The sequence below is a fragment of the Cellvibrio sp. ARAG 10.3 genome, from assembly GCF_051846955.1.
GTDB lineage: Bacteria > Pseudomonadota > Gammaproteobacteria > Pseudomonadales > Cellvibrionaceae > Cellvibrio.
Genome location: NZ_JBPYCU010000005.1, coordinates 173,015 through 230,685, shown reverse-complemented (window position 1 = coordinate 230,685; position 57,671 = coordinate 173,015). Strand labels below are relative to the sequence as shown.

The 57,671-nt window shown below is 51.9% G+C and carries 53 protein-coding genes and 1 other RNA gene (2 of these 54 running past the window's edge); 26 read left to right on the top strand and 28 right to left on the bottom strand.

What is annotated here, in order from left to right; translation table 11 throughout:
* From nagA to ACSV5M_RS08900, 4 genes are all read right to left on the bottom strand, one after another.
* A protein-coding gene (gene nagA, locus ACSV5M_RS08915) for an N-acetylglucosamine-6-phosphate deacetylase (protein ID WP_439175626.1) crosses the window boundary here: on the bottom strand, window positions 1-529 show its 5' portion. Its footprint begins 614 nt before the window's first position; only the first 529 of its 1,143 coding nucleotides appear in the window; the start codon lies at window positions 527-529; its stop codon lies beyond the left edge, outside the window.
* Window positions 529-1,584: an SIS domain-containing protein gene (locus tag ACSV5M_RS08910; RefSeq protein ID WP_439175624.1), complete on the bottom strand. Its 1,056-nt coding sequence runs from the start codon at window positions 1,582-1,584 to the stop codon at window positions 529-531. Before ACSV5M_RS08910 ends, nagA begins: the two co-directional genes overlap by 1 nt.
* Window positions 1,585-1,775: 191 nt before the next feature.
* The gene (locus tag ACSV5M_RS08905) at window positions 1,776-2,810 is read right to left on the bottom strand and encodes a LacI family DNA-binding transcriptional regulator (protein WP_439175622.1); all 1,035 of its coding nucleotides are present in this window, start codon (window positions 2,808-2,810) and stop codon (window positions 1,776-1,778) included.
* A 2-nt stretch (window positions 2,811-2,812) separates the two neighbouring features.
* The gene (locus ACSV5M_RS08900; protein ID WP_439175620.1) at window positions 2,813-3,085 is read right to left on the bottom strand and encodes a hypothetical protein; all 273 of its coding nucleotides are present in this window, start codon (window positions 3,083-3,085) and stop codon (window positions 2,813-2,815) included.
* A gap of 49 nt (window positions 3,086-3,134) precedes the next feature.
* Between ACSV5M_RS08900 and ACSV5M_RS08895 the strand changes: the two genes are divergently transcribed.
* A complete protein-coding gene (locus ACSV5M_RS08895) occupies window positions 3,135-3,992 on the top strand; it encodes a GTP-binding protein (RefSeq protein WP_439175619.1) in 858 nt (285 codons plus the stop codon).
* A 39-nt stretch (window positions 3,993-4,031) separates the two neighbouring features.
* Here the strand turns inward: ACSV5M_RS08895 and ACSV5M_RS08890 are convergent, their stop codons facing one another.
* Window positions 4,032-4,304, bottom strand: coding sequence for a DUF1244 domain-containing protein (locus tag ACSV5M_RS08890; protein WP_439175618.1), 273 nt, complete (start codon window positions 4,302-4,304; stop codon window positions 4,032-4,034).
* 256 nt (window positions 4,305-4,560) lie between these two features.
* Between ACSV5M_RS08890 and motA the strand changes: the two genes are divergently transcribed.
* The 4 genes from motA to ACSV5M_RS08870 all read left to right on the top strand — a co-directional run bounded on the left by motA (window position 4,561) and on the right by ACSV5M_RS08870 (window position 7,518).
* Window positions 4,561-5,415 carry a flagellar motor stator protein MotA gene (gene motA / locus ACSV5M_RS08885; protein ID WP_087468109.1) on the top strand — a complete coding sequence of 285 codons (855 nt, stop codon included), beginning with the start codon at window positions 4,561-4,563 and terminating at the stop codon, window positions 5,413-5,415.
* Between the two features lie 12 nt (window positions 5,416-5,427).
* The gene (motB, locus tag ACSV5M_RS08880) at window positions 5,428-6,414 is read left to right on the top strand and encodes a flagellar motor protein MotB (RefSeq protein WP_439175616.1); all 987 of its coding nucleotides are present in this window, start codon (window positions 5,428-5,430) and stop codon (window positions 6,412-6,414) included.
* Between the two features lie 67 nt (window positions 6,415-6,481).
* Entirely contained in the window at window positions 6,482-6,919 is a 438-nt protein-coding gene (gene trxC, locus ACSV5M_RS08875) for a thioredoxin TrxC (protein ID WP_439175615.1), read from the top strand.
* Entirely contained in the window at window positions 6,919-7,518 is a 600-nt protein-coding gene (locus ACSV5M_RS08870) for a uracil-DNA glycosylase family protein (protein WP_439175613.1), read from the top strand. Before trxC ends, ACSV5M_RS08870 begins: the two co-directional genes overlap by 1 nt.
* Here ACSV5M_RS08870 and ACSV5M_RS08865 read toward each other — a convergent pair.
* Window positions 7,504-8,502: a GGDEF domain-containing protein gene (locus ACSV5M_RS08865; RefSeq protein WP_439175611.1), complete on the bottom strand. Its 999-nt coding sequence runs from the start codon at window positions 8,500-8,502 to the stop codon at window positions 7,504-7,506. The two genes, ACSV5M_RS08870 and ACSV5M_RS08865, sit on opposite strands and share 15 nt — an antisense overlap.
* Before the next feature lie 196 nt (window positions 8,503-8,698).
* Here ACSV5M_RS08865 and ACSV5M_RS08860 point away from each other — a divergent pair, with 196 nt between their 5' ends.
* Complete coding sequence (locus ACSV5M_RS08860) at window positions 8,699-9,208, top strand: DUF1993 domain-containing protein (RefSeq protein ID WP_439175610.1); 510 nt, start codon at window positions 8,699-8,701, stop codon at window positions 9,206-9,208.
* Between the two features lie 59 nt (window positions 9,209-9,267).
* On the opposite strand, the gene ACSV5M_RS08855 is transcribed toward ACSV5M_RS08860, so the two are convergent.
* Together ACSV5M_RS08855 and ACSV5M_RS08850 are read right to left on the bottom strand one after the other, a co-directional pair.
* Window positions 9,268-11,361 (bottom strand): vWA domain-containing protein, encoded by a 2,094-nt coding sequence (locus ACSV5M_RS08855; RefSeq protein WP_439175609.1) that lies wholly within the window; start codon window positions 11,359-11,361, stop codon window positions 9,268-9,270.
* On the bottom strand, window positions 11,358-11,918 hold the full coding sequence (locus tag ACSV5M_RS08850; protein ID WP_439175608.1) for an RNA polymerase sigma factor: 561 nt from the start codon (window positions 11,916-11,918) through the stop codon (window positions 11,358-11,360). The genes ACSV5M_RS08855 and ACSV5M_RS08850 overlap by 4 nt, the downstream gene beginning before the upstream one ends.
* A 705-nt stretch (window positions 11,919-12,623) precedes the next feature.
* Between ACSV5M_RS08850 and ACSV5M_RS08845 the strand changes: the two genes are divergently transcribed.
* The 3 genes from ACSV5M_RS08845 to ACSV5M_RS08835 all read left to right on the top strand — a co-directional run bounded on the left by ACSV5M_RS08845 (window position 12,624) and on the right by ACSV5M_RS08835 (window position 14,535).
* A complete protein-coding gene (locus tag ACSV5M_RS08845; protein ID WP_439175607.1) occupies window positions 12,624-13,136 on the top strand; it encodes a PEP-CTERM sorting domain-containing protein in 513 nt (170 codons plus the stop codon).
* 164 nt (window positions 13,137-13,300) lie between these two features.
* On the top strand, window positions 13,301-14,116 hold the full coding sequence (locus tag ACSV5M_RS08840; RefSeq protein WP_439175606.1) for a TatD family hydrolase: 816 nt from the start codon (window positions 13,301-13,303) through the stop codon (window positions 14,114-14,116).
* Window positions 14,116-14,535, top strand: a complete 420-nt coding sequence (locus tag ACSV5M_RS08835; protein WP_439175604.1) for a SufE family protein — start codon at window positions 14,116-14,118, stop codon at window positions 14,533-14,535. The genes ACSV5M_RS08840 and ACSV5M_RS08835 overlap by 1 nt, the downstream gene beginning before the upstream one ends.
* Here ACSV5M_RS08835 and tcdA read toward each other — a convergent pair.
* From tcdA to ACSV5M_RS08820, 3 genes are all read right to left on the bottom strand, one after another.
* A complete protein-coding gene (gene tcdA / locus ACSV5M_RS08830; protein WP_439175603.1) occupies window positions 14,532-15,347 on the bottom strand; it encodes a tRNA cyclic N6-threonylcarbamoyladenosine(37) synthase TcdA in 816 nt (271 codons plus the stop codon). The two genes, ACSV5M_RS08835 and tcdA, sit on opposite strands and share 4 nt — an antisense overlap.
* 83 nt (window positions 15,348-15,430) lie before the next feature.
* Window positions 15,431-16,462, bottom strand: a complete 1,032-nt coding sequence (locus ACSV5M_RS08825; RefSeq protein WP_439175602.1) for a FecR family protein — start codon at window positions 16,460-16,462, stop codon at window positions 15,431-15,433.
* Window positions 16,459-17,031, bottom strand: a complete 573-nt coding sequence (locus tag ACSV5M_RS08820; protein ID WP_439175601.1) for an RNA polymerase sigma factor — start codon at window positions 17,029-17,031, stop codon at window positions 16,459-16,461. Before ACSV5M_RS08820 ends, ACSV5M_RS08825 begins: the two co-directional genes overlap by 4 nt.
* Window positions 17,032-17,318: 287 nt before the next feature.
* On the opposite strand from ACSV5M_RS08820, the gene ACSV5M_RS08815 reads away from it, so the two are divergent.
* Both ACSV5M_RS08815 and ACSV5M_RS08810 read left to right on the top strand, forming a co-directional pair.
* The gene (locus ACSV5M_RS08815) at window positions 17,319-20,180 is read left to right on the top strand and encodes a TonB-dependent receptor (RefSeq protein WP_439175599.1); all 2,862 of its coding nucleotides are present in this window, start codon (window positions 17,319-17,321) and stop codon (window positions 20,178-20,180) included.
* 513 nt (window positions 20,181-20,693) lie between these two features.
* Window positions 20,694-23,270 (top strand): TonB-dependent receptor, encoded by a 2,577-nt coding sequence (locus ACSV5M_RS08810; protein WP_439175598.1) that lies wholly within the window; start codon window positions 20,694-20,696, stop codon window positions 23,268-23,270.
* A 100-nt stretch (window positions 23,271-23,370) separates the two neighbouring features.
* Here ACSV5M_RS08810 and ACSV5M_RS08805 read toward each other — a convergent pair whose 3' ends face one another.
* Entirely contained in the window at window positions 23,371-24,534 is a 1,164-nt protein-coding gene (locus ACSV5M_RS08805) for a helix-turn-helix domain-containing protein (RefSeq protein ID WP_439175597.1), read from the bottom strand.
* Between the two features lie 89 nt (window positions 24,535-24,623).
* Here ACSV5M_RS08805 and ACSV5M_RS08800 point away from each other — a divergent pair, with 89 nt between their 5' ends.
* Together ACSV5M_RS08800 and ACSV5M_RS08795 are read left to right on the top strand one after the other, a co-directional pair.
* Window positions 24,624-25,520 carry a fructosamine kinase family protein gene (locus ACSV5M_RS08800; protein ID WP_439175596.1) on the top strand — a complete coding sequence of 299 codons (897 nt, stop codon included), beginning with the start codon at window positions 24,624-24,626 and terminating at the stop codon, window positions 25,518-25,520.
* A gap of 80 nt (window positions 25,521-25,600) precedes the next feature.
* The gene (locus tag ACSV5M_RS08795; protein WP_439175595.1) at window positions 25,601-26,461 is read left to right on the top strand and encodes an ATP-grasp domain-containing protein; all 861 of its coding nucleotides are present in this window, start codon (window positions 25,601-25,603) and stop codon (window positions 26,459-26,461) included.
* Here the strand turns inward: ACSV5M_RS08795 and ACSV5M_RS08790 are convergent.
* A complete protein-coding gene (locus ACSV5M_RS08790; RefSeq protein WP_439175757.1) occupies window positions 26,445-28,475 on the bottom strand; it encodes a metallophosphoesterase in 2,031 nt (676 codons plus the stop codon). The genes ACSV5M_RS08795 and ACSV5M_RS08790 overlap by 17 nt on opposite strands.
* 430 nt (window positions 28,476-28,905) lie before the next feature.
* On the opposite strand from ACSV5M_RS08790, the gene ACSV5M_RS08785 reads away from it, so the two are divergent.
* The 9 genes from ACSV5M_RS08785 to ACSV5M_RS08745 all read left to right on the top strand — a co-directional run bounded on the left by ACSV5M_RS08785 (window position 28,906) and on the right by ACSV5M_RS08745 (window position 37,433).
* Window positions 28,906-29,556, top strand: a complete 651-nt coding sequence (locus ACSV5M_RS08785) for a hypothetical protein (RefSeq protein WP_439175594.1) — start codon at window positions 28,906-28,908, stop codon at window positions 29,554-29,556.
* Window positions 29,557-29,596: 40 nt separating this feature from the next.
* A complete protein-coding gene (locus tag ACSV5M_RS08780; RefSeq protein WP_439175592.1) occupies window positions 29,597-30,238 on the top strand; it encodes a hypothetical protein in 642 nt (213 codons plus the stop codon).
* 30 nt (window positions 30,239-30,268) lie between these two features.
* Window positions 30,269-30,919, top strand: a complete 651-nt coding sequence (locus ACSV5M_RS08775) for a PEP-CTERM sorting domain-containing protein (RefSeq protein WP_439175591.1) — start codon at window positions 30,269-30,271, stop codon at window positions 30,917-30,919.
* A gap of 269 nt (window positions 30,920-31,188) precedes the next feature.
* Window positions 31,189-31,479, top strand: coding sequence for an iron uptake protein (locus tag ACSV5M_RS08770; RefSeq protein ID WP_439175590.1), 291 nt, complete (start codon window positions 31,189-31,191; stop codon window positions 31,477-31,479).
* An 8-nt stretch (window positions 31,480-31,487) separates the two neighbouring features.
* Window positions 31,488-33,209, top strand: a complete 1,722-nt coding sequence (locus tag ACSV5M_RS08765) for a PepSY-associated TM helix domain-containing protein (RefSeq protein ID WP_439175589.1) — start codon at window positions 31,488-31,490, stop codon at window positions 33,207-33,209.
* On the top strand, window positions 33,202-33,507 hold the full coding sequence (locus ACSV5M_RS08760; protein ID WP_439175587.1) for a DUF3325 domain-containing protein: 306 nt from the start codon (window positions 33,202-33,204) through the stop codon (window positions 33,505-33,507). The genes ACSV5M_RS08765 and ACSV5M_RS08760 overlap by 8 nt, the downstream gene beginning before the upstream one ends.
* A gap of 234 nt (window positions 33,508-33,741) precedes the next feature.
* Complete coding sequence (locus tag ACSV5M_RS08755; RefSeq protein ID WP_439175586.1) at window positions 33,742-35,952, top strand: TonB-dependent siderophore receptor; 2,211 nt, start codon at window positions 33,742-33,744, stop codon at window positions 35,950-35,952.
* A 308-nt stretch (window positions 35,953-36,260) separates the two neighbouring features.
* Window positions 36,261-36,947 carry a hypothetical protein gene (locus ACSV5M_RS08750; RefSeq protein ID WP_439175585.1) on the top strand — a complete coding sequence of 229 codons (687 nt, stop codon included), beginning with the start codon at window positions 36,261-36,263 and terminating at the stop codon, window positions 36,945-36,947.
* 168 nt (window positions 36,948-37,115) lie between these two features.
* A complete protein-coding gene (locus ACSV5M_RS08745; protein ID WP_439175583.1) occupies window positions 37,116-37,433 on the top strand; it encodes a hypothetical protein in 318 nt (105 codons plus the stop codon).
* 186 nt (window positions 37,434-37,619) lie between these two features.
* On the opposite strand, the gene ACSV5M_RS08740 is transcribed toward ACSV5M_RS08745, so the two are convergent.
* Window positions 37,620-38,492, bottom strand: a complete 873-nt coding sequence (locus ACSV5M_RS08740; protein ID WP_439175582.1) for a hypothetical protein — start codon at window positions 38,490-38,492, stop codon at window positions 37,620-37,622.
* Between the two features lie 236 nt (window positions 38,493-38,728).
* On the opposite strand from ACSV5M_RS08740, the gene ACSV5M_RS08735 reads away from it, so the two are divergent.
* Both ACSV5M_RS08735 and ACSV5M_RS08730 read left to right on the top strand, forming a co-directional pair.
* Window positions 38,729-39,274, top strand: coding sequence for a hypothetical protein (locus ACSV5M_RS08735; RefSeq protein WP_439175581.1), 546 nt, complete (start codon window positions 38,729-38,731; stop codon window positions 39,272-39,274).
* Window positions 39,271-39,621 (top strand): hypothetical protein, encoded by a 351-nt coding sequence (locus ACSV5M_RS08730; RefSeq protein WP_439175580.1) that lies wholly within the window; start codon window positions 39,271-39,273, stop codon window positions 39,619-39,621. The genes ACSV5M_RS08735 and ACSV5M_RS08730 overlap by 4 nt, the downstream gene beginning before the upstream one ends.
* Window positions 39,622-39,747: 126 nt before the next feature.
* Here the strand turns inward: ACSV5M_RS08730 and ACSV5M_RS08725 are convergent, their stop codons facing one another.
* The 7 genes from ACSV5M_RS08725 to ACSV5M_RS08695 all read right to left on the bottom strand — a co-directional run bounded on the left by ACSV5M_RS08725 (window position 39,748) and on the right by ACSV5M_RS08695 (window position 45,571).
* Window positions 39,748-41,484, bottom strand: coding sequence for a glycoside hydrolase family 43 protein (locus ACSV5M_RS08725; protein WP_439175579.1), 1,737 nt, complete (start codon window positions 41,482-41,484; stop codon window positions 39,748-39,750).
* 162 nt (window positions 41,485-41,646) lie between these two features.
* Window positions 41,647-41,871, bottom strand: coding sequence for a hypothetical protein (locus ACSV5M_RS08720; RefSeq protein WP_439175577.1), 225 nt, complete (start codon window positions 41,869-41,871; stop codon window positions 41,647-41,649).
* 10 nt (window positions 41,872-41,881) lie between these two features.
* Window positions 41,882-42,880: a RhuM family protein gene (gene rhuM / locus ACSV5M_RS08715; RefSeq protein WP_439175576.1), complete on the bottom strand. Its 999-nt coding sequence runs from the start codon at window positions 42,878-42,880 to the stop codon at window positions 41,882-41,884.
* Complete coding sequence (locus ACSV5M_RS08710; RefSeq protein WP_439175575.1) at window positions 42,873-43,088, bottom strand: helix-turn-helix domain-containing protein; 216 nt, start codon at window positions 43,086-43,088, stop codon at window positions 42,873-42,875. Before ACSV5M_RS08710 ends, rhuM begins: the two co-directional genes overlap by 8 nt.
* Window positions 43,089-43,336: 248 nt before the next feature.
* Window positions 43,337-43,691, bottom strand: a transfer-messenger RNA (tmRNA) gene (ssrA, locus tag ACSV5M_RS08705).
* A gap of 128 nt (window positions 43,692-43,819) precedes the next feature.
* A complete protein-coding gene (locus ACSV5M_RS08700) occupies window positions 43,820-44,761 on the bottom strand; it encodes a homocysteine S-methyltransferase family protein (protein WP_439175573.1) in 942 nt (313 codons plus the stop codon).
* Between the two features lie 27 nt (window positions 44,762-44,788).
* Window positions 44,789-45,571 (bottom strand): sterol desaturase family protein, encoded by a 783-nt coding sequence (locus ACSV5M_RS08695; protein WP_439175571.1) that lies wholly within the window; start codon window positions 45,569-45,571, stop codon window positions 44,789-44,791.
* 166 nt (window positions 45,572-45,737) lie between these two features.
* Here ACSV5M_RS08695 and ACSV5M_RS08690 point away from each other — a divergent pair, with 166 nt between their 5' ends.
* A complete protein-coding gene (locus ACSV5M_RS08690; RefSeq protein WP_439175569.1) occupies window positions 45,738-46,781 on the top strand; it encodes a GlxA family transcriptional regulator in 1,044 nt (347 codons plus the stop codon).
* A 123-nt stretch (window positions 46,782-46,904) separates the two neighbouring features.
* Window positions 46,905-47,432 (top strand): GAF domain-containing protein, encoded by a 528-nt coding sequence (locus ACSV5M_RS08685; RefSeq protein WP_439175567.1) that lies wholly within the window; start codon window positions 46,905-46,907, stop codon window positions 47,430-47,432.
* Between the two features lie 8 nt (window positions 47,433-47,440).
* Here the strand turns inward: ACSV5M_RS08685 and urtE are convergent, their stop codons facing one another.
* The 7 genes from urtE to uca all read right to left on the bottom strand — a co-directional run.
* Window positions 47,441-48,136 carry an urea ABC transporter ATP-binding subunit UrtE gene (gene urtE, locus ACSV5M_RS08680; protein WP_439175566.1) on the bottom strand — a complete coding sequence of 232 codons (696 nt, stop codon included), beginning with the start codon at window positions 48,134-48,136 and terminating at the stop codon, window positions 47,441-47,443.
* Between the two features lie 150 nt (window positions 48,137-48,286).
* Window positions 48,287-49,099 (bottom strand): urea ABC transporter ATP-binding protein UrtD, encoded by an 813-nt coding sequence (gene urtD, locus ACSV5M_RS08675; RefSeq protein ID WP_439175564.1) that lies wholly within the window; start codon window positions 49,097-49,099, stop codon window positions 48,287-48,289.
* Window positions 49,099-50,259, bottom strand: a complete 1,161-nt coding sequence (urtC, locus tag ACSV5M_RS08670; RefSeq protein ID WP_439175562.1) for an urea ABC transporter permease subunit UrtC — start codon at window positions 50,257-50,259, stop codon at window positions 49,099-49,101. Before urtC ends, urtD begins: the two co-directional genes overlap by 1 nt.
* A 58-nt stretch (window positions 50,260-50,317) precedes the next feature.
* Window positions 50,318-51,964 (bottom strand): urea ABC transporter permease subunit UrtB, encoded by a 1,647-nt coding sequence (gene urtB / locus ACSV5M_RS08665; RefSeq protein ID WP_439175561.1) that lies wholly within the window; start codon window positions 51,962-51,964, stop codon window positions 50,318-50,320.
* Between the two features lie 196 nt (window positions 51,965-52,160).
* On the bottom strand, window positions 52,161-53,402 hold the full coding sequence (gene urtA / locus ACSV5M_RS08660; RefSeq protein WP_439175755.1) for an urea ABC transporter substrate-binding protein: 1,242 nt from the start codon (window positions 53,400-53,402) through the stop codon (window positions 52,161-52,163).
* Window positions 53,403-53,861: 459 nt separating this feature from the next.
* The gene (locus ACSV5M_RS08655) at window positions 53,862-54,599 is read right to left on the bottom strand and encodes a GntR family transcriptional regulator (protein ID WP_439175558.1); all 738 of its coding nucleotides are present in this window, start codon (window positions 54,597-54,599) and stop codon (window positions 53,862-53,864) included.
* A 159-nt stretch (window positions 54,600-54,758) separates the two neighbouring features.
* Window positions 54,759-57,671 carry the 3' portion of an urea carboxylase gene (uca, locus tag ACSV5M_RS08650; RefSeq protein ID WP_439175754.1) on the bottom strand. 705 nt of this gene lie beyond the right edge of the window, so the window shows 2,913 of its 3,618 coding nt (coding positions 706-3,618); the start codon falls outside the window, past its right edge; the stop codon is at window positions 54,759-54,761.

The window sequence follows — 57,671 nt, the reverse complement described above, 5'->3', positions numbered from 1 at the left end:
CCGGGGTTGTTAATTCCGGGGCCAAGGTCACCAGCGTTTTTCCACGCTTGAGTGAGGTCAATAATGCAAATGCGGCTTCATCAATGGTGCGAAACTTTTCTGCGTTGTGAACACCTTTGCGCGCCGGATTTAAAAATGGCCCTTCCAGGTGAACGCCGACAATACCGGGTACCTGCTCATCAATCGCCTGGGCTACCGCCGCGATGGCTTTTTCCACCACGCTGAGATCATCGCTGATCAAGGTTGGCAGCAATGCTGTCGTGCCGAACAGGCGATGGGCTTCACCGATCTTGCGTAAGGTGTCTACAGTGGGCGCATCGTTAAACAACACGCCGCCACCGCCATTGACTTGCGTATCAAACAAGCCGGGCAATAGGGTCATGCCGTTAAGGTCTGTTTGCTCAATACCTTCAGGCAATTCAGCTACCGGCAACACACCATGAATGTGTTTACCGTCGATGACAACGGCATGACCATCAAGCCATTCGTTGCCAGTAAAAATTCGACCATTAACCAGTGCGCTGGTCATTACATTGTCTCCGTGACCTTGCGCAGGTGCGGCGGCTCATCCGGGTTGTAACCGCGCGCGATGGACAGCGCATTGGCCATACGATAAAAACTTTGTACCGCCAGCATGGGGGCGATGGCCGGGTGTGCACCCGCTACAACGGGCAGCGATCCGCTGATGCTTTCGCTGGCCACAAAAACCTTGGCGTTGCGCGCGCGGAAATCTTCAACCAGTGAGTCCATGCCGGCTAGCGTTTTATCCTGTTGTGCGAACAGCAACACCGGAAAACCTTCACCGACGATCGCCATTGGTCCGTGTTTAACTTCTGCAGCGCTGAACGCTTCCGCATGTAAGCCACAGGTCTCTTTTAATTTCAGTGCGGCTTCCTGGGCAGCACCGAAACCGATGCCGCGCCCGATAACAAATAAATTGCGCGCGTCTTTCAGGCCATCAACCACCGATTGCCAATCCTTTTCCCAGGCTTGGGCGAGAGATTGCGGCAGGTTTTTTAATGCGGCTTTCAACTCCTCGTCATTGCCCCACTCGGAGACCAGATGCATGATCGCACCCAGGGTGGCGAGATAAGACTTGGTGGCCGCGACACTTTTTTCAGAGCCAGCGCGCAGGGGAATCACGATATCGGCCATCTGGGCCAACGGGGAATCTTCCACATTCACCAGTGCCAGGGTCAATGCGCCACCGGCTTTAGCCTGCTCAACGCTGGCTAACAGGTCGGGGCTTTTGCCCGACTGGGAGATGGCGATGTAGAGTGTGCCTTCCAGTTGTTGCTTGGCGAAATAAATTGAGGTGATGGACGGTGCCGCCGATGAGGTCACCAGTCCGAGCCGGGTTTCAAACAAATATTTGGCATAGGTTGCCGCGTGGTCGGAACTCCCGCGCGCGCAGGTCACAATAGAGCGTGGAGCAAAGGCTTTCAGTCGCTCAACCGCAGCGGCCACCAGGGGGGCGTTAGCCTCGAACTGCTGGGCAATAACACTTGAGGCCGAAGCGGCTTCCTGAAACATCAGGGTTTCTTCGGGCTGCAAGCGAGGGGTCAAGACACTGGCTGACGACATAAAAACCTAACTCCAAAAAAGAAACGGGCTGCGAGACAACGTTGTCATTGTGGACTGATTTTTAACCCTTGTAAAGGCGTTGGCGCAACAATGCGTAATTTTTTTAACCAGTCGGCATTTACTGCGACCGAGGTAACGGCTGTGGCAGGATTTGGAGGCGGCCCCGACCCAAAGGTTCGGGGCGGTAGGGGTCAGGCTTTGCGGCCCAGAGCGGGGCAAGTGGAATCGCGCACAATCAATTGCGGGTAAAAACCTTCGCTCTCGACCTTATGGTCTGCGTTATTGCTATTGCGAATACATTCAATCAGCAGCGCTGTGGCACGCTGGGCAATGGTGCGGTTGGGCTGCTGGGCTGTTGTGAGGTTTGGCCAGGCCTGCCGGGAGAAAGGGCTGTCCTCAAACCCGACGATAGACAACTGGTGCGGCACATCCACGCCCTGAATCCGCGCGGCAAACAAGGTACCTGCCGCGATCTCGTCGTTACAGGCAAACACAGCGCTGGGTTTACTGCTTGATGACAGCAACTGCCGGGTGCGCTTGACCCCCGATTCAAACGAATACTCGCCCCCGACAATCAGCTTTTTGTCGACGGGAAGTTTGTTGTCTTTCAGGGCGGCTTTGTAGCCTTCCAAGCGTTCGATACTGGATTTATGCGCTTCATCCCCGCCCAGAAAGGCGATGGATTTATGGCCCAGGTCGATCAGGTATTGGGTAATGCGGTAAGCGGCCGTACGGTCGTCGATAAAGATGCAGGGCGCTTTGTCATCCGGCGGATGGGAGCCGGACAGGATACGCACGAACTTGATCTTGCGCTTGCTCAGGGCAGCCAGGACCTCCGGCATTTCAGACATCGGCGGGGTCAATACCAGGCCGCCCACGCGGCTGCGGTCAATCATGCCCAACACTTCATCAATGATGTTTTCGGACTTGGCATCACAGGGGTGGATGATCAACTCGTAACCCTGGCGATGACACTCGCCGAGAATACCGTGCTGCATATCGATCACGTAGTTGCTGTTGGGGTTGTCGTAGATGAATCCAATAGACGAGGCGGCGCCGCGTAATAAGCGGGCGGACAGGTTGGGTTGGTAATTCAGCTCTTTAACGGCTTTCCATACCCGGTCCTGCAAATCCTGGCCGACGGTGACCTCTTTATTGATAACGCGGGAGACGGTCTTGAAGGACACCCCGGCGAGTTTGGCAACGTCTTTGATTGTGGCTTTCATAGTTATCTGATGATTATGTTGTTCTCGTGGCCGCTAGAGTAGTGTTTAGCAGCGGCCAGTGCAATCAACCGGGCGGAAAAGCTGCGCATCACCCCCCCATGCTCCCCGGCTTCGCTGCCCTTGTTCATTTGCGGTGCACCATCAACCCTGGCAAAACGGTAAGACAGTGTAAAACGCTTTGTTTGATCAGTGGCAGACGTGCCAAACTTACCGGGTAATGCCAGGTATGTCCTGAAATCCAATTCCTGACCAGTAACCTCCTGAAGTGAGCGCATCGGCCGCGCGGAGGTTCCTCAATATCTATAAAAAATGAGGATATAAATCATGTATCTCGCCCTGTGTTCCCGTTTTATTTTCCCCGCTGTCAGCGCGGTCGCTGTCATCCTGCAACTCGCCTTGCCTGTTCATGCTGCCGAAGGGCGGCAACTGGAAAAGTTATGGCTGACTGCGGGTTTGCGCGTTCCTGAATCCGCTCTGGTCTATCAGAATGGTAAGGAAAAATACTTATTTGTGACCGAAATTGATGGCAAGGATGATGACGGTGAAGGCGGTGTGGCCCGCTTGTCATTGGACGGCAAGATTCTTGAGCAGGATTGGGTGCGCGGCCTCAATGGTCCCAAGGGGATGGGCGCGCACAAAGGCAAGCTCTATGTGGCCGACGTCAAGGAAGTGGTGGTGATTGATATCGACTCCGGTGATATTGATGCACGTATTCCCGTAGCCGATGCGGTATTTCTGAACGACATTGCCGTTGATATCAATGGCGTGGTTTATGTCTCGGACACGCGTACCAATAAAGTCCATCGCATCGTCAACAATAACGTGGAGCTGTACCTCGACAATATTACCTCCCCCAACGGCTTGCAAACCATCGGCAGTACCTTGATTGTGGGGGCGGCGACCCGGCTGTTGCTGATCGATAAAGATAAGAACCTGCTCACCCTGGCCAAGGGTTTTGAAAGCAATATTGATGGCGTGGAGATGACGCAACCGGGTGAATTTATTGTGTCCTGTTGGGCCGGGCTGGTGTATTACGTTCACGCGGACGGCCGCATTGAAAAATTGCTCGATAGCCGCGATACCCAGATCAACACCGCCGACATTGGTTTCGATGAAGATACGCGGATTGTCTACATCCCCAACTTCCACAAAAACTCCCTGACCGCCTATCAACTCAAATGACGTAAAGTGGGTCGGATTACGCCACGCTAATCCGACCTTTTATTTGGCTGGTGTCTGGTACTGATCTTTCCATTCTGTATAAGGCATGCCATACACCCGCTCACGGGCGTTTTCATAATCAATCTCTATCCCCTGTTCGGTCGCCGCCGCGACATACCATTTGCTCAGGCAATTGCGACAAAAGCCGGCCAGGTTCATCAGGTCAATATTCTGCACATCCTTACGGCTGTCCAGATGCTCCAGTAAGCGACGAAAGGCTGCTGCTTCCAGGGCCTGTTGGGTGTGTGGGTCCAGTTGGTCAATCTTCATCATGGGAGAATCCGTTGGGGGAAGGTTTGGCGGAAGGCGCTAGTGTAGGGGTTAGGGACGGGGGTGGCAAACCGGGTGGGCCAGTGTGCGTCAGGTGTCATCTCCGTAAAAATTCATGAAATCCCCTCAATTAGAATCTATAGTTGTCGATAACGTTGATGGTCATATCAAAAGCGCATACCCATAGCTGTGCGGGGTTGCGGGGCACTAAAATTTGCAAAGCATAGAAAGTTCCACGGGGTTCTGAGGGGAAAGTTGCGTGAATACAATTATCGGTGCGGTGGTCGTCATCGGCTGTATCCTGTTGGGTTACACCATGCATGGCGGCCAGGTGATGGCGTTGTGGCAGCCGAGTGAAGTGATCATTATCTGTGGTGCTGCTCTGGGTGCGATGATTATTTCCAACCCTTTATCGGTCAGCATCGGTGTAGTGAAATCCGCCGGTGCTTTACTGACACCTTCCAAATACAACAAGGCCATGTACCTGGACCTGTTGACCATGATGTATGACATCTTCAACAAAACCCGCCGCGAGGGTTTGATGGCGATTGAAGGTGATATTGAAGAGCCGGAAAACAGCCCGATCTTCAGCAATTACCCCGAAATCCTAAAAAATCATCACGCGATTGATTTTATCTGCGATTACCTGCGCATCATGGTGGTGGGCAGTATGGCGCCCCACGAGTTGGAATCCCTGATCGACCAGGAGCTGGAAGGCCACCATCAGGAAGCTGCGCTGGTGCCGGGTGCTATCGCCAAGGCGGCGGATGGCCTGCCGGGTTTCGGTATCGTGGCAGCGGTTCTGGGGATCGTCATCACCATGGGTAAACTGGGTGGGCCGCCGCAGGAATTGGGGGTGTCAGTCGCTGCCGCGCTGGTGGGAACGCTGTTGGGTATCTTGTTTGCCTACGGATTCATCGGCCCCTTCTCCGCCTATCTCGAACACAAGAATCGCGATGAAGCCCATTTTTATGAGTGTATTAAAGCCTGCCTGATGGCCTCCATGAACGGGCTGCCGCCACAGATCGCCGTGGAGTGTGGTCGTAAAGTGTTGTACCACAGTGTGCGTCCAAGCTTTACCGAGCTTGAAGAACAATATCGAGCCAAGAAGTAAGGGCGGTTGGTGATGGAAAAGGGCGCTCAGTCAGTCATTATCATTCGCAAGAAAAAAGGCCATGGCCACGGGCACCACGGCGGTTCGTGGAAGGTCGCCTTTGCGGATTTTATGACGGCGATGATGGCGTTTTTCCTGCTGATGTGGGTGCTGGAAACCACCACCAAAGAGCAGCAACTGGCCATTGCCGGCTACTTTCAGGACCCCGGCAATGAATTCATCATTGGGCCGGGCGGCGCGGACTCCGGGGTTATTGATCTGACCCCGCAACCGAAAGAGGCCGAATCTTCTCCGTCTGAGCCTGATGTCCCTGACCTCACTGAAGACGACCTGCGCCGTCAACTGGAACAGGCTGAACTGGAGCAACTGGAGGAATTAAAAGACCAGTTGGAAGCGGAGATCAGCCTGGATTCAGTCTTTGAGTTATTGAAAGAGCAGATCCTGATTGACTTCACCGCGCTGGGGTTGCGTATCCAGATTGTGGATAAAGAACAGCGCCCCATGTTTGACGTGGGCAGCGCACGCCTCAAGTATTACTCCAAAGACGTGCTGCACGCGCTGGCGCCCATTATTGATAAAGTCCCTAACAAGGTCAGTATTACCGGCCATACCGACGCCATGCCCTACGGTGCCGGTGCTTCCTACACCAACTGGGAGCTTTCTGCAGACCGCGCCAACAGTGCCCGCCGCGCCTTGCTGGAAGGAACCTATCCGGAGGCCAAGGTGGCTACGGTACAGGGCATGGGTTCTGTTGCCCCCTTGCTGGTGGATAAACCGACCGATCCTATCAACCGCCGTATTGCCATCATTGTGCTGAAAAAGGCAGTCTCCGATGCGTTGGCCAGTGGTGGCAGTGGCCTTAAGAGCTCTGATTTAATCACCGACCCCATTCCCTCTGCACCACGCCGTGAGCCGGAGCAGGGTAGCGTGCCGCGGGTAATGTCAGAGTCGGAAGTCGACGCAGCCATTGATGCTGAATCGCGCAATACCACTCCCTAGTGCTTGAAAAAGTCGGGCCCGGCCTGAAATAGCCTTCAGGTATTCACCTATTTCAGGAACGGCCACCATGAGCAGTCTGCAAATTACCTGTCCCCATTGCCTTGCTACAAACCGCTTGCCCGGAGAACGTCTGGGCGATGGTCCCAAATGCGGGAGCTGTAAGCAGCGGCTCTTCTCGGGCCACCCTATGAACCTGACCAGCGTTAACGTTCAGGCGGTGTTGGGTAAAAACGAGATTCCGGTATTGGTAGACTGCTGGGCGCCCTGGTGCGGCCCCTGCCAGAGTTTTGCACCGGTATTCGAAGCCGCTGCCCAGCGCCTTGAGCCCTATGTGCGTTTGGCCAAACTCAACACCGAAGCCGAACCTTTGGTCGGTGAGGGGTGGGCTATCCGCAGCATCCCCACATTGATTCTGTTTAAAGGCGGGCAGGAAATCCAACGGGTTTCCGGCGCCTTGCCGCTGCCGCAATTAATGCAATGGGTATATCAGAGCCTTAACCCCTGATGCCGGATAAACGCTTCATCCGTTTGGTCGAGGAGGTGCAGTCATGCCAGTTGTGCGCGGCGCACCTGCCTCACGGCGTCAACCCTGTTATCCAGATTGATCCGCAAGCACGCATCCTGATTGCCAGCCAAGCGCCGGGCCGAAAGGTTCACGACACCGGCATTCCCTTTAATGACGCCAGCGGAGAGCGGCTGCGTGCCTGGATGGGGGTGACGCGGGAGATCTTTTACGATGCGCGTCGCATAGCCATATTGCCGATGGGATTTTGCTACCCCGGCACCGGTCGTTCAGGTGACCTGGCGCCGAGGCCCGAATGCGCGGCGCACTGGCGCCGTACCTTGTTGGGTCACTTGCCGGGGATCGAACTGACGCTGGTGATCGGTCAATACGCCCTGGCATACCACCTGCCGGATCGTCCGGCGAGCCTGACGGAGACGGTAAAAGCCTGGCGCAATTACTTTCCCGCCGTCCTGCCCTTGCCGCACCCCAGCCCGCGCAACAACATCTGGTTGCGGCGTAATAGCTGGTTTGAAGAAGAGGTGATTCCGGCCCTGCGCCAGCGGGTGCAGCAGGTGCTCGAAGGCTCAAAGGGCTCCTGAATCGTCCGCCTCATCAGCCAGAATAACCCGGTTGCGACCTTCTTCCTTGGCCTGATACATGGCCCGGTCTGCCCGTTCAAACCATTGGATGGCTGTCTCCCCGCTGCGCAATTCGGCACACCCGAGGGAGGTGGTGATAGCACCGGCGGGGCTTTTGATGTGTGCCGCAATCTGGGTGCGAAAATCCTCTGCGACGACTCTGGCGGATTCCTGGTGTGTATTGCGGGCAAGGATGACAAACTCCTCGCCACCAAAACGGAACAGCCGGTCGGTCTTGCGCGCGCGCTGGCGCAACAGGTTGGCGATGTCCACCAGCAACTCGTCACCGCACTGATGGCCGAAGTTATCGTTCACCTCCTTGAAGTGGTCCAGGTCCAGGACAATCACTGTGGCGGGTATTCCGCTGCGCTTGAAGTCGTCGATACACCGGGTCATCTCCAGGTCCATGGAACGGCGATTGCCCAGCTGGGTCAGCGCATCCTGGGTGGCATAAGTTTGCAGCAGTTGATGATGTTTGTTGGCTTCGCGGGAAAACACAAAGGTCATGCTGCCGGCAAATAACAGCGAGGCCAACATACCAAACGCCGCCACCTGATCATCAACCTGCATGGCAATGGGAATCATGGCGAGCATGATCAACACATTGACGGTGATAGCAAAGGGCGCGCGTAACAGGAAAAAATTCGCGCTGAAGGCGGGAAACATCCAAAAGAAATATAAGGGCCCATTCAGGTAAATCACCGCAACAGTCGCAATGCTGTATTGCGTTGCAGCAAGAATGGAGGGATAAAACACGGACTGGGTGCGATAGGCATACCAGGCGTTTGCCCCGGCAATCACCACAATAATCAGGTCCAATATCGCTTTGAGGTATTCGCCATTGAGATAGCGCATGACCACAAAAGGCGCGACGCCGAAGGTGGCGAGCACGGCGAATAAATAAATCAAACCCAGTTGAAATCTTTTTTTGGAATCTTCAAGCATTCGATCTTGTGTCTCCACATGGCTTTCCGTTGCACAGCGGCTATTGGGTACTCTAAGAGCATAGCTGCAAATCAGCTAGGCGTGATAAATGGATGAGTGCGACGTGTTAATTCCATTGTAATGGGCAGAGCTGTCGCGATTGTCTGCTATGCTGGCGAGCAAAGATTCTCCCCGTAGGCTTACCGGAGCGATTGTTATGTTGTATGAACTTACCGTTATTCAATTTTCCAAGATGCTGACCAATCTGGATCAGCTTCTGGATAAAGCATCGGCCTATGCCGATACCAAAAAGTTCAATCTGGATGTCTTGCTGAACGCGCGTTTGGCACCGGATCAATTTCACCTGATTCGTCAGGTGCAGATCGCCTGCGATACGGCGAAGCTGGCGGTGGCGCGCCTGACAGGAAAAACAGCACCGGTTCACGAAGATACGGAAACCACCCTGGCGGAATTGAAAGCGCGCATTAACGACGTAGTGCATTATCTGGCCAGTATGACACCGCAGGATTTTGACGGTGCGAAAGAGCGTCATGTCAGCCAGCCGCGCTGGGAGGGGAAATACCTGACGGGCTTTGATTACGCGATTCAGCACGCAATCCCCAACCTCTACTTTCATGTCACCACGGCCTACGCCATCCTGCGTCACAATGGTGTTGACCTGGGTAAAAAAGATTATCTCGGTGCTATGCCTTTCAAGACTGAATAAGCCTGACCACCAATTTGAAGTATCCGGAGCCATCAATAAGGCTCCGGATTTTCCCGTCATTACATCGCTTTTGCTAACTTCGCTTTGCGTACCAGTTGAATAAACTCGGTGCGGTAGCCGTAGTCATCAGTGCCTTTGGTTTTTTGAGCCAGGGCAATCACATCATCGTAACTGTAGTCGCCGGTAAAATGGCTGCCGCGCAGCAATTGGGCAAAGCCCGCGACGGCGGTGGCGAAACCGGCTTCCTGCTGCAGCGAACCAGGCGCTACCTTGTCCAGTGTGATTGCCTGGCTGGCGCTGATCGGTTTTTCGATCAATTGCGATTGTTTTTCGCCCGGCAATTTATAGCGAATCCGTAAAAAAGCGTATTCATCGCCAAGCTTATCCGCAGGCCTGGTTTTTTCCGTTGCGTAGCGGCTGGGTTCCAGCAGGGGCTTACCTTCACCGACCGGCGTAATTTCATAAATGGCGGTCACGCTGTGGCCCGCACCAATATCACCAGCATCGACTTTATCGTTGTTGAAATCTTCGCGTTGCAGGGCACGGGTTTCGTAACCGATCAAGCGATACTCCGCGACGGTAGCCGGATTAAATTCCACCTGGATTTTGACATCGTTGGCTATGGGAAACAGGGTCGATGTGGCTTCGTGGACCAACACTTTTTGTGCTTCGCTCAAGGTATCGATATAAGCGGCAACACCATTGCCGTGTTGAGCCAGGGTTTGCATCATGGCGTCCTGATAATTGCCCTGGCCAAAACCCAATACCGACAGATAAATACCCTGATCGCGTTTGCGTTCCACCAGCGTCTGCAAATCGCTGTCGCCCGTGGGGCCGACATTAAAATCGCCATCGGTGGCGAGGATAATGCGGTTAACCGCTTTGGAATCAAAATTGGTTTCCGCTAATTCATAGGCGCGCTGAATACCTTCCGCACCGGCGGTTGATCCGCCCGCTTGCAATTGCTGCACCGCCCGGAGGATCTTTTGTTTGTCTTTTACCGGGGTGGGTTCCAGCACGGTTCCCGCCGCACCGGCGTACACCACAATGGCCACCGTATCCTCGGGTTGTAGATTGTTCAACAGCAATTCCATGGATTGTTGCACCAGAGGCAATTTATCCGGACTGTGCATCGAGCCCGACACATCCAGCAGGAACACCAGGTTGCTGCGCGGTAGAGCGCTCGCGGGCAGTTGATAACCTTTGATGCCGATATGGATCAGTTTATTACCGGCTTTCCAGGGCGAATCCATCACCGAGACACTGGGCAGGAACGGCGTTGCTTTATCGCTCGGCACGGGATACTGATAATCAAAATAATTAATCAATTCCTCAACCCGCACGGCGTCCTTGGGCGGCAGGTAGCCATTGTTCAGGCTGCGCCGCACGAAACTGTAGGCTGCGGTATCCACATCAATTGAAAAAGTCGACACGGGTTCTTCGCTGACAGCTTTCACAGAGTTTTCCTGGAATTCCGCAAAACGGTCCCGAAATTCAGCGGCCGGTGGTACGGCTGCCAGGTCGCTCGCTGGTGCGACAGATGGCATCGGGCTGGCCGGCATGGCCAAGCGGGCGGTTTCCTGGGCACGTTTGGCGGACATGGCTTGTTGTTCTGCAATGACCATGGGCTCGGCCGGCGAATACTGGGCGGCAATCTCCAATTCGCGCGCGCCGGTAACGATAATCTCTTCAGTCGCCTGATCCGCTCCGGCGGTTGCCTCGGGACGTCTTACTTCCTTCGACATGGCCAGATCATCCCTCATGGAGCTACTGGTGTGCAGCGGCATCTGCTGAAACAGCAGCACACCGACGACCGCGAGGCTGCAGGTGGCGAGGCCGCTGATTAACAATTTTTTTTGCGCAAACGTAAAAGGGTTACCGTTCATGGAATCTGTCCTGTTCGGGTTGTGGGTACCCATAAGACGAAGCCATGCAAGAAAACCTTGGAGCCCGGATAATTTTTTTTGTGATGCTGAATCTTTTTGCGCCGCAGGCCCTTCTGCCGGCTGTGTATCAGCGGCCTGCTTTTCCAGTGCCTGGGTTTCCTGTACCGCATCAAATTCCATCAATGCCAGAGCCAGCGCACGCTTTTTAGCCTCGCTGTCCGGTTTTGGGTGGGTGGCAAACGCCTTGTCGATCAGGTTATCAGTCATAGTCGTGCCTCCTGCAGCGGGGCGGAGGATGTTTGTAAAAGAAGGAGTTGTTTGCGGATTTCATGCAGTCGCCAGGAAACGGTACTTTCCTTGATGGACAAAATGCCGGCGGCTTCGGCGTGGGTTAAGCCTGCGCCGTGAACCAGAAGTGCGGTTTCCTTAAAACCCTCGGCCATATCGTCGAGGATGCCAAGCACCTGCTGTAGATAGATATTGGTTTCCGCAGGGTTATCCTGAGCATCGGGTTCTTCGGCCAGCGCGACAACCTCACCCGGTCTGTCATCACCCCAGTGGCGCGACTGGCTGCGTTGCCAGTCTTTGGCACAGTTGATCACCAGACGATACAGCCAGGTGGTAAAGGCTGAATCAAAGCGAAACTGAGCCAGGGTGCGAGCCAGTTTGATACAGGCCTGTTGAGTAACATCTTCCGCATCTGCACGGCTGCCACACCACTTGTAGGCAAAGCGGAAGATGGTGTCGTAATAGGCATTAAGCAGCGCCTCGAACGCTGCTCTATCGCCTTGCTGTGCCAGACGAATGTCGTCAGCTTCAGTCATCTGCAATGCAACCGGTTTAGTTGTTTAAGGATAAGACGCGGCCAATGGGAAAATCCTTGGCCAGTCACAGGCAAGTTTTCTGAAAAAATCCGTTATACATGGCTTATACAATTTTTAGCGAAGGCCGGACAAGATTTTTTTACGGCGCTGTTGATTTTTCTAATGCGAGTCACGGCGTTAAACAGCGATGCTTCACTTGTCGGTTTTTTTTACGTGGCGTTGTTGAGAGCTAGTCGGCAGGTGTAATGATACCTAAGGGTTGTTGTACAAAAAATGCAATACAAGAACCGGCGTAACATGGGTTTATTTTTCACCACCTCAGACCACTCGCTTTGTTTGCGTGAAAGGCGTGCAGGGATTGTACCGGCCTGGTTGGGGGGCATTCGGCATTTTTTACAAGGGGGCAAGATCTTGTTTGCCTTTGTTATTTTTTCAAAGATTATCCTGGGTGGGAGTGTCGCTTAAATTTACATTGATAATAACCTGTCAGTCCTTAAGTCGGTTCTTTTTACAAACTTAGCTATAAAAACGTGAAGTTCGTTCCAATAACTGGTTGATATAGATGAATTTTTTAATATTGGCCTGGTTAATGCTTATTCAGGCTTGCGCGCCATGGTAGAAGCTTGATGGTGTGAGGTATTAACAACATGAACTTTTGCCGGCCGTATACCAGGTCGGATAGCTGTGTCTTAAAGGACGATAACTATGAACATTCAATGGCTTAAAAAACTTGTCGCCGTATCAGCTCTGTTGTTCAGTGTCAGTGGTTATGCTGCTGTTATCACTGATGTGAAAGAAGTTGATACGTTTGTGGATTGGTGGGACTCAACAAGCTGGACCCACGACATTAATGATGATGGATTTGTCGCGGGTACGGCTCAAAGCGCTACGCTTTCTATCGAATTCTGGGATGATCGCGGTTTTCTGGATCTGGGTGAGCTGGCTACTATCGTTGTCGGCACTATCGATTTCCTGGACGGGGCTTTTATCTATGTACCGACCAGTGATTGGGCCGGCGCATTGGGCTTGAACTCGCTGGTTTCACTCAATACTACCGGCTTGCTGTCGGTAAAAGTATGGAGTGACTTTGGTGACTTCTATATAGGCAACTCGACCCTGGAGGTGGTAACTACCTCTGTTCCGGAACCTGGCTCTCTGGCGTTGCTTGCCTTGGGGTTGATCGGCTTGGGATTGCTGAGAAAGAAGAACGCTGCATAACACGGTTGTTTGCGTGACAAAAACCCGCCACCCGGCGGGTTTTTGTTTTTCCGGATCCATAAATCGTTGGTCCGTGCCCATGAAACCTTCCTTTATACTTCCCCCGCTGTGCCGATGTATTTAGCCAACTGTATGTAGCCACTATAGCGAGAGAGGAGCTTCCTGTGTCATCAATCCCCCTACTGGTGGACAGCCATTGTCATTTCGATTTTGCGGCGTTTGATCCTGACCGTGCGACGGTCTGGACGGCCGCCCAGGGTGTGGGTGTCGGTCAGTTAATCATTCCCGGGGTGGCACCGGACCAGTGGCAAGCGGCGGCGCAGGTGAGCGCCGAGTACCCGGGTATCTATTGTGCGGCGGGTGTTCATCCCTGGTGGGTGAAGGATCTGGTCGGAGGCGACTTGTCTGCAAACCAGCGAGACAAGATTCGCGATAACTTACGACAAACCCTGACCGCATCGCCCTGCGTGGCTGTGGGTGAATGTGGCCTCGACAAGCTGGTCGATGGACATTTTGAGCATCAGCAAGAGTTGTTTGCCCTGCAAGTGGAATTGGCTTGCGAGTTGAACATGCCGTTAATCATCCATTGTCGCAAAGCGCACAACGAGGTTATCGCGCTCTTGCGCCGGTACCGGCCTTCGGCAGGCGGGGTAATTCATGCCTTCAGCGGCAGCACCCGGATCGCGGAGACTTACATTAACATGGGCTTTTATCTCGGCATTGGCGGCACTATTACTTATGAGCGGGCGCACAAGACCCGCCAAGCGGTAAGCGAAGTCCCGCTGACGGCATTATTGCTGGAGAGCGATGCACCGGACATGCCTCTCTGCGGTCGTCAGGGTGAGCGCAACAGTCCGCAGTATCTGCCGGAGACGCTGCGAATCCTGGCCGGATTGCGTGAGCAATCCGTTGCAGAGGTTGCTGCTCAAACTACTAATAACACGCGCCGATTATTCCGGCTGCCGGATGAGGTGGGTTGATGATTCATGATGATCTGAGCGAGGTGTCCGTGGCTCGGCTGCTGGCGGCGGATAACTGGCAAAGTAAATACCGCCTGATTACCGACTGGGGGCGGTTGATCGCGCCCAAGCCCGCGCTGCGCCATCCGGCCAATGCAGTCAAAGGGTGCGAAACGGCAGCCTGGATGGGCCACGAGTATCGGGATGGCCGACACCATTTCGCCTTCGACAGCGACAGCCGGGTGATCAAAGGTCTGGCTGCTTTACTGCTGGTTCATATCGACAATAAAACCGCCGAAGAATTGGCGCAGTTACATTTGGGTGGGCTGTTACGCGATGCCGGGCTTGAGAAACATATAACCCCCTCGCGCAATAACGGCTTTCGGGCGATGCTGCTGCGGGCCTGCGAAATGGCGGGTATCGACGCCGGTCTGGTTTAATCTGGCGGCCCAGGGCGGCAACGCTTTTGCAAATAACGTTCAATCGCGCGGTTAGCGGCGAGAAACCCGAAGGTGCCAGTCACCATTACCGACGAACCAAAACCACCAGCACAGTCCAGCTTCACCCCGTCCTGTAAAACCTGTTTGTCCATACACACGGAACCGTCAGGCTTTGGGTATACCATCTGCTCGGTAGAATAAATCGCATCGACGCGAAACTTGCGTTGTTTGTCTCGGGCAAAATGGTAATGGCGATACAACTGCGTGCGGATCTTGGCGAGCATGGGATCGCTTTCGGTACGGCCGAGATCGTCAACCCGCACCAACTGTGGGTCACGTTTCCCGCCGGATGAGCCCACTACTATCAAGCGAATCTTTAGCGCGCTGCAATAAGCCACCAGGCGCGCTTTGATATGCGCCGCATCCATTGCATCAATCACCACGTGATGCTCCTGCCCGATCAGCGTTGTCATGTTGTGCTGATCGATAAAGTCCTCGTGTGTATGCAAGCGAATTTCAGGATTGATATCGCGCAGGCGTTCGCTGATGACCTGGTTTTTTGAGCGGCCAATTTGTGAGGCGAGGGCATGGGACTGGCGATTGGTATTGGTCACGCACACATCGTCCAGCTCGATCAGGGTCAGTTCACCCACACCGCTGCGCGCCAGCGCCTCTGCCACCCAGGTGCCGACACCGCCGAGGCCGATCACCGCAAAATGTGCCTGGGCCAGGGCCGCCAAAGCATCCTGACCGTACAGTCGGGCGATGCCGCCAAAGCGTTGTAAGTATTCGGGGCTTAGGGTGTTATTCATGCTACTGATTCTCCGCCAACAAACGCGGGAGCGTTTTAGCGCAGTTTATCAGTGCGTGCAAGTCGCTATGGAGGATGGTGAGGCTAGCTTTCTGCGGGCAGCGCCACTCCCTTCATCACCAGGATATTTTTACCGCTGCGCTCAATGCGGGCATTGAGCGCTTGTTCCAGGCTGAAGATAAAGGTATCGAGATCGCCCAGATGAAAAATCCCGGTAATACGTTGCTGATTTAATTCGCTATCCACCACGGTAATTTTTTCTGTGATGTAACGGTTATATTCAGCCACGGCATTCGCGAGCGTATCGGCATCGAAATAAATCTTACGGGTTTGCCACGCCGAGATACGGGCCAATCGGGCAGCTTCTACTTTGGTGGCTTCATCGCCTTTTTTATAATTGACGGCCTCGCCCTTGCGAATTTCTGTGATGATAGATTGATCGGCGATCAAGGGATTTCTGGATTTCAATTCCACCACACCATCGGCCACATCCACCGACAAAGTCTGATCACGAATGGCCACATTAAACTCGGTACCCAATGCCCGGACCAGGCTGCCGGCAGCCGACACTTCAAACGGCCGTTGATTATCCTTGTTCACATCAAAATAGGCTTCGCCATGGTGCAAACGGATGCGGCGTTTTTTCCCGGAATAATGCACGCTGATGACCGTGTCGGTATTGAGCATGGCGGTCGAGCCGTCGGGCAATTGCACCAGGCGCTGCTCGCCGATGCGCGTGCTGAATTCCTCTTCGCTGAGGTAATTGATGCTGAAGATAAAACCGATCCCGAATAGCAGCAGTACCGCCGCATACGCCAGCCAACTGCCCGGGTTATTCAAACCGACACTGCGCTGGCGATAACCGGGTTCCAGTTCCTGGCGGGCACTGATCAGCTCGCGCTGTATGTCTTCATCCTCGCGCAGGTTATTGGTCATCAGCCACAGTGTGCAGCATTGTTCATAAGCCAGTTCGTGGGCCGGGTTTTCTTTCAGCCAGGCTTCAAAATCCTGCTGCAACTCCGGATCACTGTCCGGCCCGCGCAGTTTGGCAAACCAGAGTGCAGCCTCTGCTTTGATCATGCGACGGGTTTTCTTTTCAGTAGCAGGCTGGGTCATAGTAAATCTTCAAGTGAATGTTGCAGTGCTTTGATAGCGCTGCTCATGTGGCGTTCCACCGTGCGCGTGCTGATATTGAGCGCATCGGCAATTTGCGGGTAAGTCAGTTCGTCGAATCGGCTGAGCAAAAAAATCTGGCGGGTGATAACGGGCAATTCCAGTAGCGACTGCTTGAGTCGATTCAGCGAATCCTCCCAATCGAGTGCCCGGGTTGGGGTGGATTCATCGCTGGGGAATTCCAGCTCATCAAAGTCGACGTGGGCATCGAACATACGGCTGCTGCGTCGGCGCAGTGAATCGCGCACCAGGTTGGTAGCAATGGCAAAGATATAGGCGCGTGGATTTTCCTGCAGGCGTGTCAGATCTTCCTGGCGCAACAGGCGCACATAGGTTTCGTGGAGGATTTCGGCCGCATCCTGACGGCCGCCGGGCAGAATGCCGGCGAGGTAATTCAACAGGCTGTGGCGGTAACAGTGGTACAGGGCTTCAACGGATAAATTGTCGGTATCGCCGCCCGGCGCAGAGGGCTGGTTGGAGACCAGCGTAAGGTTGGGTTTGCCAGGCGACATGGACGATTTCCGTGTGATAGAGATGCTCGTAATGGAGAGGCCAGTGTGAATAACGTTTGCCGCCATATCTTATCCTGAGCAGCAATCCCTATAACGTAAACAGCACGCAAAACCCGACACGGATAGCATAAAAAAATGGACCTGGGTTCCGCTTCCGGGTTCCTGTCTGAACTTTGTCTGTTGCTGTGGCGGATGATTTGATATGTTGCCCCGAGGCCGTCGGTCCGGCGCTACACACTTTTATTATCGGCAAACACAAGCGAATGAAACGGCTGATCTCCCCGGCTATGCTGCGATCATGGGCCCTGGCTGCTGGCCTGGGTTTGCTCCTGCCATGGCATTTTGCCTTCGGGCATATGTACACCATCAACGAACAGCCTCTTGCCACCGCCCTGACACACTACGCCGAACAATCCGGATTGCAGATCCTGTTTCGTCCGGAAGATATTCCCGCCGTTTCTGTGGCGCCGCTGCAGGGTGAATTCACCGCGCGCGAGGCCATTGCGCACTTGCTGCGTCATACGCAACTGCAATACACCCTGCGCAACAACGCCATTGTTATCTTTGTTGCGCCGCCGGCACGCCATGCGGAAACGGTTTCGCCGGATTTTTTTGGCGATGGTGTGCAGGAGGAAACGGCACCGCCGTTGGCCGTTCCGGATGAAATGCTCATCACCGGCATTCGCGGCAGTGTGAAACGCAATCTGGTACAAAAGAAAAACGCGGATTCGGTGGTGGACATGGTCACCGCCGAAGACGTTGGAAAATTTCCCGATAAAAATATCGCGGATGCCTTGCAACGGATTCCTGGGGTGTCGGTGGATCGCATTTGGGGCGAAGGGCGCGACATCAATATTCGCGGTACCGATAAAGACATCAATCGCACCTTGATGAATGGCCAGAACGTCGCCTCCGCATACTGGTGGGCCAACGATAATCCGGGCCGGGGTTTTAACTACACCATCCTTGCATCAGAATTAATTGCATCGCTGGCCGTGCACAAAAGTCCGACGGCGGACATCGATGAAGGCAGTATCGGCGGCACGGTGATTATTTACACGCACAAACCCTTTGATATGGACAGCAACACCCTGCGGCTGAACCTGGAAGGTCAATACAGTGAATTGCCCGGTGCCTGGGATCCCCAGGCGTCTGTGCTCGGCAGTTGGAAAAATGCCGCCGAGACGTTTGGTGTACTGGCGTCCTTTAATTGGCAAAACCGTTCAATGCGCCGTGACGGCCTGGAAGCCTTTCCGGATAACACGCGCTATGACATCGTCGATGAACAAGGACAGGTAACGGAGGATGTGTATGTCATCTGGGGTGGCGGCTCCGCTATTTTTCAACAGGAGCGCGAACGTCAAACGAGTAACGTCACCTTGCAATGGCGACCCGCTGATGCCTGGGAGTTGGCATTGAATTATGTTGAGTCCAACATGGCCATGAATAACAGCAACCAGAATTTTTTATTCATGCCCGGCGGATTTAAATTGCGCGAAACGCCCCCGGTCACTGTGACTAACCCGCGCTTTGGCGCAACCGGTGATGGACGACAAACCTTGCTCGGCGGCGTGATGAATAATCCTGACAGCGTGGGCGCCGCTATCGACAGCATTTTTCGTCAGGCCTACGTGCGCAGTACACTCTACGACCTTGATGTGCATTATCACGGCGATGTCTGGCAATGGCATACGCAAGTGGGCATCACCAGCGCCGCCGGCGGCACAGATCATGATCGCCTCTACCGTTTTCTCGGCAATACGCGGCACAGTTTTTCGTTGAGTCGTGACAGTATTGAAGTGGATTATCTCGATCTCGATCCACAAAACGCGGCCAGCCTTGCACGTTTCTCCAGCGATTCCCGCGATTGGCAGCGCCGTATGGAAGATGAAGAAACCTACGCGCAACTGGATACAGAGCGGGACCTTGATAGCGCGTTTTTTTCGCGTATTACATGGGGCATCAAATGGCGCGACCACAGTATTGAAAATCATCGTCGCCTAGGGCGCATCGATACCGCGCATCCGGGGTGGGTAACGCTGGGATATATCGGCCTTGATCAGGTATCCAGCGGGTTAACACCGCCGTTGCATCGCAACACCGCCAGCGCCGGCTCGCTCACACGGTTTGCCTGGGCTGACAAAGGTATGATCGCAGAAGTTATTGATCCATTGTTGGAAAACGGGTTAATGATTTACCACGAAGATCGCGCGGCGTTTTATCGCATCAACGAAGATATTACAGCGACTTATTTCAAAGCGGATTTTGCACGCGGCGCCTGGCATGGCAATGTGGGCGTGCGCGCGGTAGAAACACAACAAACATCCACAGCCTATCGCGAACGGGACACGGTTATCGAACAGCGCCGTTACCGCGATTACCTTCCCAGTGTTAACCTTGCCTACGATATTGATGACACCGCATTGTGGCGCTTCTCCGCATCCCGTGTTATGGCGCGTCCTACCTTTCAAAACCTGAGCCCTAACATCGTCATCGACGCCACCAGTGGCACAGCATCCGAAGGCAACCCCAATCTGGACGCCTTCCGGGCGCGTCAACTGGATAGCGGCATTGAATGGTACTTCGATGACGCCGCTATTTTGTCGGCGACGTATTTTTATAAAGACATTTCCACATTTATCTACACCGAAACCGTGACAGAAACGGTTGACGGCCAACAGCTGAATATCACCCGCCCCTACAACGCCGAAGGCGCGCGTATCAATGGTGTGGAAATTCAATGGCAACAGGATGTGGGAAATGGCATAGGCTGGCTGAGCAACTATACCTACACCGATGCTCGCGTACCCTCACCGGACGGACAACAAAGCTTACGCCTGCCGGGCAACTCGCGCGATCAGGTGAATGCATCCATTTACTATGAAAGCCCGCATTACAGTCTGCGCCTTTCCTACAATTACCGTTCCAAGTCCTTCGGTGAATTAATCTCCGGTTCGCAGGACGAAACTGACGGATATCAACAATGGGATTTTTCGGCGGCTTATACGCCGGTAGAACATTTGACGGTGTATGTTGAGGGTGTGAATTTGACGAACGAAGTCATTTTTTATCGAACGGCGAATGATATTCCCCAAGGTTTATATGAAAACGGTAGATGGTTTTCTGTTGGAGTGAGGTTAAAACTTTAAGGTTTAGTTTGGTGGGGAGAATTGGGCAGAGGCTTCCGGGACACGCCGTGAACCCATCCATGGGGGCTCATCATCGACATCCCTGTCGATGATGGTCCCGGAGGCCTCTGCCCAATTCTCTGCGAGTATGTGCCAAGAAATTTTAATAAAAATGGCTATGAAATATTAATCGTGAATTTAGCACAGCAGGCGTGGCGGAGTAGGGTGTGAGACCATCATCGACAGGGATGTCGATGATGAGCCTCCAAGGATGGATTCACGGCGTGCCTCACACCCTACTCCGCCACGACTGCCTCGCCTACTACTCCAAGACATCTATTATCAAACGCACCCGATCAGAAAATACCGACAAAACCGAGTAAATATTTTTCGTTTAATGAATTTCATAGCGTTTAATCCGCCATATTACAATTTCATGTCGGGTTTCCCCCTCCCACTGCGTTTACTTAACCGGCAGTGGTATGAAATAACAAGACCGCCAAGCGGTCCGTACATAAACAGGGGAAACCAAAAGTGATCAGCTCACGCAAAAAACAACTCGCCTCCACCATCGCACTACTCACACTCAGCACCGCACTACCGCTACACGCCCAACCCGGCAGCGACGACGAACAGATCGAACAACTCTTCGTCACCGGCATTCGCGGCAGTTTAAAGCAATCACTTAATGTCAAACAAAACGCCGACTCCATCGTCGATGCCATCAACGCGGAAGATATCGGAAAATTCCCTGACAAAAATGTAGCCGATTCGCTGCAACGCATTCCTGGTATTTCCGTTGACCGTATCTGGGGTGAAGGGCGCGATATCTTTGTGCGTGGCACCAACAGCACCATGAACCGTACGCTGATGAACGGTCAGAACGTGGCATCCGCTTACTGGTGGGCCAACGACAATCCCAGTCGTGGATTTAATTACTCCATCCTAGCCTCGGAGCTGGTGTCCTCGCTGGAAGTGTACAAAAGTCCGGAAGCGGATATCGACGAAGGCAGCATTGGCGGTACAGTGATTGTGCGCACGCGCAAGCCGCTGGATCTGGATGCCATGACCTTCCATGCCTCCGCTGAAGGTGTCTACAGTGAATTGCCGGATGAAATTGATCCGCAATTTTCCGCGTTGGGCAGTTGGAAAAATGCAACGGACACCTTCGGTATCCTCGCGTCCGTCAGCTCACAAAAACGCACAGTGCGACGCGATGGTTTGGAAACTTTTCCGACCAACACGCTCTATTCGGTCACCGATCAAAATGGCGATGTAACTGACAATGTCTATGCCGTGTGGGGTGGTGGTTCCGCCATCTTTCAACAGGACAACGAACGCCTGACCACTAATCTGACGATGCAGTTCAGGCCGACGGATGCCTGGGATATGGTGTTGAACTACGTTAAATCCGATATGGATTCTGATAACAACAACCAGAATTATTTATTCATGCCTGGCGGCTACAAGTTGGAAAACGGTGACACGGTCACGGACCCGCGTTTTATTCCTACCGGCGATGGCAATCTCGCCCTGGTTGGTGGCACGCTGGAAAATCCTGACAGCGGTGGTGCGGCGATTGAGCCGATCTTTCGCGAAGCCTCAGTCGAAACCGAGGTGCTGGATTTTGATGTGACGTATCACGGCGAGGGATGGGTGGCCCATGGGCAATTCGGTACCACTAACGCCGAGGGCGGCAGTGACCGCGATATGGGTTATTGGTTTGAAGCCAACACGCGCGAACGGATTAATCTCGGTCCCAATACCATTGAAATTGAATATCTGGATATTGATCCCACGGCTCATTCTGCGCTGACATTGATGAGTGCACGCGACTGGATTCGCACCATGGAAGATGAAGAAAACTATGCGCAGGCTGATGTGGAATTTGATTTGGACTGGGGCCCGATTACCAGCGTCAAACTGGGCGCCAAATTCCGCGACGAAACCATCACCAACAATCGCACGGTAGGTACCACCGACAGCTCGCATCCTGCCTGGCGCACTATCACCATGGATGAAGTGTCCGGTGGATTAACCCCGCGCTTGCACGGTGAGTCGGCGACGGCAGGTTCCTTGACCCAGTATGCATGGATTGATGGTGATCTGGCGAAATCAGTGATTGATCCGATGTTCCGCGAAGGTGCGATGGCCTACACCTTTGATCAACAAGCCTATTATGAAATCAACGAGGAAATTACCGCTGTGTATGCTAAAGCCAATTTTGAATCCGGCAAATGGCGCGGTAACCTTGGGGTGCGGGGTGTAGAAACCGATCAGACTTCCCAGGCCTATATTGATGGAAACCTGGGCAGCATCTCGCGTAGCTATACAGATTACTTGCCCAGCCTCAATGTGATCTACGATGCGGCCGACGATGTGATTGTGCGCATGGCGGCGTCGCAAGTGATGGCGCGGCCGACCTTCCAGGATTTGAGTGCAAACCTGACCATCAATGCCACGACGTCGTCAGCCAGTGCAGGCAATCCGGAACTCGATCCTTTCTATGCCGATCAGTACGAAGCCGGTGTGGAATGGTATTTTGCAGAAGCGGCCATTTTATCAGCGACCTATTTCGTGAAAAATCTGGATACCTTTGTATTCACCCGCACCGCCGAAGAAGTGATTGATGGACAAACCCTGACGGTGACACGTCCCTACAATGCGCAGGACGGCGCGGACATTCAGGGGCTTGAATTGCAATGGCAACAGGAACTGGGCATGGGCTTTGGTGTGGTCGCCAACTACACCTACACCGATGCGACGGTGCCAGCTGTGGATGGTGGGCAAACACTAAAGTTGCCCGGCAATTCGGAGGACCAATTAAACGCGTCGGTGTATTACGAGGATGATGTTTTCAGCGTGCGCCTGTCTTACAACTATCGCTCGGAAGCTTTCGGTGGATTGACCTCGGGTTCTCAGCTGGTGACTGACGAATACGATCAGTGGGACGCGACGGCTAATTGGTTAATCACGGACCAGCTCTCATTGTTTTTCACTGCCGTTAATCTGACCAATGAAATTATTTACCAGCGCACCGATGACGGTATTCCCGTAGGCTTCTATGAAAACGGTGCGCGCTACAGTCTGGGCGCACGCCTGCAATTTTAATGGACAGCGTCTGCTGAAGGCCGTTGTGCTCACAAGGAAGTGCAACCCCAAACCTCAGTACTTTGCCCGGCCTGGCCGGGCTTTTTTTGATATCTTCTGATTACTTAACTGAGTGTTCTTGCCGATATTGCGATGGCGTTTGGCCCAGGTGCTTTTTAAAGATGGAATTAAATGTAGATTTGGAGGTGAAGCCTGCCGCGGCAAGAATATCCAGCATAGAGGTACTCTGCTGATCCGGATCACGCAGCAAGCGCTTGGCTTCTTCGACGCGATAGCCATTGATAAACTCAAAAAAATTCTTGCCAAAATTCTGATTCAGGATGCGCGACAAAGTGCGCTCCGGTAATGAGAGCCGCTTGGCCAGCAACTCGATATTGATGTCCGGCTCCAGAAACGGTTTTTCCTTTGCCATAAAGTTCTGCAAGCGGTCGACTTGCTCCGGCTTAAAATAAGGTGAAGCCGGCTCTGGCGGTATATTGCGCTGATCATCAATACCATCGAAAAGGTGCGTGTAACGAATACTGATAAACACCAGTGAATTGACAAAGAAGAAGGTGAAATAATTGGTGCAGATGCCGAGGATATTAGCCAGGTCTTCACCAATCCGGTGACCGATGGCGTGGATCAACAGTGCCCAGCTTGCAATCAACACAAAACCGCTGACAAACCAGGTTAGCCAGCGCCGCTCGCGTGCTTCCAGATTGGCGTAGTTATCACGCAACAGGCGGCGGTAGCGATGCAGTTCGTATAAACACCACCCACCATAAATGATGATGGACACGTTGCGCAATGTAATGGTATGAGTCATCAACTGGCCCCACATGAAGTCCAGGTCAGTCATCATTGCGACTTGCGTTGCATCGGCTTGCCAATAATATTGCCACAGCAGAATGCCACCTAACACCAGGACGGGCAGCAGATGAATCAGGTGCAGGGGTTTAAAACGAAAATCACGATACAGGACCGCCGAAACATAACAGTAAAGTAAGGGTCCTTCTAACCAGTAAGCAAAGCCGCCCAATAATAAAATATCGGGATCCCAGGCTAATACAATGTTGCGCAGGGAATCGCTCCATATCAGCAGGACATCAATGGCTTTGAAGGTATTCAACACAAGGATCAGCGCCAGTAAGTGGCTGCTGATGTCGTTGCGCCGACGGGTACTTTCCAGGAGGATCGCCAGCAACAAATATTGGCTGGCGGCCATCAGCAGGATAAGGTCGTGCGCGTTAAATAAAAGCGAATCGGGGGACAAGGTATTCAAGGTGCTGGCATCGTTGATTATTTGGCATGAGTATAAACTACAGCGACATCAGCTGCCATTGAACAGGCGGATGCAACAGGTACAGGGTTATGGCATTGAATAAAATGTGGCTGGCGATTGCCGATGCGATAGCGCAACACACGCATCGTCCTGTTAATCCGCAGCGCGTGACGCCTGTCAGCGGTGGTGATATCAACCAAAATTATGTTTTACAGGCAGAGGGGCAGGCCTACTTCGTCAAGATTAATCATCAGCATCATCAATTGTTTGCCGCAGAAGCGCAGGCCCTTGAGCAGATACAGGCAACACAAACGATTCGTGTGCCGGCGGTGATTGCGCAAGGTATAGTGCAGCAGGCTGCTTACCTGGTGTTGGAAGCCTTGCCCCTTTCCGCACAAACCCGGCATTCCTGCTATGCGTTAGGCCAGCAGCTCGCCCAGCTTCACCGGGCACCCGTGCAGCAGCTTCCGGATGGCTTGTATGGATGGCAGCGCGCGAATTTTATCGGCCATTCACTTCAGGATAATCGCCCGCGCTGCGCTTGGGCGGAGTTCTGGCGAGAGAATCGGTTAAAACCCCAATTGGCGATGGCTTACGCGAATGGTTTTGTCGGTGCGTTGCAGCCTTACGAAAAGGATCTGTTGACGCGGTCCGATACCCTGCTGGCTGACCATTGCCCTGCGCCTTCGCTGGTACACGGCGATTTATGGTCGGGTAATGCTGCATGCCTGGCTGACTCCACTCCGGTGATCTTTGATCCCGCCAGCTACTACGGAGATCGTGAAGTGGACCTGGCGATGACGGAGCTTTTTGGTGGCTTTTCGCCAGAATTCTACCGCGGCTATGCCGATAGCTGGCCTTTGCAGGAGGGTTATGAAAAAAGAAAGTCGCTCTATAACCTTTACCACATGCTTAACCATCTGAACCTGTTTGGCGGTGGTTACCGTGCCTCATGTATAACTCTCATTCAGCAGGTATTGGCGTAACCGCTTTATTTTTGTCGCCTACTGGACAGTCCTACGGCCCACTCTATAATAGCGCGACCCCAATCCATCCCTGGTCGTATATGAAGCTGCTCAGTTTCGATGCCCTGCGAACCTTAAAATTTCCGTCGCATACTTACATAAAACCCGAACTTTTTTTTCGCCACAAAGAAGACATTCAAACGGCGGACTGGGTATTGTTTCCGGAATACTGGCAACTCAACCCCTTGGTGTACGGACTGAAGGCGCGTATCTTCCCCAGCCTGCCCAGCTACCTGATCGGACACAATAAAGTAGAGATGACCCGGGTATTTGAAACCCTGGTACCCAACCATGTTCCGTTTACCTTGATTGAAGGAAACACTGCAGACAAAGCCAATGCTATTTGGGACGCGATGCCGCTACCGTTTGTGGCCAAGCTTCCCAAAGCCAGTATGGGCGAGGGCGTTTTTCTGATAGAAAATCGCGCGGATTGGAATGCCTACTGCAAAAAAACCGATGTACTTTATGCACAGGAATACCTGCCGATAGATCGCGACCTGCGACTGGTCGTGATTGGTGAGAAGGTGGTCGGCGGTTATTGGCGCATCCAGTCGGATAATGGTTTCCACAATAATATTGCACGCGGCGGTACCCTCATGCCGGGCTACATCCCGCCGGCAGCCATAGAGCTAGTGGAGTCCATCGCCCGTACATTGGGTGTTGATCACGCCGGTTTCGATGTGGCGATGGTGGGTGAATATCCGTACCTGTTTGAATTCAACCGCATCTTCGGCACGCAAGGCGTTGAACAATTGATTGGTGACTTAGCGCCGATTATTGTCAGCTATCTTGAGCGAAAACTGGATGAGTTTGACCCGACGACGCCGAAGCGGCCGAGAGGTCCGAAGGGACCAAAAGCCAACCTTCGCAGCCGCACGATGCGAATCAGGAAAGCGGCCTGATACTGCCGCGTTTCAGATCCAGCATAAAATGATCGCTGGGAGCATCCCCAGTGAATTGCAATATTATCTGTAGCACTTTCTGTAAGCGATAACGGTACTGCCCGTATTCGTTGGGCTCCTCCCTGGTATCATCAACGGTATTCGCCAGATGTTGTGCGAGCAGCCGGTAATGCTGTAGCCGTGTTGGGCTGATGTCCTTCAATGCCAGTTGATCGGCATTAAACAGTCGATAAAAATCAACACTGATATCCCGTCCGTTCCAGCGTCTGAAATCGTCCAATGAAAACCCTTTTTGTGTAGCCAGTTCAGCCGCCTTAATGCGCGCTTGGTTCCATGAGCCGTTCTTTGGTGATAATTTATTGGGCGAGTTACGCTTTTGGGCAAGCAGCCGTTTTAATTCATCGAGATCCGGCTCTTCAGAAAGTTGAGATAAGACAAGCAAGTCTTCACCACTTAACAAGCCGAGTAGCTCCCGAATATCCTCGGGCCATTCCTGGGGAAGGAATCGTCGGCGGGACAACTCGCGCAAATGCCATTCTGTGAAGGCGTAGTAATTATCAGATTCCAGTATCTCCTTATTCCACAAATGCGGAGATTGCACACTCTCCAGATAATTCCACTCCGCCAGGTAATGCGCGAACAATTCATTGAAGCGCGGGACATCTCTCAATACAGCGGTTTCTACTTCGATATGTTCATCAGTGTGGATAGTTAAAATTTTGTAAGCCGGTACATAAGCGGCCAATGACGGCGCCTGTATGTTAAACAAGGTGTTGCCGCTGTCGCTCTTGATAACGCCGGTATCGTTGATGTGCATATGGCCGGCCACATGAATCTTCAATCCTGTATCGGCCAGCAATGTGCTGGTGGCAGTATTCGGCTTGCGGGCCAGTTGCAATTTATCTTCCCCCAACAGCTGAGCGATATCAGTGGAGGCCCCATCGTAAAATTCCTGCATCGGAAAATGGGAAAACGCTATTAATGTTTTGTGTTGTTGCGCAGCGCGGTGAGTGAGGTCGCTTATCCAGGTCAGCAGATGAGATTTATGCGAGATGACTTTATTGTAGCCCGCGTCCCCTGAACCACTGAAGCTGTCGGCATTGGCTTCGTCAGCGTTACTTTTCTGATGCGGTTGGTATACATTAGCATCAATAGCCAATAACCAGACTCCCGGCACCGGTTCCACCAGGTAACTGCTGTCCGGTATCCAATGGCAGTCACTGTAGTGCGATTGTTTATATTCGCCACCGGTACCCTGATGGCAAATTTCATATTGCCTTACAGAAAACGCAGCTTGGCTACGTGCGGTTGCATAATTGTAGTCCGCATAAGTATATTGACTGTAAGGCGTCTCGAAATAAAGGTAGTTGGGCTTGGGATAAAAGCCATGTGAACCCAAGGCGTTCATGATTGGCTCATAACCCCATTCCATGACTTCATCGGAACAAATAACAGAATGTGCGTCAGGCTTTTTTATTTTTGACACGCAAGCTGGATGTTGATGACTGAAGATAGGCTGTTCTTTACCTTGCTCCCCGAGATAATCCGACTTGCCTGCCGGACGGGTAAAGGGACGGGTAGGGTCATGATTGCCAGGAGCAGCAAAAAATTCCAAGCCATATTGTTGATGATAATGGTCAAGGATTTTTGTTAATCCGCGTATATGTAATGGTTGTCCGTCATCGCTGAAGTCGCCGGGTAGCGCAACATATTTAATGTTTCTTTTAACAGCATCATCCAGCGCAGCCAGCAAGGCAAAATAATTTTCGTTAAACAAACGCGTGGAATGTAGCTGGGCACTCATCGAGCGTATGGTGGCCAGTTGATTCCCGTCAGGCGTCTTCGTGGGAAGACCCTTAAATGCCTGATCAGGAAAATCGCCGTAGACATCATGGAAGTGAATGTCCGGCATAAAAGCAATGGACAGGGTTTCTTTGGGTGTCGATGTGGGGGAGTTTGTACAACCCAGGATAGTCAGGCACAAAATGCCCAGTAAACCAAACGCACACTTCATCACGTGCTTTAACCTTTTACATGAATGCACAGTAATAAAAATGGGTGCCACTAGGGCACCCCAAACTATGCTATCAAAATAACTAAAAAACCCGCGAACCGAGGAAGGCGAGTGAGACACTGCGGAAACGCTGCTCTATCGGTGAAACGCTGAGTTGTAAAACTTGCGCTCGGCGCGTGGATAGCAGGCGGTGGAATAGAGTTTATGGCGCCAAGATTACAGTTTGGTTACGGCATGGGATCGATCTTTTTATTAGGCCTTTAAAAAATAGGTTTTATCTCTCAATTTTTTAATCCCTGAGGCTATGTGAGGCGGCAAACGTAAGCAAAGGACGTTCTTAAAACACGACGTAAATCGCTGGATTTTACCCAATCGCCGTTTTATTGTTTGGGTGTTTTAAATTTAACGGCAACTGCAACAGGAGGTTAATATGTGCGCCATTCACGGAATTTTTCTAACAATTAAAAAATTTTTATTCATTTTGCCGCTTGGCTTGTTATTCGCATTGCCTGCACATGCCGTTCTGATTAACTTTGATGATCTTGAATATATACCGAGCCATCCGGATTTTGATCATTTTAGCGACCATCCGGTAACAGACGAGTATCTGGATCAAGGTTTACGAATTGTCGACAGCTATCTGGCGGAATGGTGGGACGATTCGGAATGGCTTGTTTCTGGCCCCAATTATTTAATGGCTGGCCACTCTCCATCGCTGGTTTTTGTTGGTGATATCTTGCCAGTTTTCGTCAGCATGTATGTTACCGCTCTGGGAGGTGATGCCGGCTACCTGCGCGCCTATGGACCTGATGGCTGGACCGAATTGCAGCAAACCCCAGGCGAAGCGGGCCCGGCGACTCAGCCCTTCAAGGGAAAAAACTTCGTCAGTTTTTATTCTCCCAATGGAATTGAAAGTATAGAGATGTGGAGTTTTTGGGGTAGCCGCGTTTCGCTTGCCATCGATGACTTAACGTATGAATACTCGGTGCCAGCACCCTCGCCACTGCTGTTATTGGTAATGGGATGGCTCGCGCTGATGATGCGTAATCGGTTGCGTTTGGCCGGTGCTCGATACAGATAGCTCGATACAGATAGATAGAAAATAAAACGAGGAGGTTAAGATGCGTTACGCAACGAAGCGAATTTATGCTCTCTTAATGCTTTTTTCTTCACTGGCTTTTTTTTCCGGTGCAGTGCACGCCGTATTGATTAATTTTGATGATCTGACGCGAGTTCCGGATGAAGACCCGATGCAATCCTGTTTTTGTAACCACCCGCTGACCAACGAGTATGAGGCCGAAGGGCTGATCATTGATGGTGGATACTTGATGGAGTATTACGAGGAAGACCCGAACAAAGTCTCGAGCCCCAATTACCTTTTAGGCAGTCATTATCTGACCCTCAGCTTTGTGGGAAAATTACCGACATTTGTCAGTATGATTGTCAGTGCAGCGAATCAGGAAGCAATTTATTTCGATGTATTTGGGACTGGGGGGTTGATCGATGAACAAAAAACTAACGGTTGGGCTGGTCCTTACGACAATACGCCTTATACACCCAACCAGCTGATGACTTTCAACGCCGCGGAAGGCATATCGTCTATCGTTGTGCAGGGTTATTACAATCTGCGTGTGTCTTCCATTGTTGATGACATCACTTATGAGTACGCCAATGTGCCGGCACCTTCCCCTGTCATCTTGTTAAGTTTATGCCTGGTGTTATTGGGATATCGTAAATTGAAAGTTCAACACGAGCACGAATAGGCTAATACCTTATCAACATGGGAGGTTGTAATGCTTACTTATTTAAATTCGAGACGGGGCCATAAACGTAAGAAGTTTTTTTTATCGGTATCAAGCTGCCTGGCACTACTGTGGGCCGCCGAAAGCTTTGCCGTTTTCATCAACTTTGATGATATCCCATTCATTCCAAATGATGATGGCGAAGATTCAACAGTCTTCGATGACATGCCGCTGACGAATCAATATGAATCGCAAGGTCTATTAATTGATGGTGGTTATTTATTGGAAGACCCTGAAGGCGCTGTTTCATCACCCAACGCACTATTGGCAGGCAATTTCCTGACCTTGAGCTTTATCAATAATTTACCGACGTTTGTGAGTATGCGTGTAAATTCCGTTAATCAAGGATCGGTGATTTTGCATGCTTATGGAGCGGCCGGCTTGATTGAACGTCAGCAAACGCCGGGTTATTCGGGGCCTGGTGACGATTATGAGATTATTCCCGATCTGTTGGTGGCGTTTGACGTAGCAGAAGGTATCTCACACATCACGATAGAAGGTTTTTTTAATTCTCGTACAAGTGCATTTATCGACGACTTGATCTATGAATATGCAGTCCCCGCACCGGCTACATTAGGATTAATAACCATTGGATTGCTGGGGCTGGCCCTCCAGCGGCGTCGGTCACGTATGATGCGATAACCCTCTGCCCGGCGAATCCCTGGATATCGATTCGCTGGGCTTGCATCCTCTTTAGTTCAATCCCCTTTGATCAGCCTGAATCCGCTGTAAGCATCCCGGCCTTGGATAAATGAGGCCGTCTCTCATGCGGTATGAGAATCATTTGTTATTGCGAATTTCTATCGTTTGTGGAACCATGCGCATTATTCAGTTGAGGTGCCCGCTCTGCAAGCCGCTTGGGTCAAGAGTAAGGCGCTGCCTTTATGGTGACATCCGTTGTGGAATTCTCTATGACTACTCAATACTTCCCCGTTATCAACCGCGTCGCTGCAGCATTGCTAGGCGGCTATGGCTTCATCTGGGGGTTCTGCGCCTTAGGTATCGCCGCATTCGCCGCTTTGGGCGTGAGCTTCCATGAGGCTGAAACCGGCGTCATGCTGGTTGCCTTCTTATTGTTCCTGGGGCTGTTTCTCTGGACATTTGCCGCCAAAAGTATGGTTAAGGTGTGGGTGGTTTTTGTCGGGGGTGCCGTCGTAATGACCGGTGCGGCCCTTACCATTCAGCATTTTCTGGTGGGGTAGGTAGATTTATGTTTACTAATTTCCGTCTCTCAATGACGTGGGTTCACACCTGGTTCGGTCTGGTGCTGGGCTACATTCTGATGATCTGCTTCTTCTTTGGATCGCTGTCGGTGTTCGACCGGGAGATTGATCGCTGGGCGATTCCCAAGACGCGCTTCGAGCCCCAGCCCATGCCGTCGTTCGATAACCTGCTGAAGCCGGTGTTCGAGAAACTGGAGCCGCACCCGCTGGATATGGCGGCAACGGCCCAGCGGGTGATTGGTGACTTACCCGACCCCAAGACCATGCCCATGGCTTCCCTTTATGCCTATACCACCCACCGCGATCCGGTGTTGGCGATTGGTGCGGAATTCAGTATCCCCAATAAACCCAAAGACCGGTCCGATGATCACCAGCATGTACACGGTTGGGCCACTATCGACCCGCGTACCGGCGAAGTCATCCCCGATGATGCGCTCAAGATCGGCAGCCGCTGGTTTTACCCCATGCACTACAGCCTGAACTGGCACTGGAAAAATCTGGGTTACTGGGTTGTCGGCCTGGCAGCGCTGGTTATGCTCGCGGCCCTGGTGACCGGCATCATCATGCACCGCAAGATATTCAAGGAATTTTTTACCTTCCGCCCCAAAAAACGGGTGCAACGCAGTGCCCTGGATTTGCACAACATGACTGGCGTTGTGGCGCTGCCGTTTCATTTCTTTTTTGCGTTGACGGGCCTGATTATCTTCGCGGGCATTTACCTGCCGGTCGGCCACACCATGCTCAAGCCATTGCATGATCAACACGAAGTGCTGGAATCAGAGCGCACTGGCTTGCCTCACGAACCCGCAGGAATTGCTGCGCCTCTGGCGTCGGTCGATGCCATGGTGGCAGAGGCCAAGCGTCGCTGGGCCGCGCGTGATATGGCGGGCGAGGTGGGTTACCTGTTTATGGACCACTTGGGCGATGAAAATGGTTATGTGAGTATTTACCGTGCCGGGAGTGACCGCGTGGCCTTGGTGGGTGAGGCGATTCACTTTAAAGCGAGCACCGGTGAAGTCCTGCGCGAAGAGCCGCCGCGCACGTTGGTATCAGAAGTCAATGAATTTCTCACTGGCTTGCACTTGCAGCATTTCGAGCACTGGTTTTTGCGTTGGTTATATGTGATCGGCGGCTTGTTGGGCTGCGCCTGCATTGCGACTGGCTTTATCTTCTTTGTTGAGAAACGCAAACAACAGCATGCAAAAACGGACAGCCAGGCTATTCGCATCGTGGACGCACTTGCGGTTACGGCGGTGACGGGCATGGTCATCGCCGCCATCGCGATGCTGGTCGCCAACCGTTTGCTGCCTGCTGATCTGCCCGGCAAAGGTGGCATTGAGCAGAATGTATTTTGGGGAAGTTGGGTATTGTCATTTCTTCACGCGGCCTGGCGTAGCGCGCCTTTGGCCCGTGCCGAGAGTAATCCGGCGTGGCGTGAACAGTGTTGGATTATTGCTACCCTGGCCGTTGCAGCAGTACTGTTGAACTGGTTAAGCACCGGCGACCATTTGATCAAAACCCTGTTTACGGATACCTATCTCGCGGTAGCTGGTGTTGACCTGAGCTTATTGGCGGCAGCCTGTCTGTCGATCATTGCGGTGCGCAAGCTCAACCAGCGCCTGCCGGTAAAACAAAGCGCGCCCAGCCTTACTCCACACAAACCGGCGATTGACATGGCCGCAGAGACGGCGGAGGTGAAAGGTGGCTAACAGTTGGCTATTTCTGTGCTTGGCCGCGATCACCTGCCTCGCGGGATTAACCTGGCTGGCGCTGGCCATGGAGCCGCATTGGAAAAGTGTTCACCAGGACCGCAAGCCCGAACGCCCTGCACAGGTGTTGCGCACGCTGGGATGGGCGGGCTTATCGCTTTCCGCCGTGCTGTGTTTTATGGCAGATCGCCCGTCCATGGCCGTGCTTGTCTGGTTGATGTTGCTGGCCGCGCTGGCGCCGTCTATCGGCATGATCCTGGCCTGGCGCCCTCAGCTATTGCGGGTGTTCTGGCCCTAGGCTGCCGGTGACTGTATCTATCCTTTGAAGCCCTGCATCCAGCGGGGCTTTTCTTTTTGTACCTGCGTAATACTTTCCTCTCGTCTCCTGTGATCAGAGTTTGATTTGTTCACTTCCCTCTGCCCTCTGGCGCTTGTTTCCTTGACGTCCCCTCAACTTGCGGGCAGAATTCGCACCTAAAATATAATAATTATCATTTGTGTTTGAAAATAATTGTTAATAGGAAACTTGCTTATGAACCACACACACCTTATCGGGCAGCCTGCAGCTGCATCCGGATTATCTGTTAAGCGCTACCACCTGGCGCTTGCGATAGCAGCATTGGCGTTTGGGTGGGGCGCGCCCACAATGGCCGCCGAGAACGAAAAAGTATCTACAACCTCACGCGCCACCACCGCGCCAGAACGCATAGAAGAGATGCGCGTTAATGGTGAGGCCACTAAAAATACTGCATCCATGCGCTTGCCGTTTACAGTGCGCGAGTTTCCTCAATCAGTCAGCGAAATCAGCCGGGAGATGATCGAACTAGCCTCCATGACAGACATGGACGATCTGATGATGAATGTCACCGGCGTCAACGTGAGCCTTTACGACACGCAACGCCCGCTCTATTTCTCACGCGGCTTCCAGATCACTGACTTCCAGGTGGATGGCATTCCTACCTACAGCGGTTCCACCAATCAGGAATATGACACTGCACTGTACGAGCGAGTCGAAGTGATTCGGGGCGCTAACGGTTTGCTCTCTGGCGTGGGCACACCGTCGGCCACGGTTAACCTGGTGCGTAAACGGCCCACAAAAGAGTTTGCCGCATCGGTTGCCACCAGCCTGGGCTCATGGGACCGTCAGCGCGGTGTGGTGGATGTGTCCACGCCCTTGACGGAAGGCGGCGTCTTGCGCAGCCGCTTTGTGGTGGCTTACCAGGATTCCGATAGCTTCCGTGATCGCTACCGCGAAGACAAAACCGCCATGCTCGGTGTGATTGAAGGCGACGTTGGCGAAAACACTACCCTGGCCGTTGGCTATCAAAATCAGGACAACAACCCCGAAGGCACTATCTGGGGCACCATCCCCATCTTCGCTGCAGACGGTTCTGTCGCGCAGTTGCCAGTCTCCTCCAGCTTTGCGCCTAAGTGGACCGAATGGCAGCGGGAATCAAGCACGGTATTTGCCGACCTGGAACACCGGTTCAATGAAGAATGGAAACTGCGCGCATCGATAAGCCGCACCGAAGGCGAGGTATTCAGCTTGCGGGTATACGCCACCGGTTTTCCGGATATCGAAACCGGAGAGGGGCTTACGCTGTTGGGTGCGGTCGGCGCCGGCGAAGATACACGGGATAGCATCGACCTGTATTTGACCGGCACCTACGACCTGTTTGGTCGTAATCACACCTTGGTTGTGGGCGCCAATGCCTACGAGATTGAATCCGTCACACCCGGTTTTACTTCGCTGGCCTCCTGGAGCTACCCGGTACCGGATGCATGGAATTATGACGGCCAGGCGCCTTTGCCGACCTATTCGCGCACCGGCTCTTTCCGCACTGCGACCACAGAACAGTTCGGCGTTTACGTGGCCAACCGTTTCAGCCTGACCGACGCCCTATCCGCCGTTGTCGGCGCCCGCGTGACCTCCTGGGAAACCGGCACGGATAATTTCGATACCACCGGTACATTTGTTAACACAACCGGTTCCTTCGAGGTCAACGACGAGCTGACGCCTTACGTCGGGTTGGTTTACGACATCAACCAAACCTATTCGCTCTACGCGAGTTACACCGACATCTTCAATCCGCAAAACTACAAGGACAAAGACAACAATTTGCTTGAACCGGTTTTGGGCAGCAACGTGGAAGTGGGATTGAAAGCGGAGTACCTCGGCGGCAAGTTAATCCTGTCGACCGCATTGTTTACTACCAAGCAGGACAACTACGCCGTGCGTGATATGACCCAGCCGGAAAATTCCCTGCCCGACGGCAGCTCGGCCTACATCGGCGTGGATGGCACCGAAAGCGAAGGTGTCGAATTCAGCGTGAGCGGACTCATCACCGACCAGTGGACCATCAATGCCGGTTACACCTATGTGGACACCAAACGCCATGGCAACGACCGCATCTGGACCAACTTACCTGAACACAGCGTGCAGCTGTCCACCCACTATGATTTTGCCGGCACCCTCGATCCGTTGATATTGGGCGGCGGTTTCAATTGGTCCGGTGAGATTGTCGGCTATGGCGTAACCCATCCGATAGAAGAGGATGGCGTAACCTTCAAACAAGGCTCCTACCTGCTCGCCAATCTCTATGCTACCTGGCGCTTCGATGACGCCTGGTCAGCATCCCTGAGCGCAACCAATTTGTTTGATAAAACCTATTGGGCGAATATCGACTACGCCAATTATGGTGAGCCGAGGAATGTATCGTTTACGGTGAAGTGGAAATATTAGCGATACGCATACTTTTTTAACGTGCTGACTTAAGAATCACATTGTTTTAAAAAAACGCGGTCGTATTTTGAGGCGCCAGGGATGGTTCTATTCATTTTTTATTTGGAATATTAAAATGAAATTCGTTGAATTTATGTTATGAAAGTTATCCAAACATAAAAAATATTCAAAAGGCGTTTAATAGATAAAAATTTCTGTCTTTCTTTTCATAAAATTCTCAAAGAGATTTAAATTGGCGGAAGATTCCCTTCATTTACTTTGAGAAAGCTTCTACTATGCGGCGCAGTAGCCCATAGGAATTGAGCGAAATGAAAAGTATTTCAATCATAGTTACCACGGCGTTAATAAGTTCTTTTGGAACTTATTGTATCGTTCAGCAAATGGCTGATGACTCAGCGCTCGCAGCAATCTGTGAAATGTCCGGTGTTGACCTGGCTGATAAGAAAAATACAGATGTCGTTGCCGAAAATATTGAAATAGTTGAAACATACACACCGCAACAACATCAGCCCCCATCATTAGAAAACAGAATTTTAGCCATCCCATCAGAATTCGCCGAACCTGAGGAGAAAAAACAATCACCCAGTATTCGAAGCGATAAAGATATCCAGGATCAAATTAACGCATTTAGAAATCAACTCGATAAGCTCAAAGACGCCAGCCCGCTCCAACATATCCAACAGCGATACACCGCCGAGCCCGTGGATTACGAATGGGCCATCGATAAAGAAAACGCAATCCTAACCTTATTTGATACCAGCGAAAATTTGCACAGTTTCATGCCGCTGGATGTCAGTTGCAAATCCAAAAACTGCGAGATTGTCCTGGCTGCCGGTGATGAGCAGCAAACTGACTTTATGTACGACGCTTTATTAAAGGCTGTAACCAGTAACCGGAATTTTCCTGATCAAACGGTTTCCTATTTTGCCGATCCGGCTACGGGCCAGATGATTGTGTATGTATCCCGGAATGGCGTTCTGGATTTGTTGCAATAGAAAAATAGTTGATTATTAAAAAACTTATTACAAGAAAAATCATGTGAGCATTGACGCGATTAACTTTAAAAAGGAGTAGTACCGTGATAGATGAGGGCCGAATCTATCGCCTCATGGTTGGGGCAAGGTTGCATGATGCAAGGTCATTTTATAAGCAAAGGAGCTAACATGAAATTCAAACTGTTTATTGCAATATCGCTTTTCTTTGGTTTTATTTCCTCCGCACACGCGACCAAAGTTGCTGAGTTTGGTGATCCGATTATAGGCAATTCGTATGCGGGTTGTAGTTTCACAAAAACCTATGGGACAGGTGGAAGTGGCTTCCTGTACGATGAGTACACGATAACCTGTCCAACTGGCGGTCCTTATAGAGTTGGGGTGTACTTTAATACATTACAGTACCCGTATCAGTGCACTTTCTATCCAGGCAGCAGCAGTTACTATGTTCAGGGTGATTGCACTAACTGGCGGGTTTATTTGTATTGATTTTTAACAATCCCCCAGCTGGGAAAGCTGGGGGATCTAATTCAAAGTTAAATGAATTCTTAATGAGATTCACTTTTATAGCCGAAACGTAATTCTACATGCATAACCCCGGCGAACGAGGGGTGTCAATTGAAGTAAGAAAATAATTCTTGGTTCCCGGTTCGTTCGGTTCATTGCCTGATACTTCTAGAACCAATCCATAGTGCTCAGGCAGATCGGGGCGGGTGTCGGTAGCGATTCGATTTTTAACGAAGAAAATACAAAATTTACTTCGTCCTTTATTGCGGCGTTATCGATATAAATTAATACGTCGATATCAATATTCTGTTGAGTTGCAGGATTCATAACTAACCAGCGCCAACGCTCTAGCGGACTGATTTGTGCGGAGGCAATGCTTTTTACCAAACATACATGGGCATCTTTTTGCTTAAAGCAGTGTGATTCGGTTAGCCTGTTTTCAATTAACGCGTCCGCTTCCAGATTCTTAATAACTTCCGCTATCACCACCCCGGTTTTATGAAAACACCTTGGGCGCAGCTCCGCCAAAGTGGCCTCTTCGTTCTGGACTACAAAGTAATCAGCTTGGGATTCATGGCGTCTTCTTTCCCAGCGGCTCGGAATACTTAGGGAATAGCCACCGGCTTTGCTGGTATACCTAACCGCTTCGCCGACATATCTCTGTGTGCCTACCTTCGGTGGTCCGTCGAAATACCCCCCTAAATCAGTGATGGCTACCTTGATAAGTCGATCAAAACCAAAAGCAGCCAGAATGCTTACGGCAAAAAGAAATACACAAACACCAGTTTTAACCGCTGTTGATTTAGTCATCCCTGGGCTCAGGCACATCCCGACAGCTATCAATACGGCTACTACTTTGGTAATCGAATGCCATATGTCTCCAGGCGAAAATATTGAAAAATAGTAATCAATGTACCTAAAAATAAAAAAATAGGTTATGCCAACAATCGATAGCATAGAAAACCGGTAGTACGGATCATCTCTGATTTTCTGGTGATTAATGAGAATCAAAGCTAAAGCGAGAGGAATAAGCACGTTCATATAAAATAAATGCCTTTACCGGAAGCCATTTGGTTGATAATAGAACCTTTCAGGGAGAGTTAGAGTTAAATATGTGATATAGATCATGCGCAAATGGCTTTTATTGCCACAAACTACCACACTGAGTAAGATCTCCGCACCTCCCGATGCGTTCAGCAGTTGAGTCAATTGCTCATGCAGTCACTCTGGCTATTAACGGAATTTAATTAACGACAATACTATCATGGAGCAACTTTATGGAAAAAACAGTTAAAGTTTTAGAGGATCATAAAAATCTCATTCAATCAGCGGCGGGCTCTATTGCATCAATGGGGTTAGATCATGTTGGTAAAAAAGTCGGTGGGGTATTGGTCACGCCCGCCGTATGGGCACTCAATCACAGCACAACAGGGGCGGAGCCAGATAAAACAGATGTTGGAATATATGCCACCGGCTTTCTGTCGGCTGGAGCGTCTGTCGCTGTGGGCTTACTTAAAGCTCATGTAGATGATGATATGAATAAGAAGCTGACAGAAATTCAAAAAAAAGAGAATGCAAAATGGTCTCCCTACATTAAAAATTGTTATCACTTTAGCTCATCAGCCCCCGCTATCAGTGCCCAAATTATCGCGAGCAATGGCGGAACTGCGTGGAAGCATCCTAATGGGTTATGGGTGTATATCACTGACGCTCGTGGTCGTATGGTCAAAGACTTCAAGCCGAATGTCTACGTCGTAATTTATCAACCCAAGGAGCCTCTTGTAAGGAAAAATGGAAAATTTGTATGGGGAATCACCAAATGAATTATCTTCGTAATAATATCCTGCTCTTGGCTATTGCCTCATCGCTATATGGCTGCGTTGACAATGAAAAACCAAATGACTTTGACATGGTGTGTCAATATTTTCAGGAGCTGGATAAAGCCGATAGCGAGTCGGCAATGTCGCTGGAGCAGCGCAATAAATTTATCACCGAAAGGCTAAACAAAAATTTACCTTCCAGTTCTGCGACAGTGTCCTGGGAAGCCGTCAGCTATGCCGTACCCGAAGATCGTTACGAGATCTTTAAAACCGGTGCCGAAGCTGAATTGGGAAAAGAATGGTATTGCCCTGCTATGGAAAAGCTTGCGCCTCTCACGGGGATAGAATGATAAGAATTATTTATGCTTTTAATTAGCTGTACTGGTCGCGTTCTTATTTGATGCTTGGGCTAGCTTGCGCCCTGCAACTACCGAGTAACCCACGGTAGTTGCAGGAAAGCCTAAACAAACAAGCAATTATTTACTCGTACAATAAGGCCCAACAATCGTGCCCACAAATCCACCTGCCACGTTGGTGCTCAGGTTGGTTGCATCGACGCCTTCGGCCAGCAGTTGACGCTGCCCGTCTACTTCATAAAACGCCTGCATTTTTCCACCATTAAACGCCAGCGACAGGGTGACATCCTGCGTGTTGGAAATCGGTGCGGCATTAATTAATGTGTCGTCGTTGGAACCCTGCCGACGATAAAGCGCGACCTGATTCTTGCCTTCGTGTTGGGTAATGCCGATAAACATCAGGTGTTGGTCGTCTTGTACGGCAGCCAAGCCGGCGGCGTCGCCTTCTGCTGCGGGAGTGAAAGACACCGTGGTGGAGATTTCCGCGATGTGGTGCTGCTGGCGTCGGCCGATAAACGACGGCACTTGGTTCACGTCGCCAAGGCCACCGTGGCAAGCCAGATTCAGCGCGCCGCCTTCCACTTGATAAAACGACGCCTGCGGATCGCGAATACCCATCCAGCTCAGGCCAAGTGAATCGCCATCGAATGAATCGGTGTAGCCGAAGTCGCCCGAGGTAGGTGGCGTAGCTTGTGGTTGCGCGGGCAGCGCGGGCTTTTTCAGCGCAAAAGGAATGCGCTCACCCTGCGGCAAAATATAGGGCCAATCGTTTTCCCAGCGAACGGGCAGCAGGAAAGTCTCACGGCCGATATTGAACATCTCGCGATCATAGGGACGAATCGCCAGGAAAGTCGCCCACCAATCGCCATTGGGAAGCTGCACAAACTTGGCGTGGCCCGCAGCGATAATTGGATCATCCCGATCAGCATCCAGGTCGCGCTGGGTCAGGATCGGATTATGGTCGGCGGGCTTGTAAGGGCCCCACACATTGTCCGAACGGAAGATGGTTTGCGAGTGATGCACGCTGGTGCCGCCTTCGGCTGCAGTGATGTAGTAGAAGCCGTTGCGCTGGATGATGTGCGGCCCTTCGATCCACACCGGCTTGGTAGAAATATCCACGCCGCCGTTAATCAGCTGTTTACGCTCGCCGGTCATGGTCAGGTTTTTGTAGTCAAACTCCTGAATCCAGATCGCACGGTGTCCATCGTAACGGGGCTCTTCATTGGGCGCGCCGTTATTCAGGATGTAGGCCTTGCCACTGTCATCCCAGTGGATCGAGGGGTCGATACCTTCAAAACCCAGCCAATGAGGATCAGACCAGGGGCCGGTGATGTCCTTGGCGGTCATCACGAAATTGCCCTTGCAGTCCACACAGGTGGAGGTGAGGTAGTAGGTGCCGTCGTGATAGGACAGATCCGGCGCAAAAATACCGCGCGACACATTAAGCCCGGAAAAATTGAACTGGTCCGGCCGGTCGATCGCGTTGGCGATGTGGGTCCAGTTAACCAAGTCTTTCGAGTGGTAAATGGGCAGGCCAGGGAAGTGGGTAAAGGTGGAGGGCACCAGATAGTAATCGTCGCCCACCCGCGCCACCGTAGGGTCCGGGGCGTAGCCGGAGAGAATAGGATTGCGGAATTCGCCTTCGCCCACAGTGACTTTTTCCTGGGATTCGCCTTCATAACGAAAGCTGGTGAAGCGCGCCGTCTTATCCGAAAGGGCGCCATTTGCGGCTTCAGGGGCCGCGCTGCTCGCGGTGGCTTGTGTTACTTGAGCGTCAGATTCGGTATTGTTGGCGGAGTCGCAGCCGATCAGTACAGCCGCGAGCCCCAATAGTGAAACGCCGATGAGTTTATTCATGTTTTATCCTCGTAATCGCCAAAAAGTCTGGATGACTACAACCTATCATAATACAAATAGGCTCCAGATGGGGAGGGAGGGGCTAAACCTCTTCACAGTGCATTGGGTTTGTTATTGGCGTCTAACCTGACTCACCGATTAGCGCTGGTGTTACGGCTGTAATTATCGAGCAATTGGTTGGTTAGCTTGATGAAAAAGTACGTAGTCAGCCCGGCGCTTTTCTCCGCGCGTATGCAACCTGCCTCGCACAATCACAAGGCCAGCAGTAAAGGAAAGCTCTTCCCGTATCTGTGTTTGCAGATCCCACCCGGCACGAATAAGTGCGGGAGTAATGTATTTACTGCAAATATCGCGCTCTGACAGCTTTCTTTTGTCTTTGCTATCCATGGTGCGTGCCTTAATTAACTAACATCACAAAGTGCTCTACCAATCTAATCATTAATTCTTTCTGCTCGGGTTTGCTCTCCGCTACCAATAAAGCCAACGCAACTAACGTATTGTCATTAATGAGTTGCTCTACAGACTTTGCTAATAGGTGTTGATTGATTCGTAGGTACCACAGAAACAAAAACGACCCTGTGCGTTTGTTACCGTCTGCAAGTGGGTGGTTCTTTATAACGAAGTAAAGCAGGTGTGCCGCGCGGCTTGCGATATTGGGATAAAACAATTCATCACCGAAACCTTGTTCTATCGTCGCAATGGCGGATGCCAAGCCCTCGCCACGCAATTGTCCAAATAGCTCAGTAGCTTCGCCCTTGTTCATTAATTCGCGTTTTAGTTGTCCGATGGCTTCAAGTGCATCATTTAAGCTTAGTGCACGCATGGCATCTTGCTTATTGGTGGCGTCTTTCAGGCTTTGCTCGTCGTAGCCTTGCAGTAAGCTCCAGCTGCGGGCGTAGTCGTGGATTACATTAATAACAGCTTGCCCTTGTTCATTGATTAGCGCTTGGTTCGTAAGAGTTTGCGAGAGCAGAGTGAGTGCTTGCTCAAACTCTATGCCGCGTTCTTTAAGCCGGCGTTGGTTTAGCGTGTAGCCTTCTACCAAATGTTGTTTGAGGGTGTTGGTAGCCCAGATACGAAATTGGGTGGCGCGATTGGAGTTGACCCGGTAGCCGACGGAGATGATGGCATCGAGGTTGTAATGCTTTCTTGTTCTTTTAACCTCTCGTCCACCCTCAGATTGAACTTGTAAGTAATCCTTACAAGTCGATTCTTCCTTAAGTTCCTGCTCTGCATAGATTTTCTTCAAATGCATGGTGATATTTTGCGGAGAAACCACAAACAGCTCCGCAATCTGAGCCTGTGTTAGCCAGAGGGTGTCGGCATCTTGTGTGACTTCCAGTTTCACTTGGCCATCCTCAGATGTGTATAGCTGAATTTGTTGCTGATTATTCATGCTTTAGCGCTCCTTGCTGTTTTTGTGATGTGATGAATTGCTCCAACTGCTTCCTGGCCAGTTTTGACGGTTGGGTTTTACGATTTTCCCAGCGGTTTACTGTGGCGAAGCTTACGCCTAGCTCCTTTGCCAGGTCTTCCTGTGACATTTGCAATTGCACTCGCAGGGCTTTGACGGTGGAGGCGAAGTCGCTGGAAGTGGGTGACATTTCCGTGCCTTGGGTATGAGTTATTAGCTGGGGAAGTTGGTGGTGCAATATAACATCTGTTATGGAAATGGGGGAGTGCGGAGGTTGGGGGGGGGGATTGTACCCAGCGCCATCCATGGCGCTGCCCCTGCGGGCGCTACGCGGTACAAAATGCTCCTGGCATTTTGTGAACCCCGACTTTGCAAGTCCAAACCGCCGCTTTGCGGCCAATAAAAAACCCGGTGCCTTTTGGGCACCGGGTTTGTTATTGGTGGAGCCGGGGGGATTTGAACCCCCGTCCGCCAGCACTCCATCCTCGGCTCTACATGTTTAGGTCCGTTTATTGATTTAACGCTTATCAGCCCAACAGGCAGGACGAAAAGCGCGATCCTGTAGAGTTTTAGCAGCGCGGCCCCAGGCAAGCTTTGCTGCGATCCAGTTCTGTATGACGGGCTTTAACGCGGTACTGGCACCTTGTTATAGACCGTTAGCAGCAATTAAGCTGCTAAAGCGTAAGAATCGTCGTTTGCGACTATTCAGTTACAGCTTTGGATTAACGTGATTGGCTGTCATCACGACATGCACCTCGGGCTTTGTTACCAGCGTCGAATCCTAATCGGCCCCGTTCGTTGTGTTCATGCATATGACCTTTGCGGTCATATTTTGTTCACAACGAAGTGGCGGGCATTTTAGGGGGTTGAGGGAGAGATTGCCAGTGGAATTTGCGATGAATGGCGCGCCATTACCCACTATCACCCCACCACCGCCTCACACATCGCCTTCACATGCCGATGATCTGTCCCGCAACAGCCACCGACAATGGATAGCTGGCGCAGCTGTCTGGTCATTGCCTTATAACTCTGTCCCAACTCCTGCGGGTTGCCATCATCCAGTTCTGTACACTCATCGAGCTCTGCGTGACTTTTGCGCGAGGCATTGGCACGCAGGCCGCGGATGCGGTCAAGCCAGGGGCCTTCGTCGTTGAGAATATTTTCGAAGTGCGTGGGGTGCGCGCAATTGATTTGATAATAAACCGGATAGCCCCCCGTCTCCCTGTCTACGGTTTCGATGGCCTCGCGTAACGGCTGCCCAGATGGCAATGCACCGTCGGTTTCAACCGTAAACGAAATCGCAACAGGCATACCGTGGATCTTGGCGGCCAGTGTAATGCCGATGGCTTCTTCAGCGTAGTTTAAGGTATAGGCCGTAACGATGTCCGCTTCGCTATTGGCGAAGGTACGCATTTGCGCACTGTGATAATTGGCTGCTTCGTTGATTGTCATGCGCTTGTCCGCCATATAGCCGTCGCCGCGCGGGCCGATCACACCACCGATGACAATCGGTTGAATCTCGCTTTGCCATTCATCGCGCAATGTTTTCAGCAGGTGAATTGCCCGATGGTTAATCTCCTCAAGTTCATGATTGTTATAACCCAGGTGCGCGCCCCAATCCGCATTAGCTCGCCAGGTAGCGATCTCAAGAATCAAGCCGGTACCGTGTTGACGCGCGATATCTGCATAGCGCGCGTAGTAATTTTTCAGCGAGGTTATTCCGCTCTCGTTGTTCAATAACGTGAACGAGGCAAAGGCGGGCAGTTCGATGCCTTCGTGAAAAATAAATGTGGTTTCCATTCCACCGTCGCATACCAGTAATGTGTTGTTTAGCTGTGGTAAGTTGTGTCGGTAACGTGCCATGATTTTCTCCTTAACGGGCTGCAAAAATTATTCAGTGATTAAATGACTGGCCGTCGGCTCTTTGGGCTTGGTGACATCGCGCCCGAGTAGCAGGTCGCCGAGCCTCAGTGATGCGCCATCATAAAAGCCATTCTCGGTAACAAATTCTTTTGGGTTCACAAAGGTGTCAAACAGCAAATCAAACATCGGCAGGTCGGAATAATTGTGCGAGTGAATGCCGCGTCCGTGGTGATACGAATGGCTTTCCGGGCGTTGCACAATGTAGCCAAGCCAGCGCGGCGTGCGCAGGTTGCTGTGCTGGAAGACCGAGAGAAACATCGTGATATAAAGCACCATCACGGTTGCTTCGGGGGTGATGCCGACAATCACGGTCAGGCACAAACTGTTCAGGACGGTCCAGCCCAACATATCCAGTGGGCTAAACCAGAGTGCGCCGTAGGTATCGAGTCGCTCGGCGCTGTGGTGCATCTGATGAAAATATTTCCATAAAAAATCATGGCGATGCATCGCCCGGTGCCACACGTAAACGCCTGCTTCATAAACCAGCAGCCCCACCAGTGCGCCGGCCCATGTGCCCAGCCAGGTCAAGTCGAACACTTGCCATTGGACAATGGTTTCGCCCCATACCAAGGGCAAATAAGATGAGATAAAAAAGAACACCAGGAATGCGCTTAAGCCGCGCACACGCCACCAGGGGCTGTGGGGTAATCGCCGCGCCGGAAAAAGCGCTTCCACCACGATTAAAAGGGCGTAAAGTATGAACACCGTGATCGATATCGGATCACGTAAAAGGTCGAGGGGCGTAGGCATGTTTATGCTCCATCTTGGTCAGATTATCCCTGGCTCCGAAGAGCCAAAGCCGACAATAACGCTACCGCCTACATATCAGTGGGGCGGCGCTATTGATGTTCATAATCTACTGCCAAACCCGTAACGACAATAAAGCCGTTTACGCAACAAACCGGACATTTCTGCCATGAACGAGCCCGCCAGACAGATTCGTATTGCTATCCTCGCCTTTCCCGATGCGACCGTCTCAACCATTTACGGCATGTATGATTTGTTTATGAGCGTGGGCCGCGATTGGGGTTTTCTGACGTCGGGAGCGCCGGGGCAATCGCTGATTCAACCGGTCATTGTCGGCGCGCGCGACGGGAGTTTTTTTACCGCTAACGGGATTGCTCTCGATCCGCAATGCCATGCCGACGATTTCCTTCGGCCGGATGTCGTGTGCGTACCCGATGCCTTTGTGCCGCCCGGTGCTGAATTGGCCGGCCGGTTTGAGCCGGAGCTGCATTATCTGCGCACTCTCTATAATCAGGGCAGCATTATCGCGACGGCCTGTTCAGGCGCTTTATTGTTGGCAGAAGCGGGGCTGCTGGATGGATACGAAGCCACAACGCACTGGGGCTATTGCGATTACATGCGTGAACGTTATCCCGCCATTCATTTATACCCGGAGCGAGCGCTGGTGGCGTCTGGCCAGGAGCAGCGTTTGATCATGGCGGGCGGTGGTACCAGTTGGCTCGACCTTGCGTTATTGCTGACGGCGCGATTATGTGGGGTTGAAGAAGCCATGCGGGTCGCGCGGATTCATTTGATCGATTGGCACAGCGTGGGGCAGCAACCCTTCGCCCATCTTGCGCGTTCGCGGCAAGCGGGCGATGCCGTCATTGCCGATTGTCAGGTGTGGATCGCGCAGAATTATCAACAGCCAGGGCCGGTTGCGCGAATGGCACAACGCAGCGGTTTAGCGGAGCGCTCTTTTAAACGACGTTTCCAACAGGCTACTGGCATGTCGCCTTTGGAATATGTTCACACCTTGCGTCTGGAAGAAGCAAAACAAATGTTGGAAACCAGTGATTTACCTGTTGAAGCGGTGGCCAACGAAGTGGGGTATGAAGATGCGGGTTTTTTCAGCCGCTTGTTTCGTCGGCAAGTCGGCATCACACCCTCGGCCTACCGTAAACGTTTTGGGGGTATGCGGCAGGCGTTGGCAGAAGGTCGGGGTGTGAGATAAGTCGCTGGCTAAAGCAGAAAACTGACGCATACTTATATGGCGTGTGGCGAAACACACACATACACAGCTATCGCGCATATAACAAAATTTAAAGCTTACCAGTGAAGCACGTCAGGAGCAGTTATGCTCGAACAAAAATCGCTGTTGTTGTTGATTAAACGATATAAAAATCGTCACATTGATGATCGCACCTTCTATCAATCGCTCACGGAAATATTGACGGAGGAGATCGGTTGTAGCCGCGCCAGTTTATGGCTCTATTCGGATTTACTCCTGAACGAAATTGAAGCCATTGATCTTTATGATCGCGATAGAAATATCCATAGTGCGGGTGTGCGGTTATACGAAGAAAGCTTCCAGCCATACTTCGCCGCTATGCGGAGCGCGGGTTGTATAGATGCACCTGATGCACGGGAACATCCTGCTACGCGTTGTTTCAACGAGCGCTATTTCCTGCCTAACGATATTTATTCCTTGCTCGATATCGGTATCGTCTTTAATGGTCAACTGGTGGGTGTATTTTGCTGTGAACAGGTGGGCGAGGTTATGATCTGGCGCGCAGAGCAAAAAGCCTATCTTGAACAAGCCGGTAAGCTGATTGCCTTTGCATTAAAACCATTGTTGTTGCATAAATTTTCAGAATTGTTTTAAAGGCGTTGCTACACACTCAAATACTGTTGTACCAATCCTTCATTTAAGTCGGCGATGGGCCCGGTTGCCACCACGCTACCTTTTTCCATAATAAAAAAGTCATCGGCCACGCGGCGGGCGAATGGCAATTTTTGTTCAACCAATAAAACCGTTAAATTCAACTCACGATTCAGGCGGCGGATAACGTCGCCGATATCGCGCACGATATTCGGCTGAATTCCTTCGGTGGGTTCGTCGAGTATCAATAGTTTCGGGTCAAGCACCAGCGCGCGCCCAATCGCCAATTGTTGTTGCTGGCCACCGGACAGATCGCCGCCGCGCCGGTATTTCATTTCCTTGAGTACCGGAAACAATTCATAAATGTGGGTGGGAATAAAACGCGCTTTGTCTTTGCGGGCGCCGAGGGAGATCTTCAGATTTTCCTCCACGGTCAACAGCGGGAAAATTTCCCGCCCTTGGGGCACGTAGCCGATACCGGCGCGAGCGCGTGCTTCGGTGGAGAGTTTGCTGATGTCCTGGTTGTCGAATTGCAATTGGCCATCGCGTATAGGCAGTAAACCGGTGATGCATTTCAGCAGCGTAGTTTTACCCACACCATTGCGCCCGATCAGGCAGCCGCAGGTGCCTTGTTTCAGGTTGAGCGACAAATCCCACAGGATGTGGCTTTGGCCGTAGTATTGATTAATGTGTTGGATGTGCAGCACGGCGTTCTCCACTTGCTTGATTTTTTTTTAATACTTGTCGGATTACGAGGCTGCGCCTCTAATTCGACCTACGAGTGCGGTGTGTTGTATTTGCAGGTCGGATCAGCGCAGCGTAATCCGACAATAAAATACATGTGCGAAAATTACGCATCACTCACCCAAATACACCTCAATTACTTTGGGGTCATTCTGCACCTGGTCCATGGTGCCTTCGGTTAACACTGAACCCTGGTGCAGCACGGTTACCTTGCGCGCAATGGAACGCACAAATTTCATATCGTGTTCCACTACTATCACCGAATGGTCACCCGCGAGCGACACTAGCAATTCGGCTGTTTTTTCCGTTTCCTCCCCTGTCATACCGGCCACAGGTTCATCGACCAATAACACGCGCGGGTTTTGCATCAACAACATACCGATTTCGAGCCACTGTTTTTGACCGTGGGATAAGGCACCGGCATTGTGATGGCGAAGATCCGCCAGACCAATTTGTACCAACACTTCATCAATGCGATAACGCTGATTACTGTTGAGTGATTGGGTTAATGTCCACCACACACGTTTATCTGCTGCGGTGGCGAGTTCGAGATTTTCATAAACCGTCAGCGCTTCAAAGATGGTCGGCTTTTGAAATTTCCGCCCGATGCCGCCGCGCGCAATCTGATGTTCGGATAATTCGAGCAGATTAATTTGCTGACCAAAATACACGCTGCCGCTGTCCGGTTTGGTTTTGCCGGTAATGACATCCATCATCGTGGTCTTGCCCGCGCCGTTGGGGCCGATGATGCAACGCAGTTCGCCTTCATCCACATACAGGTTGAGATTGTTCAGCGCACGAAAGCCATCGAAGCTGACGGTAACGCCTTCCACATACAAAATGGGGCCGTGGGTGGTATCCAGCGGGGCGCCGAAGTTGGGGTCGCTTTGTCCGAGGGTGCGGCGCGCCTGGTTAAAAATATTCATCAGTGCGTCTCCTCCGCCGGTTTGAGTGTCGGTGTCTTGGGCGTGTCATCAGGTGTGTCATTGGGTGGGGTTTTGTTGGTGCGTTTAAACCGCGCCACCAAACCGACCAAGCCTTTGGGTAACACCAGTGTGACCAACACAAACAACGAACCCAACACAAATAACCAGGCTTCCGGTGACCAGGAGGTAAAAATAGTTTTGCCATAATTGACAGCAAAGGCCCCGACAATCGCGCCGAACAAGGTGCCGCGCCCACCAGTCGCCACCCACACCACTAACTCAATGGAATTCAATGGCGAGAACTCACCGGGGTTGATGATGCCGACTTGCGGAACATAAAGTGCACCGGCAATACCCGCCAACACCGAGGAGAAAACAAATAACCAAAGCTTGTAAGATTCCACCTTGTAGCCACAAAACCGTGTGCGGCTTTCGGCATCGCGAATCGATACGATAATGCGCCCCATGCGCGAGGTCACAATGTAACGGCAGGCAAGGTATGCGAGGATCAACATCAACGCAGACGTTACAAATAAACTCACCCGTGTACCGCTGGCGGTGATGGAAAAGCCGAGGATATCTTTAAAGTCAGTCAAACCGTTGTTGCCCCCAAAACCCATCTCGTTGCGGAAGAAGGCGAGCATCAAGGCATAGGTCAATGCTTGCGTGATAATCGCAAAATATACGCCGGTTACGCGGGAGCGAAATGCGAGCCAACCGAATACCAGGGCCAGCAACCCGGGAACGACCAACACCATCAGCATGGCAAACCAGAACATATCGAAGCCTTGCCAATACCAGGGCAAGGCGTCCCAATTTAAAAACACCATAAAGTCCGGTAATTCCGGGTTGCCGTATTGGCCCCGGTCACCGATTTGTCGCATCAGGTACATGCCCATGGCGTAGCCGCCCAAGGCAAAGAACGCACCGTGCCCCAACGACAGGATGCCGGCATAACCCCAGATTAAATCTACCGACAGCGCCAGCAGTGCGTAGCAGAGAAATTTACCGAGCAGGGTAACGGTGTAAGTGGATACATGAAATATCGAATCGTGCGGCACCGCCAGATTCAGGATGGGCACAATCACCGCAGTCAGCGCAATCAGGCCGAGCACAATCATGCCGCCGCGATCGCTGAGTAATAAACGTTGAGTCAACATAAATCCGTTCTCAATTTTGGTAAGCGTTTTGTCGGTTCATTAGAGGCATCAGAAAGTTTTAATCTGCCGCTGCGCGACCTTTTTGCGGGAATAATCCCTTGGGCTTTTTCTGAATGAACAGGATGAGTAATACCAGTACCAACACTTTGGCCAACACCGCACCGGCATACGGCTCCAGAAATTTATTGATGATGCCGAGCCCCATAGCGCCGACCAGCGTGCCCCACAAATTACCCACACCACCAAACACCACCACCATAAAGGAGTCGATGATATAAGCTTGACCCAGGTTGGGGCCGACGTTGGTCAGTTGCGATAAAGCAACGCCAGCGATACCCGCAATGCCGGAGCCCAGACCAAAGGTCAACGCATCGACCCAGTTGGCGCGCACACCTACCGCGCGCGCCATGGAGCGATTTTGCGACACCGCGCGAACTTTCAAACCGAGGGAGGTTTTCTTGAGGATCATCATCAACACAAAAAACACGACAAGGCCGAAGATCAAAATATAAAACCGGTTGTAAGTAATCGATAGCACCGGATTAATGTCCATCGAACCACTCATCCAGTCCGGTAGGCTCACAGCGCGGTTTAGCGGCGAAAAAATACTGCGTGCTGCCTGTTGCAAGATCAAGCTGATGCCGAAGGTCGCGAGCAAGGTTTCCAGTGGGCGGCCGTATAAAAAACGGATCACGCCGCGCTCAATAGCAATACCCACCAGACCGGCAACGACAAATGCCGCCGGCACAGCAATTAATAAACTGTAGGTAATCTGGTTAGGAAAAATTTGTTGTACAACCCAGGTGGTGTAAGCACCGATCATCATCAGCTCGCCGTGGGCCATGTTGATCACACCCATCACGCCGAAGGTAATTGCCAGGCCAATGGCGGATAACAACAACACCGAACCCAGGCTTAAACCAAAGAAAACATTTTCGCCGAAACGGTAGACGGCAATGCGGTCTTCAATAGCGTTGAGCGTTTGCTGCGCTTTATTGCGCACGTCTTTATTGTCATCACTGGCGGCGAGCTCCTTAAGTTTGGTGCGCACTTCGGGTTCGAGTGAGCCGCTGAACAAGGCAATCGCATCCAAGCGTGCGGCGGGATCTTCACTTTCAACATTAAACAGCGCAATAGCGATAGTAATAGCATCACGTACCTGGGTATTGGGTTCTGTAGACTGACGTGTTTTCAATAATTCAACACTGTCACCGTCAACACCATCGCTGATCAATTGTTTGATCGCTTTAAGTCGTATATCGGGCTGCGCGTGATTGATATTGATTGCAGCCAGCAGGGTGCGTAATTGACCGCGCATACGGTTATTGATGGGTATGCGCTTGAGCGTTTCAGCGGCATCAGCAGCGAGAGCTTCGCCAGAAAGGGCATCGATAAATTTTTTCTTGCCGGTACTGATCGCGACGGTGGGTGGATTACCCCGATCTGCATACAAATTACCTTGTTGCAAGGCTTCAATGACAGACGGCACGCGCTCGTCATTTACCATCGCCAGCGCTTTGATGGTCTGGCCACGTTTGGATAAGCTGCCCTTGGGCAATTCGTGCACCAGGGTTTCAAATTCAGTTGTCGCGGTGGATGGCGGTTCACCGGACTCAGTGTCAGTCTGCGCCATGGCGCTATGAGCCAGGCTGGTCAGCAGGCACAGGCCAAGCAAACTTTTCAGCAGCCACTGTAGGTTAGGCATAACGCATTTCTCTTTTTTAAAGATGATTTGGTTTTATAAAAATCTGAATCTAAAATAATATTGGCCTTTGTAAGCGGCCCGACGTTTGATACTTTTTTTGCAGGGCAAACCGGTGCGATTTACCCTGCAAAAGAGTGATCGAGTTGGGTGTTATTCCTCAGTGGCAATAACACCCATGACCCATGATGACGCGAACTTATTGCACTGCAGCACCCAAACATTTTTTGGTTTTGGTGTTGTAGTTACCGCACTTCAATTTAACCCAGTCAGAGGTTAAGTCTTTGCTGCCGTCCAGGTAATCAGACCAGGCATCACCGGGGACCAGACCTTCGGTTTCCCATACAGTGAGGAACTGACCGTCTTCCTGGATTTCACCGATCAGCACCGGCTTGGTGATGTGGTGGTTGGGCAACATCTTGCTGGTACCGCCAGTCAGGTTGGGCACTTCTACGCCGACAATCGCGTCGATCACTTTGTCGGTATCGGTGGACTTGGCTTTCTCAACCGCTTTCACCCACATATTGAAACCGATGTAGTGTGCTTCCATCGGATCGTTGGTCACGCGCTTTGGATTTTTGATAAAGCTTTTCCACTGCTTGATGAATGCTTCGTTCGCAGGATTCTCCACGCTCATGAAGTAGTTCCAGGCTGCCAGGTGGCCCACCAGGGGTTTGGTATCGATACCGGAAAGTTCTTCTTCACCAACAGAGAAAGCGACTACAGGAATATCTTCGGCGGAGATTTTCTGGTTACCCAATTCGCGATAGAAAGGGACGTTAGCGTCGCCGTTGATGGTGGACACCACGGCAGTTTTCTTGCCCGTTGAACCGAAGCGTTTGATGTCGGCCACGATGTTCTGCCAATCGGAGTGGCCGAAGGGCGTGTAGTTGATCATGATGTCTTCATCTTTCACGCCTTTGGATTTCAAATAGGCTTCCAGAATTTTGTTGGTGGTGCGCGGGTAAACGTAGTCGGTACCGGCCAATACCCAACGTTTGACTTCAATGTCATTCATCAAATAATCAACTGCAGGAATGGCTTGCTGGTTTGGTGCCGCACCGGTATAGAACACGTTGCGTGACGATTCTTCACCTTCATATTGCACGGGGTAGAACAGAATGCCGTTCAGTTCTTCTACCACGGGCAATACGGATTTGCGTGATACTGACGTCCAGCAACCGAAGATCGCGTCGACTTTTTCTTTCTCCAGCAACTCGCGGGTTTTCTCAGCGAATAACGGCCAGTTGGATGCAGGGTCAACGACTACGGCTTCCAACTTTTTGCCGAGCAAACCACCCTTTTTGTTCTGCTCTTCGATCAGCATCAGCATGGTATCTTTCAGCGTGGTCTCTGAAATCGCCATGGTGCCGGACAATGAATGCAATACACCGACTTTAATGGTGTCCGCTGCTTGCGCCGTCAGCGCGGTTACCGCCATGCCGCAGGCAATACCTAGTGCCCCGACGTGCTTCACTATTTTTTTCAGTTTCATGGGTCAAACTCCGTTGTGTCTGTTGTGGGTTAAAAACAACCATAAGCGTCTGGGAACGCAGGGTGACTCCTTGTTGGTGCTTGTGTCTTTGTTGGATCAGCGTTGAAATTTCCTCGTGAACTTTCACACTACTGACGTTTTTATTGACGACTGCTTCTTAACGGGCAAATTTAATCATTGGGTTTGTCGGATTACGCCCGAGGCTAATGCGACCTACATTTCTGGTTTAATACAACCTATTTCCGGATCACGCCTGTGGCTAATGCGGCCTACCTTTTTTGTCGGATTACGCTGCGCTAATCCGACCTACTTCTGTGTTGGATGTATTGCATTGATCCGGCGGTGATTCTGCGCTTTTGTAGGTCGAATTAGGTGTGCGCAGCACACCGTAATCCGACACGGTTTCTACACATCAGGCGTCTGCTCCTGCGCTTCATAAAGCATATGCAAGGTAATTCGCCTGACTTCCGACTTGCTCGCTTCAATATGGGTCTTCAACAATAACTGCACATCTTCGCTGCGCCGTTCAATGATCGTGCGCAAAATCTTTGCGTGCTCTTCGTAAGTCGCTTCAATACGAAAGCGCTTGGTGAAATCAATCCGTCGCACAATACGCAAACGCTCGGTCAAGTCGTGATGGATGCGCGCCATCTCCAGGTTGCCGGTGGCTTCTACCAACTGTTCATGAAAACGTTCATCCAATGCACACACGGTGGGGCCGTCTTCCAGGCGATCCTCCGGTGCCACCAGCCAGATGCGTTTTAAATCCTCCAGGTTCGGTGCCGGTTCCATCTCGCACAAACGCTTGACCGCTGCCATCTCCAACACAATACGCACGTCGTACAGTTGCTCGAACTGGCGGAAATCGAACGGCTTGACTTGCCAGCCGCTGCGAAATGACACTTCGACAAAACCTTCGCGCTGCAGGCGCGTTAGTGCCTCACGCACCGGTGTACGGCTGGCTGTCATGCGCTCGGCCATTTCGTTTTCACTGAAGCGGTCACCGGGCAACAGGCGGAAATTAAAAATATCCTGTTTAATCTGTTGATAAATTCGCTCCGTCAAATTCTGCCGCGGTTCGCTGGGTGTCTTGTCGTTCTTGATCAATTTCATATCTCTATCGACGTCACGAAACGTTTGCATAAATCGGATTACCTCGCTCGTTGCGCTCGCGCCTAATTCGACCTACTTGGCTTCGTGCGCCGCATTTTCGTAGGTCGGATTAGCCGTTAGGTGTAATCCGACATGGATTTTCTTTCGGGGCTGGTTGTCGGATTACGCTGCGCTAATCCGACCTACGGGTCATACTTCTAAAACTAGTAGTAAATCACCGGCATTGACTTGCTTGCCGGGCTCACAATGAATTGCGCTGACTTTGGCGTTGCGATCGGCGTAGATAGAGAACTCCATCTTCATGGCTTCCACAATCAACAAGGGTTGATCCGGTTCAACCAACTGACCGGGTTCGACCAGTAGTTTCCAGATATTGCCGCTGATGTCGGCGGTGATCGCGTGGCCGTCGACTTCAATAGGGCCGCTGGTGATTTTGACTTGCAGCGCGGCATCCACTTGCGCGGCTTCATCGGCTTGCCACAGCGCCACTTCTTTGGTGAAGGCTTCCTGCTGTTTGGCTTTAAAGGCGGCGATGCTGTCCGCGTTTTCTTCCAGAAATTGTTCGTGTTCGGCAAGGCTGAAATATTCTTCTTCGATGCGAATCGCAAGGCGACCTTCACGGAAGGCTTCGCGTTGTGCCGTGAGTTCTTCTTCACTCACTTCGTAGTAGCGCACGCGGTCAAAGAATTTCAGTAGCCAGGGTTCGTCATGCTCAAACACCGGATTCTTCAAAAATTTATTCCAGATCGGCAGCGTGCGGCCCACCAGCTGATAACCGCCGGGGGAATCCATGCCGTAGATGCACATATAAACACCGCCGATGCCAACTGTGCCTTCGGCGGTATAGGTGCGGGCAGGATTGTATTTTGAAGTCAATAAACGGTGACGCGGGTCGACTGGCACGGCGCAGGGCGCACCGAGATACACATCGCCCAAGCCCAACACCATGTAGCTGGTTTCGAACAAAATCTGGCGCACTTGCTCCACACTATCCAGGCCGTTAATGCGCCGCATAAATTCGGTGTTGCTCGGCAACCAGGGCGCTTTATCGCGTACGGATTGACGGTAGCGTGCAACGGCATCCAGTGTGGCGGAGTCTTCAAATGCCATGGGCAAATACACCACACGGCTCGGCACACTCATGGTGTCGACATCGGGTAATGTCGCTTCAATTTTTAACAGCGCCGCGACCAGGTCGCGTTGGTGGATAACGCGGCTGTCGTAGTTGATTTGCAGCGAACGCACGCCCGGCGACAACTCAATCACGCCGTTAATGGGCGAGGCCTTTAAGGCTTCCATCAGCGCGTGCACGCGAAAGCGCAACCGCAAGTCGAGAATGTTGGGGCCGTATTCCAGCAGAATATATTTATCACCCGCCTGGCGATAAGCCACCGCCGGGCGGCTGCCCTCTTCCGGTAATGCGGCGAGGATGCAGTGAGATAAATCGTGCTCAGGCTCGGTAATCGGTGTGTGTTGAATCTCCTGTTGCACTGCCAGTGCATCAATGGCGCGGTCGGTGGCTAATTCCAAGGCTAAGGCCGTATCAAAACTTAACCGCTTGAAACGAATTTTATCGCCCGGTTTGACCTGGCCGACTTTCCACAACTCTGCTTTCACAATCGTAACCGGACACACAAAGCCGCCGAGGCTGGGGCCGTCTTTGGTCAAAATCACTGGCATGTCGCCGGTAAAATTAATCGAGCCCACGGCGTATTCGGTATCGTGAATATTGGAGGGATGCAAACCGGCTTCGCCGCCGTCGCTGCGTGTCCAGGTGGGTTTCGGGCCGTTCAAACGAATGCCTAACCGGTTGGAGTTGTAATGCACTTCCCATGCGGTGCTAAAAAACATGTCGATGGCATCGTCGGTGAAAAAATCCGGCGCGCCATGGGGACCGTACAGCACACCGATTTCCCATTCGTTGGGATATGCCGGAATTAAACCTGCCGGTGCGGCGGCGGGTTCATAAACGGGGGCCGGTGTTGTGCAAGCGGCAATAGCGGGATTACTGATGGGCAACATATCAGTCGCGCGCAGTGTGCGGCCTGCGTGGCCACCAAACTGTCCCAGCGCAAAGGTCGAACGGCTGCCGAGATAAACCGGCACATCAAAACCGTTGCGTACGGCAAGATAGGCGCGGCAACCGTTTTCGGCTTTACCGACGTCCAATACCTGGCCAGCTTTCACCGCAATGGGTGACCAGAATTGAATGAGTTCGCCATCCAGTTTTGCGGGCGATGCTGCACCGGTCAGGGCGATCACGGTATCAGTATGGAAACGCAACCTGGGACCGATGATCGTGAATTCCAAACCAGCGGCGCTTTCATGGTTGCCGACAATGCGGTTGGCCAAACGGAACGCGTAATCATCCATGGGGCCTGAAGGCGGTACGCCAATACTCCAGTAACCGCTGCGGCCGGGATAATCCTGCACGCTGGTGTAGGTGCCCGGTTGCAACACTTCAACCACCGGAGCGCGGTAAACAAAACTGGCGAGTTTGTTGGTGGCCACATCGCCTTTGCCAAAAAAATCCGAGCCGACAATTTGCCGCAAGTAATCCAGGTTGGTGGCAATGCCGCACACGCGGGTTTCATTCAAGGCTGCAATCATTTTTTGAATCGCATCGGCGCGGTCGCTGCCGTGCACAATGATCTTGGCAATCATCGGATCGTAATAGGGCGATACTTCGGTGCCGGTAGCAACCCAGGTATCGATGCGCGCGTTTTCGGAAAAATGCACATCGGTCAGCACACCGGGTGACGGCTGGAAATCGCGTACCGGATCTTCCGCATAAAAGCGCACTTCGATAGCCGCACCTTTTGGCGTGATCTCAATATCAAGGTTCGGCGCTTCATCGGCAGCGGTGAGAATCATCCACTCCACCAGATCAACGCCGGTGCAGGCTTCGGTGATGGGGTGCTCAACCTGCAAACGGGTATTCACTTCGAGGAAATAAAATGCATCGCGTGCGGCATCGTAAATATATTCCACGGTTCCGGCAGAACGATAATTAACGGCTTCACCTAAACTCTTCGAGGCCGCCAATAACTTTTCGCGTGTAGCGGCGGGCAGATTGGGGGCGGGAGTTTCTTCTACTACTTT

Coding starts and splice junctions, on each gene's coding strand:
- ACSV5M_RS08910 (WP_439175624.1), bottom strand. CDS start 1,584: ATGTCGTCAGCCAGTGTCTTGACCCCTCGCTTGCAGCCCGAAGAAACC.
- ACSV5M_RS08905 (WP_439175622.1), bottom strand. CDS start 2,810: ATGAAAGCCACAATCAAAGACGTTGCCAAACTCGCCGGGGTGTCCTTC.
- ACSV5M_RS08900 (WP_439175620.1), bottom strand. CDS start 3,085: ATGCGCTCACTTCAGGAGGTTACTGGTCAGGAATTGGATTTCAGGACA.
- ACSV5M_RS08895 (WP_439175619.1), top strand. CDS start 3,135: ATGTATCTCGCCCTGTGTTCCCGTTTTATTTTCCCCGCTGTCAGCGCG.
- ACSV5M_RS08890 (WP_439175618.1), bottom strand. CDS start 4,304: ATGATGAAGATTGACCAACTGGACCCACACACCCAACAGGCCCTGGAA.
- motB (WP_439175616.1), top strand. CDS start 5,428: ATGGAAAAGGGCGCTCAGTCAGTCATTATCATTCGCAAGAAAAAAGGC.
- trxC (WP_439175615.1), top strand. CDS start 6,482: ATGAGCAGTCTGCAAATTACCTGTCCCCATTGCCTTGCTACAAACCGC.
- ACSV5M_RS08870 (WP_439175613.1), top strand. CDS start 6,919: ATGCCGGATAAACGCTTCATCCGTTTGGTCGAGGAGGTGCAGTCATGC.
- ACSV5M_RS08865 (WP_439175611.1), bottom strand. CDS start 8,502: ATGCTTGAAGATTCCAAAAAAAGATTTCAACTGGGTTTGATTTATTTA.
- ACSV5M_RS08860 (WP_439175610.1), top strand. CDS start 8,699: ATGTTGTATGAACTTACCGTTATTCAATTTTCCAAGATGCTGACCAAT.
- ACSV5M_RS08855 (WP_439175609.1), bottom strand. CDS start 11,361: ATGACTGATAACCTGATCGACAAGGCGTTTGCCACCCACCCAAAACCG.
- ACSV5M_RS08850 (WP_439175608.1), bottom strand. CDS start 11,918: ATGACTGAAGCTGACGACATTCGTCTGGCACAGCAAGGCGATAGAGCA.
- ACSV5M_RS08845 (WP_439175607.1), top strand. CDS start 12,624: ATGAACATTCAATGGCTTAAAAAACTTGTCGCCGTATCAGCTCTGTTG.
- ACSV5M_RS08835 (WP_439175604.1), top strand. CDS start 14,116: ATGATTCATGATGATCTGAGCGAGGTGTCCGTGGCTCGGCTGCTGGCG.
- tcdA (WP_439175603.1), bottom strand. CDS start 15,347: ATGAATAACACCCTAAGCCCCGAATACTTACAACGCTTTGGCGGCATC.
- ACSV5M_RS08825 (WP_439175602.1), bottom strand. CDS start 16,462: ATGACCCAGCCTGCTACTGAAAAGAAAACCCGTCGCATGATCAAAGCA.
- ACSV5M_RS08820 (WP_439175601.1), bottom strand. CDS start 17,031: ATGTCGCCTGGCAAACCCAACCTTACGCTGGTCTCCAACCAGCCCTCT.
- ACSV5M_RS08815 (WP_439175599.1), top strand. CDS start 17,319: ATGCTGCGATCATGGGCCCTGGCTGCTGGCCTGGGTTTGCTCCTGCCA.
- ACSV5M_RS08800 (WP_439175596.1), top strand. CDS start 24,624: ATGGCATTGAATAAAATGTGGCTGGCGATTGCCGATGCGATAGCGCAA.
- ACSV5M_RS08795 (WP_439175595.1), top strand. CDS start 25,601: ATGAAGCTGCTCAGTTTCGATGCCCTGCGAACCTTAAAATTTCCGTCG.
- ACSV5M_RS08790 (WP_439175757.1), bottom strand. CDS start 28,475: ATGAAGTGTGCGTTTGGTTTACTGGGCATTTTGTGCCTGACTATCCTG.
- ACSV5M_RS08785 (WP_439175594.1), top strand. CDS start 28,906: ATGTGCGCCATTCACGGAATTTTTCTAACAATTAAAAAATTTTTATTC.
- ACSV5M_RS08780 (WP_439175592.1), top strand. CDS start 29,597: ATGCGTTACGCAACGAAGCGAATTTATGCTCTCTTAATGCTTTTTTCT.
- ACSV5M_RS08775 (WP_439175591.1), top strand. CDS start 30,269: ATGCTTACTTATTTAAATTCGAGACGGGGCCATAAACGTAAGAAGTTT.
- ACSV5M_RS08770 (WP_439175590.1), top strand. CDS start 31,189: ATGACTACTCAATACTTCCCCGTTATCAACCGCGTCGCTGCAGCATTG.
- ACSV5M_RS08765 (WP_439175589.1), top strand. CDS start 31,488: ATGTTTACTAATTTCCGTCTCTCAATGACGTGGGTTCACACCTGGTTC.
- ACSV5M_RS08755 (WP_439175586.1), top strand. CDS start 33,742: ATGAACCACACACACCTTATCGGGCAGCCTGCAGCTGCATCCGGATTA.
- ACSV5M_RS08750 (WP_439175585.1), top strand. CDS start 36,261: ATGAAAAGTATTTCAATCATAGTTACCACGGCGTTAATAAGTTCTTTT.
- ACSV5M_RS08745 (WP_439175583.1), top strand. CDS start 37,116: ATGAAATTCAAACTGTTTATTGCAATATCGCTTTTCTTTGGTTTTATT.
- ACSV5M_RS08740 (WP_439175582.1), bottom strand. CDS start 38,492: ATGAACGTGCTTATTCCTCTCGCTTTAGCTTTGATTCTCATTAATCAC.
- ACSV5M_RS08735 (WP_439175581.1), top strand. CDS start 38,729: ATGGAAAAAACAGTTAAAGTTTTAGAGGATCATAAAAATCTCATTCAA.
- ACSV5M_RS08730 (WP_439175580.1), top strand. CDS start 39,271: ATGAATTATCTTCGTAATAATATCCTGCTCTTGGCTATTGCCTCATCG.
- ACSV5M_RS08725 (WP_439175579.1), bottom strand. CDS start 41,484: ATGAATAAACTCATCGGCGTTTCACTATTGGGGCTCGCGGCTGTACTG.
- ACSV5M_RS08720 (WP_439175577.1), bottom strand. CDS start 41,871: ATGGATAGCAAAGACAAAAGAAAGCTGTCAGAGCGCGATATTTGCAGT.
- rhuM (WP_439175576.1), bottom strand. CDS start 42,880: ATGAATAATCAGCAACAAATTCAGCTATACACATCTGAGGATGGCCAA.
- ACSV5M_RS08710 (WP_439175575.1), bottom strand. CDS start 43,088: ATGTCACCCACTTCCAGCGACTTCGCCTCCACCGTCAAAGCCCTGCGA.
- ACSV5M_RS08700 (WP_439175573.1), bottom strand. CDS start 44,761: ATGGCACGTTACCGACACAACTTACCACAGCTAAACAACACATTACTG.
- ACSV5M_RS08695 (WP_439175571.1), bottom strand. CDS start 45,571: ATGCCTACGCCCCTCGACCTTTTACGTGATCCGATATCGATCACGGTG.
- ACSV5M_RS08690 (WP_439175569.1), top strand. CDS start 45,738: ATGAACGAGCCCGCCAGACAGATTCGTATTGCTATCCTCGCCTTTCCC.
- ACSV5M_RS08685 (WP_439175567.1), top strand. CDS start 46,905: ATGCTCGAACAAAAATCGCTGTTGTTGTTGATTAAACGATATAAAAAT.
- urtD (WP_439175564.1), bottom strand. CDS start 49,099: ATGAATATTTTTAACCAGGCGCGCCGCACCCTCGGACAAAGCGACCCC.
- urtC (WP_439175562.1), bottom strand. CDS start 50,259: ATGTTGACTCAACGTTTATTACTCAGCGATCGCGGCGGCATGATTGTG.
- urtB (WP_439175561.1), bottom strand. CDS start 51,964: ATGCCTAACCTACAGTGGCTGCTGAAAAGTTTGCTTGGCCTGTGCCTG.
- urtA (WP_439175755.1), bottom strand. CDS start 53,402: ATGGCGGTAACCGCGCTGACGGCGCAAGCAGCGGACACCATTAAAGTC.
- ACSV5M_RS08655 (WP_439175558.1), bottom strand. CDS start 54,599: ATGCAAACGTTTCGTGACGTCGATAGAGATATGAAATTGATCAAGAAC.